Source organism: Bacteroides sp. 11BF (genome assembly GCF_019633765.1).
Taxonomy (GTDB): Bacteria; Bacteroidota; Bacteroidia; order Bacteroidales; family Bacteroidaceae; genus Bacteroides; species Bacteroides hominis.
The window spans coordinates 1-57,671 of sequence record NZ_JAFKPJ010000015.1; the positions used below are offsets into that span (position 1 = coordinate 1).

Annotated in this window: 43 protein-coding genes and 1 pseudogene (1 of these 44 running past the window's edge); 40 read left to right on the forward strand and 4 right to left on the reverse strand. The window is 38.6% G+C overall.

The features are described 5' to 3' along the window. The 11 genes and pseudogenes from JZY04_RS15450 to JZY04_RS15500 form a co-directional block, all read left to right on the forward strand. Positions 1-261, forward strand: a pseudogene (locus JZY04_RS15450) (6-bladed beta-propeller); the annotation flags it as partial. Positions 262-534: 273 nt separating this feature from the next. Further along, on the forward strand, positions 535-1,758 hold the full coding sequence (locus JZY04_RS15455) for a 6-bladed beta-propeller (protein ID WP_122142961.1): 1,224 nt from the start codon (positions 535-537) through the stop codon (positions 1,756-1,758). Positions 1,759-1,949: 191 nt separating this feature from the next. Then, positions 1,950-3,098, forward strand: a complete 1,149-nt coding sequence (locus tag JZY04_RS15460) for a 6-bladed beta-propeller (RefSeq protein ID WP_032529767.1) — start codon at positions 1,950-1,952, stop codon at positions 3,096-3,098. A gap of 123 nt (positions 3,099-3,221) precedes the next feature. Further along, the gene (locus JZY04_RS15465) at positions 3,222-4,442 is read left to right on the forward strand and encodes a 6-bladed beta-propeller (protein ID WP_181996448.1); all 1,221 of its coding nucleotides are present in this window, start codon (positions 3,222-3,224) and stop codon (positions 4,440-4,442) included. Positions 4,443-4,463: 21 nt separating this feature from the next. Beyond that, on the forward strand, positions 4,464-5,705 hold the full coding sequence (locus tag JZY04_RS15470) for a 6-bladed beta-propeller (protein WP_122142963.1): 1,242 nt from the start codon (positions 4,464-4,466) through the stop codon (positions 5,703-5,705). A 112-nt stretch (positions 5,706-5,817) separates the two neighbouring features. Further along, a complete protein-coding gene (locus JZY04_RS15475) occupies positions 5,818-7,092 on the forward strand; it encodes a 6-bladed beta-propeller (protein WP_122142964.1) in 1,275 nt (424 codons plus the stop codon). Positions 7,093-7,801: 709 nt separating this feature from the next. Then, positions 7,802-8,035 (forward strand): TIGR04149 family rSAM-modified RiPP, encoded by a 234-nt coding sequence (locus JZY04_RS15480; RefSeq protein WP_005782335.1) that lies wholly within the window; start codon positions 7,802-7,804, stop codon positions 8,033-8,035. 66 nt (positions 8,036-8,101) lie between these two features. Further along, entirely contained in the window at positions 8,102-9,874 is a 1,773-nt protein-coding gene (locus JZY04_RS15485; protein ID WP_032541167.1) for a S41 family peptidase, read from the forward strand. Further along, positions 9,825-11,033 (forward strand): lanthionine synthetase C family protein, encoded by a 1,209-nt coding sequence (locus JZY04_RS15490; protein ID WP_080715648.1) that lies wholly within the window; start codon positions 9,825-9,827, stop codon positions 11,031-11,033. Before JZY04_RS15485 ends, JZY04_RS15490 begins: the two co-directional genes overlap by 50 nt. A 1-nt stretch (position 11,034) precedes the next feature. Continuing rightward, on the forward strand, positions 11,035-13,197 hold the full coding sequence (locus JZY04_RS15495; protein WP_122142965.1) for a lantibiotic dehydratase family protein: 2,163 nt from the start codon (positions 11,035-11,037) through the stop codon (positions 13,195-13,197). Positions 13,198-13,205: 8 nt separating this feature from the next. Continuing rightward, a complete protein-coding gene (locus JZY04_RS15500; protein WP_032541170.1) occupies positions 13,206-14,081 on the forward strand; it encodes a thiopeptide-type bacteriocin biosynthesis protein in 876 nt (291 codons plus the stop codon). Between the two features lie 304 nt (positions 14,082-14,385). Here JZY04_RS15500 and JZY04_RS15505 read toward each other — a convergent pair whose 3' ends face one another. From JZY04_RS15505 to JZY04_RS15515, 3 genes are read right to left on the reverse strand one after another with little or no spacing between them, the layout of a single operon-like run. Next, a complete protein-coding gene (locus tag JZY04_RS15505; RefSeq protein WP_101603904.1) occupies positions 14,386-16,422 on the reverse strand; it encodes a glycosyltransferase in 2,037 nt (678 codons plus the stop codon). A gap of 38 nt (positions 16,423-16,460) precedes the next feature. Continuing rightward, positions 16,461-17,123 (reverse strand): response regulator transcription factor, encoded by a 663-nt coding sequence (locus tag JZY04_RS15510; RefSeq protein WP_101603902.1) that lies wholly within the window; start codon positions 17,121-17,123, stop codon positions 16,461-16,463. Between the two features lie 10 nt (positions 17,124-17,133). Further along, a complete protein-coding gene (locus JZY04_RS15515) occupies positions 17,134-18,492 on the reverse strand; it encodes a sensor histidine kinase KdpD (RefSeq protein ID WP_122142967.1) in 1,359 nt (452 codons plus the stop codon). Positions 18,493-18,682: 190 nt separating this feature from the next. On the opposite strand from JZY04_RS15515, the gene JZY04_RS21325 reads away from it, so the two are divergent. From JZY04_RS21325 to JZY04_RS15610, 20 genes are all read left to right on the forward strand, one after another. After that, positions 18,683-18,814: a hypothetical protein gene (locus JZY04_RS21325; protein ID WP_255469918.1), complete on the forward strand. Its 132-nt coding sequence runs from the start codon at positions 18,683-18,685 to the stop codon at positions 18,812-18,814. A 12-nt stretch (positions 18,815-18,826) separates the two neighbouring features. Next, positions 18,827-19,459, forward strand: a complete 633-nt coding sequence (locus tag JZY04_RS15520; RefSeq protein WP_101603899.1) for a hypothetical protein — start codon at positions 18,827-18,829, stop codon at positions 19,457-19,459. Continuing rightward, on the forward strand, positions 19,456-20,223 hold the full coding sequence (locus JZY04_RS15525; RefSeq protein WP_101603897.1) for a galactosyltransferase-related protein: 768 nt from the start codon (positions 19,456-19,458) through the stop codon (positions 20,221-20,223). The genes JZY04_RS15520 and JZY04_RS15525 overlap by 4 nt, the downstream gene beginning before the upstream one ends. 13 nt (positions 20,224-20,236) lie before the next feature. Continuing rightward, complete coding sequence (locus JZY04_RS15530) at positions 20,237-20,887, forward strand: hypothetical protein (RefSeq protein ID WP_229080874.1); 651 nt, start codon at positions 20,237-20,239, stop codon at positions 20,885-20,887. Next, the gene (locus tag JZY04_RS15535; protein ID WP_101603893.1) at positions 20,884-22,113 is read left to right on the forward strand and encodes a TIGR04157 family glycosyltransferase; all 1,230 of its coding nucleotides are present in this window, start codon (positions 20,884-20,886) and stop codon (positions 22,111-22,113) included. Before JZY04_RS15530 ends, JZY04_RS15535 begins: the two co-directional genes overlap by 4 nt. Positions 22,114-22,391: 278 nt before the next feature. Beyond that, the gene (locus tag JZY04_RS15540) at positions 22,392-22,703 is read left to right on the forward strand and encodes a TIGR04149 family rSAM-modified RiPP (RefSeq protein WP_081113263.1); all 312 of its coding nucleotides are present in this window, start codon (positions 22,392-22,394) and stop codon (positions 22,701-22,703) included. A 122-nt stretch (positions 22,704-22,825) separates the two neighbouring features. After that, entirely contained in the window at positions 22,826-24,082 is a 1,257-nt protein-coding gene (locus JZY04_RS21330; protein ID WP_101603890.1) for a PDZ domain-containing protein, read from the forward strand. A gap of 30 nt (positions 24,083-24,112) precedes the next feature. Further along, a complete protein-coding gene (locus tag JZY04_RS15550) occupies positions 24,113-25,432 on the forward strand; it encodes a radical SAM/SPASM domain-containing protein (protein ID WP_010993585.1) in 1,320 nt (439 codons plus the stop codon). A 3-nt stretch (positions 25,433-25,435) separates the two neighbouring features. Then, positions 25,436-26,683: a radical SAM peptide maturase gene (locus JZY04_RS15555; protein WP_032534069.1), complete on the forward strand. Its 1,248-nt coding sequence runs from the start codon at positions 25,436-25,438 to the stop codon at positions 26,681-26,683. 13 nt (positions 26,684-26,696) lie between these two features. Beyond that, complete coding sequence (locus tag JZY04_RS15560; RefSeq protein WP_122143003.1) at positions 26,697-27,938, forward strand: TIGR04150 pseudo-rSAM protein; 1,242 nt, start codon at positions 26,697-26,699, stop codon at positions 27,936-27,938. A 13-nt stretch (positions 27,939-27,951) separates the two neighbouring features. Continuing rightward, on the forward strand, positions 27,952-28,623 hold the full coding sequence (locus tag JZY04_RS15565; protein WP_122142968.1) for an acylneuraminate cytidylyltransferase family protein: 672 nt from the start codon (positions 27,952-27,954) through the stop codon (positions 28,621-28,623). Between the two features lie 11 nt (positions 28,624-28,634). Then, positions 28,635-31,151 (forward strand): hypothetical protein, encoded by a 2,517-nt coding sequence (locus tag JZY04_RS15570; RefSeq protein ID WP_122142969.1) that lies wholly within the window; start codon positions 28,635-28,637, stop codon positions 31,149-31,151. 7 nt (positions 31,152-31,158) lie between these two features. Further along, positions 31,159-32,046, forward strand: coding sequence for a glycosyltransferase family 10 domain-containing protein (locus JZY04_RS15575; RefSeq protein ID WP_122142970.1), 888 nt, complete (start codon positions 31,159-31,161; stop codon positions 32,044-32,046). Continuing rightward, positions 32,043-33,038 carry a glycosyltransferase gene (locus tag JZY04_RS15580; RefSeq protein WP_122142971.1) on the forward strand — a complete coding sequence of 332 codons (996 nt, stop codon included), beginning with the start codon at positions 32,043-32,045 and terminating at the stop codon, positions 33,036-33,038. The genes JZY04_RS15575 and JZY04_RS15580 overlap by 4 nt, the downstream gene beginning before the upstream one ends. 67 nt (positions 33,039-33,105) lie before the next feature. Beyond that, positions 33,106-33,771, forward strand: a complete 666-nt coding sequence (locus JZY04_RS15585; RefSeq protein WP_032536216.1) for a sulfotransferase family 2 domain-containing protein — start codon at positions 33,106-33,108, stop codon at positions 33,769-33,771. A 12-nt stretch (positions 33,772-33,783) separates the two neighbouring features. Beyond that, positions 33,784-34,383: a hypothetical protein gene (locus JZY04_RS15590; RefSeq protein ID WP_122142972.1), complete on the forward strand. Its 600-nt coding sequence runs from the start codon at positions 33,784-33,786 to the stop codon at positions 34,381-34,383. Between the two features lie 399 nt (positions 34,384-34,782). Continuing rightward, on the forward strand, positions 34,783-37,044 hold the full coding sequence (locus JZY04_RS15595) for a S41 family peptidase (protein WP_122142973.1): 2,262 nt from the start codon (positions 34,783-34,785) through the stop codon (positions 37,042-37,044). A 199-nt stretch (positions 37,045-37,243) separates the two neighbouring features. Further along, positions 37,244-39,454 carry a peptidase domain-containing ABC transporter gene (locus JZY04_RS15600; protein ID WP_122143004.1) on the forward strand — a complete coding sequence of 737 codons (2,211 nt, stop codon included), beginning with the start codon at positions 37,244-37,246 and terminating at the stop codon, positions 39,452-39,454. Positions 39,455-39,456: 2 nt separating this feature from the next. Then, positions 39,457-40,776, forward strand: a complete 1,320-nt coding sequence (locus tag JZY04_RS15605) for an HlyD family secretion protein (protein WP_122142974.1) — start codon at positions 39,457-39,459, stop codon at positions 40,774-40,776. Between the two features lie 169 nt (positions 40,777-40,945). Continuing rightward, entirely contained in the window at positions 40,946-42,133 is a 1,188-nt protein-coding gene (locus JZY04_RS15610; RefSeq protein WP_005811214.1) for an OmpA family protein, read from the forward strand. Positions 42,134-42,200: 67 nt separating this feature from the next. Here the strand turns inward: JZY04_RS15610 and trpS are convergent, their stop codons facing one another. Then, a complete protein-coding gene (gene trpS / locus JZY04_RS15615; RefSeq protein WP_005782386.1) occupies positions 42,201-43,292 on the reverse strand; it encodes a tryptophan--tRNA ligase in 1,092 nt (363 codons plus the stop codon). 323 nt (positions 43,293-43,615) lie between these two features. Here trpS and carB point away from each other — a divergent pair, with 323 nt between their 5' ends. The 9 genes from carB to JZY04_RS15660 form a co-directional block, all read left to right on the forward strand. Then, on the forward strand, positions 43,616-46,837 hold the full coding sequence (gene carB, locus JZY04_RS15620; RefSeq protein WP_005811211.1) for a carbamoyl-phosphate synthase (glutamine-hydrolyzing) large subunit: 3,222 nt from the start codon (positions 43,616-43,618) through the stop codon (positions 46,835-46,837). Between the two features lie 198 nt (positions 46,838-47,035). Further along, the gene (locus JZY04_RS15625) at positions 47,036-47,464 is read left to right on the forward strand and encodes a polymer-forming cytoskeletal protein (RefSeq protein WP_005811209.1); all 429 of its coding nucleotides are present in this window, start codon (positions 47,036-47,038) and stop codon (positions 47,462-47,464) included. Between the two features lie 216 nt (positions 47,465-47,680). Then, a complete protein-coding gene (locus JZY04_RS15630) occupies positions 47,681-48,625 on the forward strand; it encodes a Tsr15 family tyrosine-type DNA invertase (protein WP_005811206.1) in 945 nt (314 codons plus the stop codon). 394 nt (positions 48,626-49,019) lie between these two features. Continuing rightward, the gene (locus JZY04_RS15635) at positions 49,020-50,273 is read left to right on the forward strand and encodes a FimB/Mfa2 family fimbrial subunit (protein WP_122142975.1); all 1,254 of its coding nucleotides are present in this window, start codon (positions 49,020-49,022) and stop codon (positions 50,271-50,273) included. Between the two features lie 110 nt (positions 50,274-50,383). Then, the gene (locus JZY04_RS15640; protein ID WP_122142976.1) at positions 50,384-51,295 is read left to right on the forward strand and encodes a FimB/Mfa2 family fimbrial subunit; all 912 of its coding nucleotides are present in this window, start codon (positions 50,384-50,386) and stop codon (positions 51,293-51,295) included. Positions 51,296-51,324: 29 nt separating this feature from the next. Then, entirely contained in the window at positions 51,325-51,921 is a 597-nt protein-coding gene (locus JZY04_RS15645) for a DUF3575 domain-containing protein (protein WP_005811199.1), read from the forward strand. Positions 51,922-51,945: 24 nt separating this feature from the next. Next, entirely contained in the window at positions 51,946-53,796 is a 1,851-nt protein-coding gene (locus JZY04_RS15650) for an OmpA family protein (RefSeq protein WP_122142977.1), read from the forward strand. Positions 53,797-53,819: 23 nt separating this feature from the next. Continuing rightward, positions 53,820-56,282, forward strand: a complete 2,463-nt coding sequence (locus tag JZY04_RS15655) for a Calx-beta domain-containing protein (RefSeq protein ID WP_122142978.1) — start codon at positions 53,820-53,822, stop codon at positions 56,280-56,282. Continuing rightward, positions 56,221-57,671 carry the 5' portion of a BACON domain-containing protein gene (locus tag JZY04_RS15660; protein WP_181996452.1) on the forward strand. It continues 1,201 nt past the right edge of the window, so only the first 1,451 of its 2,652 coding nucleotides appear in the window; its start codon is at positions 56,221-56,223; the stop codon falls past the right edge of the window. The genes JZY04_RS15655 and JZY04_RS15660 overlap by 62 nt, the downstream gene beginning before the upstream one ends.

Below are 57,671 nucleotides of genomic sequence, written 5' to 3' on the forward strand. Positions count from 1 at the left end.
TGCGTTTCGAAAAAAGATGGCAATGTACGGCGCATTGATCGCTTTACTGATCCTCTTTTAGGTTTATCTCATCTTTTTTTGATGATGAATAATGGATATATTTGTATCTCTTATGATCCTCTTGAACTGATGGATGCTTTAGATAAAGTTCTTACCCAAACAGATTTGGAGCCTGACGTACGTAAACGGGCCACCGATTTACGAAATAGTCTGCACGAGAATGATAATGACATTCTTATCATTGGAAAACTGAAACAATAACTATAAGTAATCTATAAATTTCGATTGTATCTCTAAATGCTATCAGGCGAATCACTGAAGGTTCTCAAGTATATGTGATATTGATAGATCGTGCAAAATGTCCACGAGGATGATAATCCAATTATTGCCATTTACAAATTGAAAGACTGAAGAATTTTGAATGAGATGCTTTTTAACATATCCTTAATAGAATAACATTCTACGAATAATTCGTATCTTGCAGTATGCTTTGTGCAAAGTAGTTTTTTACTTTCAGCCAACATCTATTTTTATATGAAGACAAGATACCTTTTATACCCGCTTCTCTTTCTTTTTTCGGTTGCAATGTCTGCATCCTGCTCTTCATCTGTACCCAAAGAGGGGGATATAATAAAAGATTCTACTTTCCGTTCTGTCGATTTGCACATGGTGGAGAAAGCAGAAGGGACAGTGATGTCTTTGAGTGATTTAGTGGAGTCATATGAAGTCATTAAATTAGAGAATAGGGATGAGGCTCTTGTTAAAACTTATCCGTTTGGGATCTTTGTGACAGATAATTATATCTTGCTGAATCCAGACGCTATATCTCCTATTAAGTTGTTTACGCGTAAAGGTCAATACGTGGCGGATATTGGTGGTATAGGACAGGGTCCTGGAGAGTACAAAACGATACATTCCTGTATGATAGATGAAAAGCAAAAACGTATTTACTTAGGTGCAGGAAGAGCAAATAAAATACTTACTTATGACCTGAAGGGGAATTATCTGTCAGATGAAGCTATCCATTTCAAGGAAATAGTACATAAGCCTTGTATTTGGATGGACCATGATAAAAAGCATGTAACTGTAGTGGGTTTGCCATTTTCTGAGAATGAGAACTCCAATTTTGCAATTAGTAACAATGTGTGCTGGGTGCAAAATAGGGAGGGTGATATCGTGCATCGGATTCCTGTAAATCATTACGGTTTAATTGGAGATTACAGTAATGGCTTAGTGGCATGTCGGAATGTGGATGCGATTTCTTTTTCTATTTTTGAAGACCCCATGTTGCGTACTCGTCCTGATACTTTGTATCACTATGATGCAGTAAAGAATATAATAACTCCATGCTTTACAATAGATCATGTTGTTTCTGAAAATCAAAGTGCTTGCACTGTTTTATATGAAACTTCAAGGAGTTATTGGGCGCAAGTTACTTTATATCCTAATAATCTTTCCTCAAGTGTTTCTTCTGTTCGTTTACCAGCCTTTAATGTTTGCGTTTCGAAAAAAGATGGCAATGTACGGCGCATTGATCGCTTTACTGATCCTCTTTTAGGTTTATCTTATCCTTATTTGGTAATGCAGAACGGTTATGTCTGTATCTCTTACGAACCTCTTGGACTGATGGATGCTTTAGATAAAGTTCTTGCCCAAACAGATTGGGAGCCTGACGTACGTAAACGGACCACCGATTTACGAAATAGTCTGCACGAAAATGATAATGACATTCTTATCATTGGAAAACTGAAACAATAACTATTAGTGACCTATAAATTATCATCATCTGAAGTTTGATTCTATCGTATAGTCTTTCACGATGTTATCTTTTTGAATGAAAATACTGAGCGGAAATAAATATTTCGTATATTGCAAAATACTTTCTTATTATAAAAATACTGAATGTAGTATCTTATAATAATCGGTTAGTTAAAACTAAATCTATTGGTATGATGATTAAAATCGTGTTCATATTGGGCTTTTTCATTCTATTTGGGTGTTCCTCAAAAACCTCAGGAGATTTGCGTTCTCTCAAAGAAGGTTCAGATAGTGTAGCAAAAGAAATCCCAACGGTCTTTTATATTGATAAAAATCAGTCTTACGAAAAGAAGAGTATTGATGTGCATACTCTTGCTGAAGTTGTAGATTACATTCCTTTAGAGACACCGGACGATGGTCTGATACCCAAATCAGATACTCGTGTAGAGTCCATCCTTGCAACTGCCACTGAGGTTTTCATAGTTTCATTAAACAAGATATTTCGTTTTGGACGAAATGGAAAATTTCTAAATACTATCGGACGGATTGGTGAGGGACCGCAAGAGTATGTGACATTGATAGATATGGTTCTGAATCGTACAAAGAAAGAAGTTATAATTTATGATGGTGGTAAACAGTCGTTGATGATTTATGCTTATGATGGTAGCTTTTTGCGTAGTATACCTTTGAATCCTAATTGGGCTGTGCGGATCGGATTATTGGACGAGAAGACAATTTGTGCAGTAAATGTGCCGAATAAGAATGTTCCTGGCTTCTTCTTGATTTCTTTGGAGAATGGGAAAATGATAGAAGCCCTTTCCAAGCCCTATCCGGCACGTAGTGGAATCAGTAGTCTGATATTAGGAATTATGTCCACTCCCAGATCGGATGGAAGTTCTGTTTTTTTTAACTCTATGTTGACTGATACACTTTTTGCTATTAATACTCATTCACGTGACCCCCGTTATATTCAGTTGCCGCCTAACAATGTTGTAGGTTCTGGCAAGTGCGGAGACTGTTCGAGTCCACATTTAATATTCGAAACAGATGCCTATGCTAATGTTGTAATTTTCGAGAATACTCCCCCCGCCAAGTCTTATTTTATTGATAAGAAAAAGCAAAAGATATATAGAGGAGTTATGTGTGATGGACAGTCAGGCGGAAAGCTTATACAATTGATAAATACCGGTGGAAAGAATGAAATTGCCACTTTATATCAACCTTTTTGGTTGAAAGAGCAATTAGGGGCCGGACTACTTTCCGGAAGATTAAAAGAAATAGCACAAAATGTCCACGAGGATGATAATCCAATTATTGCCATTTACAAATTGAAAGACTGAAGAATTTTGAATGAGATGCTTTTTAACATATCCTTAATAGAATAACACTCTACGAATAATTCGTATCTTGCGGTATGCTTTGTGAAAAGTAGTTTTTTACTTTCAGCCAAAATCTATTTTTATATGAAGACAAGATACCTTTTATACCCGCTTCTCTTTCTTTTTTCGGTTGCAATGTCTGCATCCTGCTCTTCATCTGTACCCCAAGAGAGGGATATAAAAGAAGGTTCCGCCTTTTACGCTGTCGATTTACTGGAGATAGAGAAAATAAAGGGTGAGGAAATGTTGTTTTCTGATTTGATAGAATCATTGGAAGTTATTAAGTTGGATGGCAGAGAAGAGGCATTGGTTGCCACTTATCCCTTTGGTATCGATGTTTCAAGCAATTATATCTTAATAGAGCCGGATGGCGTTTCTGCTTTGAAATTATTTACTCGTAAGGGACGATATGTGGCTGATATAGGTGGAGTTGGTCAAGGCCCTGGAGAGTATAAATATGCTGTGAATAGATTTCTTGATGAAAAGCAGGGACGTGTGGCTATTGCCGAGAATCAAAAAATGTTATTTTTTGATCTTAAAGGCCGATTTTTATCGGAAGAGAGTATTTCATTGCCGGAAACGATAACGAAGAGTTCCATTTGGATAGATTTGGAAAATGAAAAAGCTGTAGTGGTCGTTCTTCCCTTTGCTGATATAGGAAATCCAAAAGCACCGATCAGTAAGAATCTATGCTGGGTACAAGATTTTAAGGGGAATATCTTGCAAAAAATATCTGCTGTAAATTATGCGATTATGCCGGATTATAGTAATGAAGTATTGGCTCCCCGGAATGTTGATGCCTATTCTTTTTCCCTTTGTCAGGTTGTCGGGCGTACACGCCCTGATACTCTATATCACTATGATATTGCTAATAATGTATTGAAACCTTATTTTACTTTGGATAATGTAATGCAGGAGGATAAATATATTGTAACGTCATTGTATGAGACTCCGGAATATTATTGGAGTAGAGTAACTATTGGACCGGCTAAAGTGCCATCAGATGGTTCTCCCGTTCGTATGACTGTATTTAATGTTCGTGTTTCTAAAAAAGATGGTAGTGTGAAGCGCATTGATCGTTTTACAAATGACTTTTTGGGACTTTCTTATCCTTCCTTGACTATGCGCAACGGTTATGTCTGTATCTCTTATGATCCTCTTGAACTGATGGATGCTTTAGATAAAGTTCTTGCCCAAACTGATTTAAAGCCTGAAATACGTAAGCGAGCCACTGGTTTGAGAAATAGTTTGCACGAAAATGATAATGACATTCTTATGATTGGGAAACTTAAATCCAACTATTAGTAACCTATAAATTATCGTCCTATGAAGTTAGATTATATCGCATTGTTTTTGATATTGTTTTTTCTTACTGCTTGTGGCAGCAAGCCTTCTTCTCCGGATATGATGGATGATAACGCTTTACCGACTGAGGAAACCTTTAAAGACATTGATCTTGCTAACAACCTAAAAGATTGCGGCAAGCCTTTACTGCTGAGTGACATCGTAAAAGATGTGGAGTATGTGAAGCTGGAAACGCAGGATAGTATATTAGTCGGTGATATAAATCAGTTAAAGCGGACGGAGAAGTTTGTCTTTATTCATTCAAGAAATCAGAACCATGTCATGATGTTTGATACTTCGGGAAAGTTTATCCGTAAAATCGGTCGTGTAGGTCAGGGCCCCGGAGAGATAGCTAATATTCGCTTTTTCACAGTCAGTGACAGTTTGGTATTTATTTATCCGTTCAGCCGTAATGGCAGCCTGACAGTCTATGATATGCGGGATAATATCTTTGTAAAAGAAATTTCTTTAAAATGGCCGAATTTTTATAGTGGGGCCATTGATGTGATGGGAGATTGTTTGGTTTATTATCCCGGTACTGTTCCTAATGGAAATGAAAAAATCTTTGTAAGTGCCTGTGTTGTGAATGGAGAGGGGAAGACATTGATGGAGCAAATCCCTTACTTGTCTTCTGAAGCTAAAGAACTTATAGGTTTGTCTTCTGATCCTTCTTGGCTCTATCGTGGAAGAAGTAATGTTTATTCGTTTATTAATGATACGATCTACGGCATTACTTGTGATTCTATCTTTCCCCGTTACCATCTTTCTCTTGGAAAATATAAATTGCCTTCCGGAAGATATGATCCTACTCATGATTATGGTTGGGGAGATTTTGTTCTGATGCAAAGTGTTTATGAAACTAAAGAGTTTCTTTTTTTTAAATTTTGGTTTAATAAAAAGATGTGGTTCAGTCGATACGATAAAAAAACGGAGAAGATCGACTCTTGGGAGCAGACTCCTTTTAAAGCTCATTATTGGGTGATACTCGATGCACCGGAGATAACGAATGATATTGACGGCTCTCAATCGTCCAAAGACTTCTATAGTGCAGGTGAAAATAGTTTTTACTTTAAAATCACTTTGGATAATTTGGATCAGGTAAGGCGCAATGTTACTGAAGCTAAGGTCAAGTTCCCTGAGAAGCAGGCCGAACTGCTGAAGCTTCTTGATGAAATGGGCGAGGATGATAATCCGATTATTGCTTTCTATAAATTGAAAGACTAAAGTTACTTACGGGAAAAACTCTTATAAGAATACTGAATGTGCTGTTCATGTTTTGAAGGATTAGATTACGATGTTAATTAGTGATTTTTCATAAACGATATGAATTAATGATATGTATAAGTCTTTGAGTTGTATATTAGGTCTGTTTTGTATCTTTATTGCTTGCCAGAGCAGGAAGAACAATGATCAATCATCTGTTGCCAGTGATACGCAGTTCCACGTAGAGGCCTTTCGTGAAATTAATTTAGCTGATCATCTTTCCGACTGTGGTGAAGAGCTGTCGATGAGTCTGTTTATAGAGGATGTGGAATATATTAAACCTGAAACAACCGATCAATCGCTGATAGGCTATATTTCTAAAATACAATTAACTCCTCACTTCCTTTTTGTAAAGAGTGATGGAGAGAATTCTTTAATAAAAATGTTTAGTAGAGATGGAACTTATATTCGTTCACTCGGAAAGTTGGGACAAGGGCCGGAAGAAACAAATACAATACTTGGTTTTTCAGCTACGGATAGTCTTGTATATGTAAAAGCTGCTTATCGTAGTGGTTTTTTTGTATATCGGGTACATGATAATCAATTTATTCAAAAGATAGTTCCGTCCAAAGATTTTGAGGCATTGATGAGTGCATCTGCTGATTTTGATCTTTTGAATAATAACATTGTTTGTTATCCTGGTTTTATACCGGAAGGTCAACTCTTTCCTCAATATGTTTCTACTGTTTGTATTGTAGGAGCTGATGGTACTGTTGTGACAAATCAAAGCCCTTATCTCGGATCGAGTTTTTATACGAATTGTCCTCAGTTTGTGATGATTGATAGACCACGGCATTGGTTTTATGATAATTCCTATAATGCTTATTCTGTAATTAACGATACAATCTATGGAGTAAGTCTGGACTCCATCTTTCCCCGTTATCATTTAAATTTGGGACGGTATAAGTTACCTGTTTCCGAGTATCAAATAAGTCGGCAAAGCAGGCGAGAAAACTATATCTTAATGATGGCTATCGCAGAGACCAAAGATTTTTTGTTGCTTACTTATGTTTATGGAAAAAGGTGGTGGTATAGTTTCTTCAATAAGCAAACGGGAGATGTGAAGAGTTGGAGCCAATCTTCTGATAAGATAGGTGGTTGGTTTGCACTATATACTCCCGGGATAACAAATGACATAGACGGTGGTGTTAATATGGGCGGATTCCGCTATATTGATGATCGACATGTTTATTCGATTATTGATGTAGTTCAGGTAGATAAACTGAAGGCAACGATAAAAGATGCCAAAGTTAAATTCCCGGAGAAGAAAGTCGAATTAATGCGTCTTCTTGATGAAATGGGAGAAGATGACAATCCGATTATTGCCATTTACAAGTTAAAAAATTGAAGGGGAGCTATGATGGGCTGGTCTGGCAAAAGACTACTTAATTATGAGATAGCAGTAAATAGGCATGTATTGCGAATAAATACATCAGATTAAGCACCTTTCTTAGTTGTTAAATTGGCGAGTATCTCTTTTATGTCCTGTTTGCGAATTTATTAGAATATAGAGTTTTTTAAAACTCTATTATATTAAAAATCAGTTAGTTTACTCTATTTGTTTTGGGCGATTAGAAGAGCTGTTTTAACACACTGTTAAAGCAAGTCTTTTGATGATAAGGAACAGCTCTTTTAAATGCAAAAGACTTGTTCTTTGCATCCGAGAATAGAATGCTCTAAAAAATAGCATTAACAATGTTAATTGGGATGACAGTCTGGGACTATATGAAATCTGTTTGTTTGATTATTACTGATGGCTGTTTTCTATTCTTTTCTGGAAAGCGTTTAAATATGCCTTATTGTGCTATTTTAACTTTTGGCTTTGCTTTTAATGACATGTATGATATTAATGACTTTTATTTAGTCGATATTTGTAATATATCTTTGAGAACGAAAATATATACATTAGATTTCTGAATAACTATACTTTTTTGTGTTAAAACATAGAATTAAATATCATCTTTACGAGTATTGAAAGGGTCTATTATGGTATGAAACGATATAGAAGCGGAATCTGAAAAGCTAAAAGAGTAAGAGTAATTTTGTATTGTTTACTTATGAAAAAATTAAAGAAATTAACATTGAAGAAAGAAACGATCGCGAAATTGGATCAACAAAATCTATCTGATTTAAAAGGAGGATATACGACTTCAACCGTATGTGGTAATCCAACTACTGAAACAGTTGCTTGCCTTACACGAGGAAATTGTGATATTCCAACTATTGGTCATGATGATGGTCCAAATTGTCTAAGTAAGAGTGATTCTTGGTGTTGGTGTTATGGTATTTAATAAAGTTCCTTAGAGTAGGCCGTTGTCTATTCTAAGGAGCTTTTATTTTTCCTTTTACTTGGAATTATGAAAAACATAAAGAAAAGATATGTATTTATTCTAATATTGGTAGGTTTACTTGTAATTCCTATTTATAAATATGTTCGATGGTTGAATTTTTGTTATAGGTTTAGCTCGGAAATAAATTTATATACTGATTCTATATTTAAAGAAAAAAAAAGAATAGATAGCTTTGTGCCAACAGTCTTTGATGCTAATGCCCGCTTGTTTTATTTGTGTAAAATTTGGGGATTTATAAAGTATTACCGTGAAGATGCCCGTCTTTCTGTTAGTCAAATGGATAGCCTGTTACTTGCTAATATTCCCAGGGTGAAAAGGGCGGATTCTAAGGATAAATATTGTGCAATATTGGATAGTCTGATTGAATACCCAGCGATTTCTCAATCGAAAAATAAAAATCCATATCCTGATTTAAATGATTATGTCTTAATAAATAACGAATGGATGGATGATACTATATGTCTCGATTATAGAATTAAGAAAAAACTTGAAGCCATGTTTTATTCTCACTCCGGACGTAGAAATCGCTTTGTTTTTAATAAATCTATCGGTAACATTGCCCTAATTGATGAATTGGAATATGCCTCTTTCCCTAAAAGAGATATGCGTTTGGTTGGACTCTTTCAATATTGGAATTTGATAAACTATTTTTATGTTTATAAAAATAGTATTGAGGGTGACTGGGACCGAATCTTATATGAGTCTATACCACTTTTCGAAAAAGCGGATTTGCCCAAGAAATATCATTTGGAAATATATCGATTAACCAATCGGCTACGTGACACCCATGCTTCTTATCCGGCAACAATTGATGGACTTGTATTTGGCCCCTATCGACCTAATTTCAGAATGAGTTTGATTAATGATACATTTGTAATCAATCAAATCCGGATTCCGGCTTACGATAAAGGTGCTTTTGAAATCGGTGATATTGTTTTGAAAGTTGACGGACGGGATATTCATCAGTTAGCTGATAGCCTAAAGGAATTTGTTTGTGGAGGAAACTATTGGTCTGACCAAATGTTTATTTGTAATGCTATTTTGTCTCAATATGATTCTGCTACTGTATTCACGTTGCTTAGAGATGGGGAGACTTTAAGAACTAAATCAGACAACTATTCTGCATACGATTTATTTCAAAAAGAAAGACTAATTGATAGGAATAATGAAAAGCTTCCATTGTATCATTGGGTAAATGATAGTATTGCATATTTGAATTTACGTTCCGCTTCTGTTGATAATATTTATGATAATTATGATGCCATTAAAACTGCATCTGCCATTATTCTAGATTTGAGATCTTATCCTTATACCGATATAATTTCGCCATTAACTAAAATGTTTGTTCCTCCCAACTCATTTTTTGCTTATTCAACATATTCGGATACTCGTTTTCCAGGTATGTTGAGGTATCACCGATCTTCTTCCAGCAAAATAGGTAGTGAGAACTATTATAAAGGTCGAATTATAATTTTAGTCAATGAATGGACACGAAGTTTCTCTGAATATTTAACGATGGCTTTACAAGTTAATCCACGTTCAATAACGGTTGGCAATTCAACTTCGGGGTCTGATGGCAATGTTTCACTTTTTACATTTCCTGGAAAGGTGCTAACTACTTATTCTGGGATAGGGATTTATTATCCGGATTTTTCTCCAACTCAACGAGTTGGAGTACGTATTGATTGTATTGCAGAACCTAGTATTCAAAGTATTAAAGATAGAATTGATGTTGCGTATGAAAGGGCTGTTATTATCGCAAAAGGTGGAACTAACTAGACTTTTGCAATTAAAACTTGATGATATAATTCAATATTTGCTTAATGTTAACGACGAACATTGTACATCCCCAGGACTATTGACAGGTAATGCAGGGATAGCTGTCCTTCTATTTCATTATTCAAAGTATAAAGAAGACGAATTATATGCAGATAAAGCTATGGAGTTTTTATCTCGCTCTGTAGATGGTATGAACGATTATTTTTATCCTGCTTTTTGTGGTGGTATCAGTGGAATTTGTAGTGCCGTTTTGCATTTGGTTAATGAAGGTTTTATAGATCAAGAGAATATTGAATTAATTGAAAAATTTGATAATTACTTGTGTGAACAAGCTTTGTTTGAATCTTCAAATAATTATTTTGACTTTTTACATGGCTCTATAGGAGTGTCTAATTATTTGTTGCGTAGATCGGCTAAAATAAGTGTTTTAGAAGTGCTTAAGCAGGTTGTTGAAATATTGAATTATAGTAAGATAATTGTGAATGATACATATACCTGGGAATATAAAATTGGTAATAAATATAATATTGGATTAGCTCATGGGATGTCTGGAACCAGTCTGTTTTTATCGAATGCGTGTAAGTTGGGGATATGTGATCCAGTAATTTCTCAGTTGTTGGAAAAGAGTACATGGTTTATTCTGTCTCAAGAAATAAAGAATAATAATAGTATATCATTATTTCCTACTTTTGCTTTACCTCAATATACTTTTCGTCAATATCCCGTTGAAAGTCGACTTGGTTGGTGTTATGGTGATTTAGGTGTTGCTTTAGCTCTTTGGAAATATTCTCAGGTTACAAAAAATACTGTTGTAGGGAATAAGGCAATTGAGATTTTTAAGTTTTCGGCAAATCGAAAAGACTTAGAAGATAACTATGTAATTGATGCGAGTATATGTCATGGTACTGCTGGAATAGCCTTAATCTTTAAAAAAATGTATCAAGAAACTCATTTGGATATTTTTAGGGAAACTTCATTATATTGGTTAAGTGAAACTTTAAATATGTCAAAGTATGAGGATGGTATTGTTGGTTATAAATCAGACGGAGAAAAAAAATCTTTGGATTTATTGAATGGTGTTGCAGGCATAGGCTTGGTTATATTATCCTTTTTATCAGAACAGGATATGTCTTGGGAAGATTTACTTTTATTGGATTGAAATGTATAGATGTTTTAATAATTTTGTGTTGCGCACTCCTTTATGCTATTTTGATTGTGTGAGGGATAATTGGATTGTAAAAGTACAGGACAAGTTAGTCTTGGAGTCAATATATTTAGCATCGCCAATTCTTTATGACGAATTATGTAAGTTGTTGGATGGTAGTATCGATAAAGGGAAAGAATATAATCGGATCAGATATTCTATAGAACGTTATTTATGTCGAATGATGACTCGTTGTACTCCTTTTGGTTTATTTGCAGGCTGTAGTATAGGAGAGATTGGAAGTGAGACAAGTATTCAAGTAGACAATTCTTTGAAACGGAAAACAAGATTGGATATGTATTATTTGTCTTTGTTATATAACACTTTGCTGAGACACAGCTCTATTTCTGAAGGCATTTATTATTATCCTAATAATAGTTTATATCGTTTAAAGCATAAATATCGTTATGTAGAATGTTTCCATACGGATGGAAATCGTAAATATCAATTGCAAGAAATAGATAGTACCTCTTATTTGAATAAAATCTTGAAATTATCTTCTAATGGAATTAAGTTGAATGAACTTATTGCGAGTCTGGTGTGTGATGAAATAACAAATGAAGAGGCTCGGCACTATGTACATGAGTTGATTAATTCGCAAATACTTGTTGGGGAACTATATCAATCATTAACTGGTGATGACTATTTTAAACGTATTATTAGCCTACTTGAATCAACGAATTGCGAAGTTTCCTTGTTAAATAACCTCAAAGGTTTAAAAAGGCGACTGGATTCAATGGATTTGAATGAGAGTGTGGAAATCAGCACATATGCTGAGATTATTAATAATATAAAATTGATAAATGTACCTTATGAAAAACAATATCTTTTCCAAGTTGATATGGTAAAGAATCTATCGCAGTCTATCTTGGGAGAGAAAGTAATTGTAGAATTAAAATCAACTATGGAGTTTCTTAATAAACTAACTCCTTTACGTCAGAATGAGGTGCTGAAGAAGTTCCAAGAAGACTTTTTTTACAGATATGAAGAAAGAGAAGTTCCTTTAATGGAAGTATTAGATCCGGAGTTGGGCTTAGGGTATCCATCTAAAAGTATGGATGGTGATGAAGCTCCTTTGATAGAAGAACTTGAACTGCCATTCCTTAAAAATACCTTAGGAAATGCTTCTATGAGCTCATTGGAGATATTGCTACTTGGCAAGATGGTAGAAACTTTGACGAATGGTGGAAAAGAGATTGTGCTTATAGATAAAGACATTGACGGTACTCCTAATTGGGATGATTTACCATCTACTATGTATACTATGTTTAATATGATTCGTTCAGAGAAAAATGGATTATTAATACAGGCTAATTTCTTTTCAGGTAGTTGTGGAGCCATTCTTTTGTCTCGTTTTGCTCATGTTGATGAAAGAATAAAGGACTTTGTAAAAAATATTGCTTGTAAGGAGCAACAATTGTCGCCTGATAGTATTTTGGCTGAACTAGTTTATTTACCGGAATCTAGGACAGGAAACATTTTGATGCGTCCTCATATTCGTGAGTATGAATTGGCTTATATGTCAGACTCTGATTTACCTAAAGATAAGATGTTATATGTGTCAGATTTATTACTTTCTGTGAGAAATGGGAAGTTGCATCTTCGCTCTAAAAGATTAAATAAAGAGATTGTGCCCCGTTTGACAAATGCGCACAATTTTCGGAGTCATTCAATGCCTGTTTACCGTTTTTTGTGTGACATGCAGCATCCTTATGGCCGTAATTCTTTGTTTTTTAATTGGGGAATTTTAGAAAAACAACTGCCTTTTCGCCCAAGAGTAAGATATAAAAATACAATACTTTCATTAGCTTCTTGGAATATAAAAGTGGTAGATATAAAATATCTTTTTAAAATAGCAGATGAGGCTTTATTGTTAGACGAAATTATACGATGGCGTACACAAATATCACTTCCGGTTTATGTGGTAATGCCAGATGGAGACAATGAATTGTTTATTGATTGGGGTGATCTTGTCAGTGTGAAATCACTTTTTATGATAATAAAGCACCGTGATATTATTAGCTTAAAAGAATTCATTTTCGAGCCAGAAAATGCAGTTGTTAAAGGAGAAAATGGAGTGTATGTAAACGAATGTATTGTTGCATTTTATAAAAGTTAAATATATTGATGGTACAAAGACTTTTTATTCCAGGCAGTGAATGGGTATATGTGAAAATATATACAGGAGCTAAAACAGCTGATAAATTGTTGTCGCATAGTCTATTTCTCTTTATTAAAGAGCTCAAAAGAAACAAACTGATTAAAAAGTGGTTCTTTATTCGTTACGTTGATGAAGATTTTCATTTGAGATTAAGGTTGCTTGCTGAAAAAGAGGATTGTGTAGGAATAATTTTATCTTTATTTGCAAATCGATTTTCGAATTTGATAGAAGATGGAGTGATTTGGAAGATCCAGTTAGATACTTATAATCGTGAGTTGGAACGATATGGAAATTCATTGATTGAAATATCTGAGTCGTTTTTTTGTTTAGATAGCGAATGCGCTTTGTTTGTTGTTAGAAAAATCAATGGCTATTCAGATGAAAATTACAGATGGATGATTGCTTTGAAAATGGTAGATAAATTTATGACAGATATGTTGTTGGATACTATTTCAAAACAGAATCTAACCCAACGGATGGCTGGCTCATTTAAGAAAGAGTTTGGTTTTAATGAGTATAATTCGAAACAGTTGAATTCTCTTTTTCGTTCTAAAAAGAAGGTTGTAGAATCTGTATTAAGAGATGAAATTAATGATAGAAAATTTGCGGACTTATGTTGTTATGTTGAAGAAAGGTCTAAAAAGTTAAAACCTTTGATAGATTTGTTCTATTTGAAAATTAGTAAGGAAGAGAATGTAATTTACTTATTTACAAGTTATATTCATATGATGCTGAATAGATTGTTTTGTTCTAGGAATCGTTTACAAGAGTTGGTTATTTATGATTTTATGAATAGGTTCTATTGTAGTGAGATTGCAAAAGAGAAATATAACAGAAAGTGATTGTAAAATTATGAGCTTGTTGGGAGATTTACTTTGTTTATATAGATTGTTTTTTAGCTATCTATAGTGGATATGATAATTATGTGCTTGATTGTTAGGATTTTTTATTTTAGAAGTGAATTGTTTATGTAAGTGTTTGTTGTAGTCTGAATTTTTTATAGCTTTCTTTATTGTCCTCCCCCCCCCAAAAAAAAAAAAATTTGGGGGACTATCAATGCTGAAATATTTATTATATATTTAAATTTGAGGTTGTATTGTTTATGATGATTTATACCTTTTCTTACTAATATTTCATTGGTTTTAGTTAATAATTTCTAGCTATTTTATTCCATGTTGATATGTATTGTAATAATTCTTGCTTTGTCATGTTCGATATTTTTAAAAATTCACTTCTGTTTTGTATTTCTATTTGCTCATTGTAGAACCGTGAATTTTCATTTCTTGGATGGTATAGATGAAATAATTTACCTTTAGCCCGATATATAGGATATCCCAATATTTCTATTCGTTTTACCCTTTCTGCGTCTTCCGGCCCCCAACCATAGAATTTTTCATTTTCTCCTCCTATATTTAGATATGCCGTCCTGTTTACAAATAGAGCTCCACCTACAGCATATAAACCTTGAGGTAATAGATTTTGAGATTCTTTTTTTAATAGACTAAAAGAACGGCTTGTAATAAAGTTGATAGTTGTTTGAGGTGGGATCATATGAAAATTTCCCTCATATGGAAAACTTAGAATAGCTTTTGACTCACGAATGGCATTGATTGCGATGAGTATTTGCTTTTGTGGGATTATAACATCCGCGTCCCAGATTCCGATAATTTCTGTTTGTGCAATTCTTAACATTAGATTTAAATATTTGGTTCGATGAAATACTGGGTTGGTATCTTTAACGAATTGATATGTGACATTGGCTATTTGAGGCGGGATGTATCGAGGAGTACAATCTCCTTCGGTAATAATGATCCTCGTATTCTGTATTTTGGATAATTCATTTAGTACCATGTCTAAATTTCTTTTTCTTTCATCAGAATCAATTCGAATTGGGATGATAAAAGTAGTACCTTCACATGCTGATAATGGTTTAAGTTGTATCGTTGATATTACTTGGTTATTAATATCTGTTTTAAAAGCAACTTTAGTCTTTTCTGGATATATTTTCATTTTATAGAGTTCATAGAGTTCTGCTCTTATGGATTTATTTAATTTTTGTTTGTTTATTCTACGCATCATACTATCTATTGCATAGATAACGTGCTGTTGAAATATGATTCTATTTTTACTTTCTTTGTAGCCTTGTAATCTTAAACGTGAATATCGCATAATTCCATACCAGTCTATTTTTTTATTACTGCTTTGATAAAGTAATTCATGGACCATGGAATCATCAACTTGAGATAAAATATCATCTTCTTCTCCTTCGACTAGGTTATTTCTTAATAAATAGATAATTCCACAGCCAATACCTAATAATCCATACTCTAATGTAAGAGGAAGTGTTGTAGTGATATTGTTGAACAATTTATCGATTAAGGTATCTGCCAATTTCGCATATTTATGGTTTGACGTGTATTGTGTAAATGTATACAGTCCGATTATTCTACCCATTTTAGGAAATCCCAGATCACTCTCCATTATTGGGAATTGATTTTCTACTTTATATTTATTAGTGAATGTTTTTTGATATTGTTTTCGAATGTGGTAATCTTCTATTATATTTCTTTTTTCATAATATGCATGTATACTTAGAGGAAGTGTGAGAATTTCTATTTTTCCGGCTTCTACTAAGCGGCAATACAGGTTGTAATCTGCAGAATGTTTGTATACTTCATTGTATCCCCTAAGTTTATATATTATGTTTGTCCTTATCATTAGTGAGGAGATTGAAATATGGTTATTCTTTAATAAATGAATTTGTATATCACTGTGTGATACTGGTGTGTATTTTATAAGTTTATTATCTTTATTGTAGAAATTGGATCCTACGGCTATTAATTCATTATGCTGCTCTAAGTAGTCGTATTGAATTTGAAGTTTATTGGATAGAGCTATATGGTTACTTCTTATTATTGTTATATATTTTCCTTTTGCCCGTTTTATTCCGTGGTTGAGAGATGTATAATAGTTACTATGTTGTGTGGTGTTTAGGATAACAATGCGTTCATCATTGCAGGTTTGAATATATTGATTAATCTTTTTATTAGAAGGAGTAGTGATGATAATAAATTCAAATTCACTAAAAGATTGTGATAATATACTTTTGATGGAAGCTTTTGTCTGTTTGCTACTGTTATGTACATGTAGTATGACTGATATTTTTTTATTTGTGTATTTCATAAATAGATTTTTATTAATGAGTTGATTTATCGAGGTTATTATTTTATATAATACCCTTCGTTGGTTATTGTCTCTATTGTAAGATACCCGTATGTTGTTAAATACTTACGAATACTTGAGATTAGATTATTGAGGCTACCGTCTATACCACCGTTACCATTGGGCCATAGTTCGTCCATTATTTGATTACGGCTTAGCACTCTTCCTTTATTTAAGTATAATAGCTTAAATAGGATAACTTCTTTGTTTGAGAACCTGGCGATTTTTGCTGTTTTGAAAAAAAAGTCTCGTGTGATTAAATTTAGTCTATACCCTTCTTTGGTCAGAAACCATTCTTGTGGATTTGGTAGTAGTTTGTTTATATAGGCTTCTAATTCATCAATATCGAGAGGCTTCTTGATATAATGTTCTCCTCCTGCTTCTATGGCTCTTTTTATTTCAGATCCTTGTGTATGTGATGAAATGAATATCACCGGGACTTGTGGAAGTATCTTTTTAAGTTCAGGCAAAAAGTCGATGCTATTCTTATTGCCAATTTTCACATCTAATATTATAATATCCGGTGTCCATTCATTTATTAAACTTTTTATTTCTTTTAAAGAGTTCAAAGATTCTACCTCATATCCATTTTGTTTCAGTATATAAGTATATGTTTGGGTTATAAGTCCATCGTCATCTACTAATAGAATTTTCTTTTTCATATATTAATTATTAATTGATTGGTAATTTTATTAGAAAAGTTGTTCCTTTCTGGGAATTATTCTTTAGGCTGATGCTTCCATGGTGTGCTTCAATTATCTTTTTTACGTATGCTAAGCCAATTCCATAACCATCATTTTTCCGCGAATTCGGAGTTTGATAGAATTGATTGAATATTTTTTTATGCTCTTTTGCGGGTATTCCATATCCGTCATCACTAATGTCAATGTATAATTCGCTGAGTGATGCTGATAGAGTTATATCTATTTGAGTATTATTATCGGAGTATTTTAATGCATTTTCGATCAAATTGGTAAACACACTACTAATTCCAATTTCATCGACATAAATATTAGTTTCTTTTAGGTGATTGTTGACTTTGATATTGAATTGTTTGTTGATAAAGCACAATTTGATATCTTCGATAACCTTATAAATAATTTGGATTATATTTATTTCCTTTCTATTTATAACTATCTCTTGTTTCTGGCTTTTGGCCACTAATAGTAATGATTCAATAATATTTCCTAATCGCTTAATGCGTGCTTTTCCGCTTTTTAATAATTCTAGTTTATCTTTATTTTCTTCAACTTGTGCAAAGTAAAGCAATATAGCGTAAGTGGCATTTAAAGGTGACTTTAAATCGTGAATAACCCCATTAATGGCGGCAGCGCGTTTATATAATAAATTGTCTCTTCTTCTAATGATAATTAATTGGTATAGTAGACATGCTATAATAAGGATAGCCAGTAGAAAAGAAATAATGAGTGCACTGGCCATTCGGTCTAATATTAAGTTGGGGGGTAAGTTTACCAATAGTTTTAGGCTCTGTAGTGATTTTGCTCCAATAGGTTGTATTGCGCTTAGGATATGGGTATTTTCTGCAAATTGTAAAGTGTCTCCTGAAAAGGAGATGCAGCGTCCTTCGTTATTGTAAAGTATGAATACATGTTGCGTTTGTAACTTCTGTTTTTTAAGTTCTTGTTCGTAAATTGAATCTAAATCGTTGATATTGATGAATTTTCCTTTTGTTATTAATATGGTTTGATAAATTTGGCTGAATATTTCGGCAAAGTTATTACCGACGTTTTGCTGAATTGCATCTGTTAGCTTAATGGTATCCCCTGTATATTCATGTAGCTTTTTTGTAGGAATTACTTTTTTAGGAGTAAATTCATACATTTGTTCTTTGGCTTTGGCAGAGGAACGCATTCCTAGTTCCAATTCTATAGCTAATTGGTATTTTGATAGCATTTGTTCGCTTACATCTTTGCGATATTGTGTGTACATATTCATAAGCCAAAATCCTTGTAATATTAGGATAGCCAAGGTGCCAATGGTTACGACGCAGATTACTATTTTTTGCTTCATCTTATATTTGCTTTTCTCATATTGTAAAGATAGTTTTTGTATTTGATTTTTATGGAAAGAATTATTGTAAACTTTAAGTGATTGTTTTTAAATTTGTATTTATTAACATAATGGTTTGTTTTTCGTGAGATACGTGATGTAAATATGTCTGCTTTTTGTGACCTTTGAAAAAATCTTAAAAACAAATATTATGGATAAATTAACAACAGATGAAATGCAGGTTATTAAAGGTGGAGGAGTATGGGTTGAAATAAATGGTGAATGGATTTGGATTGCTAGTATAAAAGCTTCTGAAGAAGATCCCATAGATTCTCCTAAGTAACTCTATATAAATATGCAAAATCAGATATTTATATCTGGTCAAGGGTATTTACCTATAGAGGATCTTATTCAGGTAGGACGTAGAACGTCCTGCCTCGGACTTATTAACGGAAAAATGGGGATCGCCATTGCTCTTTTTCGCTATGCACGCCTTTCCGGCGAGTTGACATGTGGAGATGTTGGTTGTGAACTCCTTGATGAGATTTATGAACATCTTGATTCGTCTATACCTATTTCTTTTGGTAGTGGTTTATGGGGGATTGGTTGGGGGATTGAATATCTGATTCAAAATGGTTATATGGAAGGTGATGCTGATGAAGTCTTAAAGGATATAGATCAATGTGCTGCACGCTGTATACATGCCTATGGTATGTCGGGACTTTCATTAAATAACGGAATTGTAGGTTTAGGACGATATATTCTAATTAGGATTATTCCAACATTTTTGAAAGGTGATACGGTTTCAAGTGCTTTCCTGAAAGAGTATCTTATTTATTTGATTGATTGGTTGGAGGAAAGATTGGAATATACAAACGAATCTATTGATGATTTACTTGATTTTTTGTTTGACTTATACCCTACAGGTTTTTATCGGACAAAAGTATCAGTTCTAATCGAAAAATGTATGAATAGGTACAATCTATGAGTTATTTGGAGCAAATTACTATTGGAATTCCTGTGAGGATAGACAGTTGGGAGAGGAAGAGAAATCTTTTAGCCTTATTACACTATATATCCTCGTCTGGGATGAGGGTACATGTTTGGGATGCAGGAAGTGAAGAGTGTCAGTTCCCTGATGATATCTGTAGTAAAATTACTTATACTTATGAACGTGATGAAAATTTAGTTTATCACAAAACGAGGTATGTTAACTTATTATTAAGAGAAATTTCTACTCCTATAGTTGCTATTTGGGATGCTGATATTATATTTTCTTTGTCGCAGTTGGAGGTCTCAATACAAGCAATTATAGAACGAAAATATGTGATGAGTATACCATATAATGGAGTGGTAAAAATGCTTTCAAAAAAACAAAGTGAAGCATATATACTTTCTGGACAAAGGTATGATCATTTAGTTTCGCATGATGATATGTATGCTCGTTTGATGTGGCGTCCTTCCTGTGGGGGAGTTTTTGTTGTAGATCGTGAAAAGTATTTGAGATCTGGGGGAGATAATGAACGTTTTATCAGTTGGGGACCTGAAGATGCTGAGCGTATTCGAAGGATGGAAATATTGGGAGAATCTGTACATTGGACAAATGGAGGACCATTATACCACTTATGGCATCCTAGGGGAGAGAACTCCAGATATTCTATAGAAAAGTTAGCTTTTATTAATCGAATGGAATTTATAAAAGTTTGTAGCATGGGTCAGAATGAATTACGTGCATATGTTAAATCTTGGTAAAAATATAGTTGAGATGAATGGACAATTATTGAGACAAATAGCTAATTATCAGATACTACATAGTGCCTGTTGTAAGGATTTAGGGCTATTGCGTGGCAAAATAGGCATTTCACTTTTCTTTTTTCATTATGCTCATTTTTGTGGAGATTCGCTTTATAGTGACTATGCAAATGAACTGATTGGGGATGTGTATGATGATATTAGAATAGATACTCCATGGGGAATTCAAAATGGCTTATTAGGAATTGGATGGGGATTAGAGTATTTTATGCAGAAAGGATTTGTTGAATGCGATTCTAATGATATCTTAACAGAACTTGATAATAAAATAATTGAACGTGACTTACGACGTGTAAAAGACTATTCATTTGATACGGGGATAGAAGGGTTGGCGTGGTACGTGTTAATACGCTTATTGTCATCTGAGAGATATTTGCAGAAACCATTCGATAAGATGTATTTGGATGATTTAAGAGGTGTTTGTGAGAATGTTCCGAATAAAGTCTGCCATCCTGGAATTTCTTTATTGTTAGACTATTTAGTGGGTAAACAAATAGATGATTGGTATCTCGTTGTTCTGGGAAAGATAACGTCACAGAGAACTGACGGAGAGAAGAAAGAAGCCTTGTTGTGGGTTGAAGGATTAAAATACTTATTGCGATGAGGCATATATATTTGATAAATAGTGATAGCCGTGCGGCACAATATGGTATTGGGACATATATAATTCAAGTTATAAACTGTCTTAGCAGTATTGATTCTTTGCGTTTGACTGTAGTTAGTATGAACTCAGAGGATGGGATACTGACTGAAAAAAAAGATAATAATGTTCGTTATCTAACTTTTCCTAAAGTGTATGATTGGAGGAGTGAGAAAGAAATTCAACGATATTATAGAAGTGTTGCTTTCTTGTTGGCATTGTATGTTGATTCAAGTGAAGATAATGTATTTCATTTTAATTATTTACATCATGAACCATTGGTTGACTTGTTGAAGAAAATATATCCTACCAGCCAATTTGTGTTGACTTTACATTATTTGAACTGGTGCTTCACTTTGAAAGGGAATATAAAGAGGTTACAAACCGTTTTGGATAAAGCTGAGAACGATAGAACTGAGGAAGAAAAATACATATATGACGAATATAAGCAAGAAGTATCTCTTTACAGAAAAGTAGATAGAATAATATGCTTGGCTCAATATACTAAAATGTTGCTGAATGAATTTTATGGAATTGAAGAATGTAAACTAACGTTGATATACAACGGTTTAATTGATCAGGCTATCTTCTTGGGTGAAGTGGAGAGAATGCAAAGAAAAAGAGATTTATTTTTTGGAGAAGGGGAGAAATTAATTCTATTTGTAGGGCGTTTGGATGATATAAAAGGGATTGACTATTTGATAGAAGCTTTCGCAAAGGTGATAAAAAAGAGTTCGAACACTCGTTTGTTAATAGTGGGAGACGGGAATTATAGTAGGTATTTACAGATGTCTGCAGACATTTGGAGTAGGATTACTTTTATAGGGAAAATTAGTAAACAGAAATTATATGAATTTTATCAAATTGCAGATGTTGGAGTGATGCCGTCTTTTCATGAGCAATGCAGTTATGTAGCCATAGAAATGATGATGCATGGATTACCATTAATTATCACTAATACCACAGGATTGAGTGAAATGATTCATCATCAAAATGTAGAGTGCAGATTGATATTAAAGGAAGATCAAAATGAATTAAGGTTATCAGTTGAAGAACTTTCGAAATGTTTATTGAAAATGGTAACGGATGATTGTTGGGCGAGAGAGGTTGGTAAGTTAAATAGGTGTCGATATAAAGATGCTTTTTCATTAGAAAAAATGAGGATGGCATTTGAGTCTTTTTATAGTTAAGAATAAATTGATGTCTTTGATTTAGTTTTTTGAATACTATTATGTGGTGATCTTGTGAAGATTCAAAATAGAAATTAAAAAAGAATGTATATGAGAGAGTTGACTTATGTTTTACGCTTTATTTTTCCCATCACAATCTGGATGTTGGGGAAAAATAATTTGAGTTACTAAGGTATTTGTTTGGCTCTTTTTCTTCGTTCTAACAAATACCTGTAACGTTGGAAATCTATGTGATTTTTACGAAGAACATTAAATATTGATTTTAAAATGATTAAAGTATGAAATTAAGAAAACTGAAACTGAATGAAGCTTCAAAAGCTGAATTGAATGAGCGTGAGATGTGTCGTGTTTTGGGAGGTGGTACTCCTGGGTGCTGCCAATGTGGTTGCAATTATGAAGGTAAACCCGGTGGCTCTAGTACTAGTGCTAATGATAGTGCCAATAATGCTCATGGGTATACATCAGATGGTTCTCATCCATGTTGTTCTACTACTGACCCCAAACCGGAATTTCCGAAATTTCCGGATTTTCCTGTTATGCCTCAAGATGCTCTTTGTGGGGCGACTCAAGGACACTCGTGTGGTATATGAAAATAATTGATTGGGCGTTTATATTTGTTTGTATGAACAATTGAGCGTAGTCCTTTATTTTGTAATACTGCTGAAATTAACTTTCAGCAGTATTACTCTTGTGGAAAGCTAAATTAAAGAATATGAAGTTAATTATAGGCAATGGGCTGATAAAGTGTATTGTTTTTCTTTTTTTGCAAGCTACTGTTTTAGGTAGTTGTACGAAAATATCCAAAGGGAATAAAAGAGATGCAAGAACTTACTTTACAATTGATTCTTTAGATAGAAAGATAGTGCTTCCCGTGTTATTTAATGATAGCATTGTTTCAAATTTGGCATTTGATAGTGGGGCTTCTTTGGGAGCTTTTATTGTTGACTCTACTTTTTGTTCAGCTCACCCTTCTATCTTATCGAATTTGTCTCCTGACACTATTGCTCCATATGGGTGTGCATGGTCTGTATTACGTATGCCCGCATCTATGTATACAATTGTTCCGACTATAAAAGTAGGGAATTCCAATTTGATATATGATAAAATGTTAGTTTATAATTGGAGAGATTACATGGGAGGTACTCAATCAGATGGTTTGTTTAATATTCCACAAAATGATACTGTTAATATATGGGAGTTTAACTTTGAACATAATTATATGGCTATCCATTCATTTCAAGATTTTATTATGCCTAAGAATTGTATTCTGATTCCTTTTGTAAGAGGAAATGATAAAAGCTCACTTTTTTATGTTAATCTGCCTTTAAATATTAGATGTGCTGATGGAGACACACTGATGCTTACTCATACTTATCTTGTAGATACAGGTATGCCACAAGACATAGCTCTGATGGCTCAAGCTTCTGAATTGTCCTTTTTTTCTAAGAAAAAGAATGCCGTTTGGACGCAGGCACCATCTGGATATTATAGTCATCATAATGTAAATGCTACTTTGTTTGGTGGCATACAACTCGATTCCTTGCGGATTTATATATTTGATCAACCTAATCAAGTACCTTGTGATTATCTTATTGGTCTGAATTTACTTAAAAGATTTAATGTTTTTTTCGACATGAAATCACAAAGATTAGGTTTGCAGCCAATAAAGAACTACGAACGAGTGGTCAACCCTCGGAAGAAACGATTTCACATGTCATCCCGTATGAATAGCCATGGAAAAATTATTATTACTAAAATTGCCGATTATGAGGGGAATTATGTTAAAGAATCTGGTTTGTTAGAAGGTGATGAAATTATTGCTATAAATGAAATTCCTATTAAAATGATCTCTTTGGAAGAGGATGCGGAGCTAAGCCGGCAAGACACATTGATATACGATATTGTCCGTCAAGGTAAATCTTATAAGATACCGGTGGTTATTGATAAAAAAGAGGTTCAAGGTGATTGAATGAAATAATAATATTAGATAGGTAATGATATGAATGATAAAGCTAGTAGATACAATATTGAAATAGAATACTATAATGGAATCCTGCTCTATAATTCGCTTACTAACAGGATACTACCAATTAGTCTTAAGGATTATTCTATAATTGAGACTTTGATGGAACATTTGCCTACATTTCGACAGAAATTTCCTGAATTGTATTCTGCTTTTCAGAGGTCAGGATTTATTATAAGTCCAGATTTTGATGAGTTGGCGTATTTGAAATTACAAAATAAGCGATGTATATTTATGAATCGGGATTATCATCTTACAATAAATCCGACTTTAGATTGTAATTTAAAGTGCTGGTATTGTTCTGTTGCCTATGCTGGGGCAAAATATGATAGAGAACGAATGAGCGATGAAATAGTTGATAATTTGATTAAGCACATTAATTTATTAGTGACACAAAAAAAAGCAAATTCAATTTTATTGGATTGGTTTGGTGGAGAGCCCCTAATGTATTTTGATGAAGTAATCAAAAAGATATCAGATTCAGTATTCCCAATTTTATTACAGAATAATGTGAAATTTAGGCAACAAATTACTACTAATGCTACTTTATTGAGTGAAGATAGAATTCGATATATGAAGGACATGAACTTTGATTTCTTTCAGATATCTATTGATGGTAATGAGTGCCGCCAGAACCTGATTAAACGTTATTCTGATAAACATGGTACTTATAGAGATGTGGTTGACAATATTAATTTGCTTTCTGAGGTGATTCCAGATGTTTCAATTTGTTTGCGTGTTAATTATGATAAACAAACTTTGAAGAATATAAAAGATATAATAAATGATTTTACGGAAAAAAGTATAAAGTGCATTACTGTAGATTTTCAGAGAGTGTGGCAGATTTCATGTACAGAAGAAATGCGAAAGTTATTAGAGAAGGCAAAAGTTGAATTTGAGAAGGCTGGTTTTCGTTCGCGTTTTTGGGCATATAGGCCATTTAGATATAAGTGTTGTTATGCGGATAGTATCAATCATTATGTTGTCAATTACGATGGTAGAATTTTTAAATGTACAGCACGTGATTATGGGGAAGAACTAACTCTTGGCCATTTGTTAAAATCTGGAGAAATTGATTGGAACGATGGAATATTGAGTAAGATGTTTGTAAAGGCTACATTTGAGAATGAACGTTGTGAAAATTGTCGAGTTTTACCTTTGTGTATGGGACCATGTATACAAAAAAATTACGATGCACTTATAAATTGTAAACAGCTTACTTGTGTATATGATAACGTTGAATACAGTTTGTCTTCTTTTGTAATAGAAATGGCAAAACAAAGAAATTTAATATAATCGATGAAAAAAAAATATATTACAGTTGATGATATTAAGTATCAATTAGCTAACCTGCGTCAGCTGACTTTTGAAGTGACAGATGCTTGTAATCTGTGTTGTAAGTATTGTGCGTATGGTGAATTTTATAATGATTATGATAAGCGTGAAAATAGCACAATTAGTTTGTCCGCTTCTTTGAAATTAATTGATTATTTAGTTGATTTATGGGGTTCAGAATATAATACGTCAGCTAAACGTAACGTATATATCAGTTTCTATGGGGGAGAACCTTTATTAAATATGCCATTTATTGAATCGGTGGTGACGTATATTGAAAAACTGCATTGCCAATATCGCAATTTTACTTTTTCAATGACAACGAATGCTTTGTTGCTTGAACGTCATATGGATTTTTTGGTGGCACATGATTTCAATTTGCTTATCAGTTTGGATGGTGATGAATATGGCACTTCCTATAGAGTGAATAAGGTGGGTGATCCTGCATATCCCAATATTATCAGAAATATAGATGTTTTACGAAATAAATACCCTGAGTTCTTTGAAAGAAAAGTGAATTTTAATGCTGTATTGCATAATCGTAATTCGGTTACTTCTATTTATCACTTCTTTAAAACTCGTTACAATAAAGTACCCAGTATTGGAGAGTTGAATAATATGGGGATTCGACCGGATAAGGTAGAACTTTTCCAAAAAACGTATCGTAATTCACAAGAAAGTTTACACCAAGCAGAGAATTATGAAAAAATAGAGCAGGATATGTTTCTAAAATCAGCTACTTATCAGACTCTTACCAATTTTCTCCATCAGTATAGTGGGTTTGTTTTTCGAAGTTATGTTGATTTGCAATATGGTAAACCTAAAAAAACAATTCCTACCGGTACTTGTATCCCTTTTGGTAAAAGAATGTTTGTCACTGTTACTGGTAAGATTTTACCTTGCGAACGCATAGGACAACAATTTGCATTGGGAAAGGTAACGGCAGATAGCGGTGTTGAACTTGATTTAGAAGCAATTGCAGATAAGTATAATACTTATTATGCTAAAATGGAAAATCAATGTAGTAAATGTTACAAAGCAGAATCTTGTATACAATGTATTTTCAATCTTAATAACTTGGATACTTGTCCTGTTTGCTATGGATTTACTAGTAAACAAGCTTTTGAAATCTATAAAACAAAACAAATAGATTTTCTAAGAAAGCATCCGGAAGAATATTATCGAATTATGGAAAATGTGATGGTTGAATAAAATAGGGTATAATATGTTTCAAGTAGATAAGAATTATTGGCTGGTAATTGCGCCTTATGTATATTGTTGTATAAAGGGTAAGAAGGCTCTATTATATAATACTAAGAATTGGGAGTATTTAGAGGTGGAAAATGAGAATGTAATAGGGCTATTACGACAGTTACATAAAAGAGATAATCTTGGTGCGGTGTTTTGTGAAGGGAAAATGTTGACAGAGCCATGTTACTCAAATTTTATATCTGATTTTGTGTCAAAGGAAATGGGAGGTGTTATAGATGTGGTATCTTTTCCCGATAAACCGATACAAATGATGCCTATTCTTAATTTACAATGTGATGTGGATAAATTACAGCAAATAGAAGATAGGGGTATAGGAGAAGATATTTTGTTTAATTTGTTAGAAATAAATGTTTTTCTTTATAATGTTTGTGATCATCATTGTTTATATTGCAGTAAATATTCACAGCAAAATTTGTGCTGTCGCGTAGCAGAAACAGAGACGTCTCAAGTTCTTGATATCTCTGCTTTGAAGTCTATTATAGCACAAATTCGATATGGAGTGGTAGGTCGGTTGAATTTATTTGGTGGAAATATTTGGAAGTATCCTAATTATAATGATATTCCTTTTTTATTATCAGGTTTTAAAGGTCAAATTCATATTTGGAGTCATTATGCTGATTTTGTGGGTAATAAAATCTTAGATTCAGATTTTTTTTATGATGTAATTGTTCCTTTTCCCATGGAAGAAGAATTACTGCGAAATTGTATCTTTTTATTAGGAGATTTACAAATAAAGATTCATTTTTATGTTACGCAAATAGATGAATATGCTAAGGCGGAGGAGATTGTACATAAATATGCTATTAATGACTATTCAATACATTCTACCTATGTAAGATGTAATTTGGATTATTTTGAAAAATATGTTTATATGGATAAAGGGGATATCCTGCAATCTCAATACTCAATGAGCCAAATTTTTGCTCATCAAAAAATGAATTCACATTTTTTCGGTTCGTTATCAATCTCTGTTAATGGAGACGTATATGCTAATTTGAATAGTTTAGTTTTGGGAAATATCTATAAAGATAGTTTGATTGATATTGTTAACAAAGAAATGCTTGATAATACAGCATGGCGGAAAATACGAAATGATTATCCTTGCTGTGACTGCATTTACCAATGGCTGTGTCCTTCGCCCTCTAATTATGAATTGGCTATTGGAAAACCGAACCTCTGTCATGTGAAACCGTAAATGATAATAGCTTATGAATCGTACTTTCTGTTTCGTTCCGGTTCGCAAAGGGAGTAGAGGTATCCCCGGTAAGAACCTGCGTATGCTGGGAGACAAACCTCTGGTATGTTGGATTATCGATACCGTCCTTGCTTCCGGCATAGCGGACGAGGTATGTGTAGCGACAAATTGTGATGAAATGGAAAGTCTTATACGAGGCCGTTACAAAGGAGTTGTACAGATATTCAGGCGCAGTGAGTGGAGTGCAAGGGATGAGGCTTCCAGTCTGGAAGTTGTACAGGAATTTTTCCATTTTTGTAAGCCGGACCGGAATGATGATTTTATTTTGTTACAGGCTACTTCTCCTTTTACGACTGCACAAGAACTAAGGGGGCTTGCAGAAGAGATGAAAAGGGGTGAGGCGGATTCCTATGTTGCTTGTTGCCGTTTGAAGAAGTTTCGTTGGAGTGATGAGGGGAGACCTTTGGACTATTCATTCGAAACCAAACCTCGCCGGCAGGAGTACAAAGGTTTTCTGATAGAGTCGGGAGCTTTCTATGCTTCTACGGTGGGGAGGATACTGGACTCTGGGCAGCTTCTTTCGGGAGTTGTGAAGGTGGTGGAGGTCGGTCCTGCAGGGATGATAGATATCGATGAAGAAGCGGACTGGAGACAGGCTGAACATTATATTGAAACCGGGCTTTAATAAAAAAAGATATGGATAGACAGGACTATTATGTGGAGTATTATGAGGTGCTGGATAGGGTGCTGTCTGACTACGTGAACCATTTGAGGGAGGAAAAAGAGTATTGGCTGAAAATAGGGGGGCATGATGTGGGCGTGCCTTTGATCAATTTACTATTCTGGCAGTTCACTTGGCATAGAGAGGAGTACGACCGGTTACGTAAAGAAGGAAAGAGCTGTGGGGAAGCATTGGGTAGCGTAAAGGAGATACTGGCAGATAAGCAGGTGGAAGAATGGGGGCGACAGGAAGAGGAATACAAAATCTACGACCATGAATGGTATGAAGCACTGGCACCTTATGGCGGGCAGTTGGTGATCTATATTTATAATGCCCGTCAATTGGCTTATCTGACTCCGTTGATTGAACGTCTGGAAGAACCGGTGTTGCTCTTGTCGGAATATGAGATTCCGGATGAAACGGAGTTGCCGGACTTTGTAACGGCCATTACTCTTGAATTTACCAAAACAGCTCCGTTGATTAATCCATTTCTGAAAGAGTGGTTCCCCTTGATTTTTCAATATGCGAATACATTTGATATATTGATGAGGATCTTGCAACCTAAAGGATTGATTTTTCTGGAAGGCTGCCATTACCAGCAGTTATTGCTTGCCACCATAGGGCGTGATTATGGAATACCGACCTTGTGTATCCAGCAGGGATGGCCGTCATTGATGCACGCTGCTTTCAGGAGGATGCCTTACCGGTACTATCTGATGTGGGGGGAAGGTTTCCGGACTTTGTGGGAGAAGCATAATCCGCTGCCGGACTTTGTTCCGACGGGCTATATGTATCAGGTGGAACCACGCAATGAAACGAAAAAGGAATGTGTTACTTTTTTCTTGCAGGGACCTTTTTTTCTGAGTGACAAAAGGTATCTTCAAGAGATGATCTGTCTGATAGGGACGGTTGCTGCGGAATTTCCCGCCCGGCGGTTTCTGGTGCGTGAACATCCTGAGTTCAGGATAGGTGAGGAGGTACGCATGGAATGGGAGCAGATTCCCAATATAGAAATGGTAACGGATGGAAAGCTGGCAGAGGTATTTGCCCGCACACGGGTAGGGGTGGCACACTATTCTTCTTCTTTGATGGAGGGAGTAGCGCATGGTGCTGTCCCGTTGGTGTACGATCCGACCGAGGGATCGCGGTATTCTCCGGATGTGGAAGCCGAGGGGCTGGGGATGATAGCGAAAACGAAAGAGGAGTTGATCGGCGGTTTGTCCCGGATACTGGAGAATTATGGAGATTTTGAACAGAGGATGGAGAAGGGGCAACCTCTGTGGTTTCAGGCAACAGGAGAAGAAACTCTCCGGAATATGGTCGGGTTTATTAAAGAAAAAATGCCTCCTGTTACTTTGAAGGAGATTTATGTGGTTGATACGGATACGTTGACACGCGAACGGCCCGTCGGGGTATCGGGGTTATTGCGTTGTAAGAATTGTGAGGATTTTTTGGAGATGTGCATTGATTCGTGTATCGACGGATTGGATGAGTTGATAGTTGTCTATCATGATTGTACGGATCGTACGCCGGAGATTCTCAGGCAGAAGGCGGCACAATATCCGGATAAAATCAGGGTCTTTGAGTATCAGCCGTCTGTATATCCGATCGATCTGGATGATGAGGAGTTTGAGAAGGCAAAGCTGTTGTCGCCCGACTCTATCCATACGCTGGCAGGTTATTGCAACTATGCATTGTCGAAAGCAAGCTATCGGTACGCAGTGAAGATCGATGCCGATCAGATTTATTTTACGGATCGGCTGAAACATATCTGTGATGCTTACCGTTCTGATAAAAAAGTGCGGTTCAACGTGACGGAATGCATCTCTTACAACCTGTATCGGGCTTATCTGGACTCTTTCAACCGTATAGAGATGCGACCGTTCAGGTGGCTGGAACGAATTGCGTTGTGGACGCATGCGTTGTATGCTTCTTATCTGGAGAAGATGATCATCCGGTATAAAGTGCCTGTCTCGATGTCGGGCATTAACTTGTTCCGGAAAGACCGGGAGTGGATGGTAGGGTTGGGGCAGGAACATCCGGAGCCTGATAGCAAAGAGATACTCCCTCCGTTTAATGGCGTGCGTGATACTTTCTTTTTTGAGGTGTCTGCGGACCGGATATTCAGGTATGTGACGGAAACGAAGCCGGATGGCCGTCATCGGGGGCTGGAGGTGATGTGTTGTCCGAATGAAATATTGGATGCCGGTTTTTGTTGGTTTCATTTGCGTGCCCTGATGAAGGAACATGAAGAGGGCTATCGGCAGTCTTACCGGAAACATCCGGAGCGGTTTATACCTTTGGGGACCTTTGTGAAGCTGTCGTACAGGAGTTTACAACAGAGATATAAACCTTTTGTTACCGTACGTTGGGCGGAACCGGTATTCGCTTATTTCTTTATGACGGGTAAAGGAAGGATTCCGTGGAGGATGTTGAAAGGGGGAGGACGAGTAGTGGCAGATAAATGTGTTTCGCAGCTTGATAAAAGATAGATGGTGGATGGATATATTGATTCTTTTTTATAATACGATGTGGGGATTTCCACTTGAGTTCCGGAAGGAGGACTTACCCGAGGGCTGTGTGATAACGACTGATCGCAACCTCCTTTCAAAGGCGGATGCCGTGGTTTTCCATTTGCCCGATTTACCTTCGGTGATGGAGGATGAAATCGATAAGCGGGAAGGACAGATTTGGGTGGGATGGAATCTGGAATGTGAAGAGAATTATAGTTGGACCAAGGATCCCGAGTTCAGAGAGAGTTTTGATTTGTGGATGGGGTATCATCAGGAGGATGATATTGTGTATCCTTATTATGAACCGGATTATGGGAAGATGCTGGTTGTGGCACGGAGGAAAAAGCCTTATAAGAAGGCATGTATGTTTATCTCGAGCGATATGAACCGGAGTCACCGGCAAGAGTATCTTAAGCAATTGATGCAGTATACCGACATCGATTCGTATGGGAAACTATACCATAATTGTGAATTACCTGTTGAGGACCGGGGGCGGGATACACTTCTTAGTGTGATTGGGGATTATCAGTTCGTAATAAGTTTTGAGAATGCGATAGGGAAGGATTATGTAACGGAAAAGTTTTTCAATCCTTTGTTGGCCGGTACTGTTCCGGTCTATCTGGGAGCTCCCAATATCCGGGAGTTTGCTCCGGGAGAAAATTGCTTTCTGGATGTGTCGGCTTTTGATTCTCCTGAGGGAGTAGCTGCTTTTATGAATCAATGCTATGATGACGAGGCATTGTATGAACGTTTTCACGCATGGAGGAAGCGCCCTTTATTATTGTCGTTCACAAATAAGTTAGAGCAAGTCCGGAGTAATCCGTTAACCAGGCTTTGCCAAAAAATACACGAACTAAAATTGAGAGGGATATGAAGGAGGTAAAAAGACCGGTAGTTTCGGTGGTGGTTCCGGTCTATAATACGGAACTTTTTCTGGAGGAATGTCTGCACTCTTTGGAGAAGCAGACTTTGACGGATATTGAGATCATTCTGGTGAACGACGGATCGACGGATAATTCCGGAGAGTTGCTGCGGGAGTATGCGGGTAAGGATGCTCGTTGCGTTTATGTGGAACAGGCGAATCAAGGACTTTCTGCTGCACGGAATACCGGAATAGAACATGCATCCGGGCATTATCTGGCATTTCTGGACAGTGACGACTGGCTGGCAGAGAATGCTTTGCAGGTGCTTTGTACTATAGCTGCGAAGACCCGGTCAGACATTGTCTCAGGAAATACATTGGCGGTACATCCGGATGGGCAGGTGCGAAGTTGGGAAAGAAGGAGCAGGGAGTTGTTTGCGGCGGGAACCGTGGTGTCTGGAAGTACGTATTTCTCAAGAGTGATGGATTGCAGATGTTATGTCCCTATGGTGTACAACTATTTATATCGGAGAGATTTTATTGAGCAAAACGGTTTTCGCTTTGAGCCGGGGCTGATTCATGAGGATGAATTATGGACTCCGCAGGTGCTGACAACCGCTCAGAAAATGACGGTTGCCGATATTGATTTTTATTATTACCGGCAACGGGAAGGATCGATTATGACAGCGACAGCAGCGGGTAGGCGGATTGCTTCCATTCAATTGATTATTGAGAAGTTACTGGAATATAGCCGTAAACATTTGTTTGAGAAAAAACATAGAGAGGTAAAAGAAGCGCTTTATGTGAGGCTGTTGCAAATATATTCTACTGCCTGTACATTACATCCGGACGGAACTTATACAACTTTGTACGATAGGGCGGGAGAAATGCTTCGTGTTTGTGAGGAACTCAGTCGGCAAGAGTCTCTTGGAAGATGGTATAGTGAGGAGATACTGAACAGGATGAAACTGTACTATGACCGGCTCCAGACGATGGAAGGATAAGGGGCTATGGCAGGGAACTGAATCACTTTATTGTATGTATGTTGGACATCGAAAATCGTAGTATATCATGAAAGATATTGCAATGCTAAACAAAGCACCATTAGACTTCTTCGGATGTAATTTTTGTCTTGTAGAGAAGCATCGTATGGCTTTTGTCCTTATTTCGAAATGTGGACTCACTTTTTTGGAGAACATAGCTATCTATGCGTCTATAGGTATGATTCCTGATACGGAAGATCAGACTCATTTTTATATCGCCCGGGTAAAACCCGAACGTTTTTTGGTACCGGTTTCTGAGATGTCCGGTTATGAAAGGGAGCATAAATCGTATTTGAAGGTAGCGGTTTGGAGGGATCCGGTGGAAAGACTGATTTCTGCTTATAAATATTTTATACTTGAACGTACTTTTAACCGTTATATGTATATGTGTAATCTTTATCAGGATCATTCTTTTGAACGCTTTCTTTCGTTTGTTGAGTTTGAATTGGGGAAGACAAATCCGTTGTGGCAGGATGAACATATACGCAGGCAATCTGATTTTTATACTTCTGCAGAGGTGGATTGTATTGTACCGCTCAGTAAATTAAACTGTTTCTTAGAAGAGAAAGGAGTTGATATACCTGAGGAGAGGTCGAATGCGACATCCGTTCAGTTTGAGCTGAGAGATGAGAAACAGATAGCACGGATAAAAGAACTTTATCGCCTCGACTATGAAATACCTGTCAGTTATTAAAAAAGAAATGTTATGGATGCACAGATAGAAAAGATAGCAAAATCACTTTATTTCTCCTACAGACAAACTGACATAGGGCTGTTTTATGGAAAGATGGGATCTTGTCTTTTCTTTTTTCATTATTCTCATGTTGCCGAATCGCGAATTTTTGGAGAATTTGCCGAAGAGTTGCTGGATGAAGTGATGGAGTATGTTCGTTTGGGTATGCCGGTCGGTCTGTCTTTCGGATGGGCTGGCATAGGTTGGGGGATAGAATATCTTGTCCGGTACGGATTTGTGGAAGATGCCGGCAATGAAGAACGGAATAAGATTGATAAGAAAGTGATGGAATATGATGTCAGGCGTTTGGATGACTACTCTTTAGCTACGGGACTGGAGGGCATTGCGTGGTATGTCCTGCTTCGATTGTCTTCGGGGGATAAAAGTGTACGGATCAGAGAAGAAACCTATTTGTTTGATTTGAGCAATGCTTGCGAAAGAGTTTTAAAGAAAAGGGAGTATAAGGGCATGCTTTTGCTGCTGAATTTTCTGAACGGGAAACAGATAAATTATCCTTTCAGGGAATTTTTTTCACAAATTCCGGGAGAAGCGCATTATATTCCGGATATGTGATGTATTTTTGCTACGTAGACTAATTCTTTGTCTCATAGCTTTTTTAAAATAGTAATTGTAATAAATAATTATCTAAAAATGTATTTGGGAATCTTTTTATGGATAGAAACGATGTATATTTCATAATTGATTTAGATTTTCATTAGATATTCAGAAGATAATATGTTTGATAAAAGAAATTTTATCTATATGAACGTTAGTGAATTGGATTAAGAACTCAATTTTATTCTATTTATTAGTATTTTTACCGTTATTATCAGTGGGGCATAGATATTGTCATAAGAGATATAATTTTGAGTTCTTATTCATTATTTTATCTATAAGTTGAATACCCACTCCAGAATACCCGAATAATCCCATGATGTGTATGGAGTTTATGAATAAATTTATTTCTTGATTATGAATTTACGTAGAATTATTTTATGTATAGTTTTGTTTATTGATTTATTGCCTGTCTTCTCACAGAAAGCTGTTCGGTCTGATTTTTTTGAAATGCTAAACCGGATTACTTTGCAAGAAAAGATTGGCTTGGACAATTATTTTACTAGATCATTTGCTAATATGATGGATCATGGAACATGGAACTATTATATAGATGGAAATCCCATGTATAAGTTGGATCCTACTAATAGTAGAAAGTATTTTGTTAAGCAATCAAATGATCGTGAAACTCGTTTTATGATTTATCATCCTTTTGAAGGGCTGTATTCTACGGGAGATTCTATTTCCTTTTGCGGCAGAATTAAATTAGAAGGAGAATTTGGTGCTTATTGCTCTATAACACAGGGAAGTGAAAGAGATTCTATGGAACTTAATTCCCAAGGGAATTGGAACGCGTTTAGATGTACTATTCCTTATTCTAATGATATATATCAGAAGTCTGTTGTTATATCACTGGATATCTATGGAAGTGGTAAGGGGAGTGCGGAGATTGCTGATATGAATGTTTTTATTGATGAGCTTCCCATTGATGAGGTATGTCCTTTGCCTTTGGCTAATAAAGATCATGAGTTTGATAATGGTACTCCGATTAATTTAGGAAATCTATCATATGAAGAGGTGGATAGACTTGCTTTAATTTGTAAAATTTGGGGCTTTTTAAAGTATTATCATCCTTCGATAGCTCAAGGAGATTATGATTGGAATTACCAGCTATTCCGTATTATTTTAGCTACATTACATTCTGATAATAATAATTTTTTTAATGATCTATGCCGCTTTATACCTTCTATTACCGGATTGAAGAAGGAGAGTAATGACTTGTGTAATGACTCTATTATTTCCCAAATTCAAATGCTTTGGTTGGAAGATTCCCAAAAGTTAGGAAGTAAACTTCAAAAGAAGTTATTTGCAATAAAAAAGCTGGAGCGAAGTGGATTTAATTATGCTGTTGGTCCTTTTTCTCCTCAGAGCAAAGAGCGCTTAATCTGTTTTCGAAATGAAACTGATTATGACAATATTCCGGTTTCCGATGATGGTTATCGAATCTTATGCTTATTTCGTTTTTGGAATATGATGTATTATTTTCATCCTTATATGGAACAAAAAGAGGATCATTGGCTATCTATTCTGCCTCAATATATTCGTCTGTTTGCTAATGCTCGCAAATTAAATGACTTTGATAAAGCATGTGCAATGTTAGCTTGTGAATTAAAAGATACCCATACAACTTTCTATGGATTCAAGACTAATCTTTATGGGTTTGGAGAAGGAATCTATGATGATGGAATATTGCCGATTGATGTTAAATTGATTGATAATCAATTATTTGTCACTGAATTCTTAACTGCTGAAGCGGTAAATATGGGGCTTCAAATTGGTGATTGTATAACTCATGTAAATGGACGTAGTATTTCTACTATTCGTCAAGAAAAAGATCGATATCTACAATTCGCTAATGATAATGCAAATCAAATCCCTATCGTTTACACAGCATTTCATGGAGATTCTGTGACTTTAAATATTAAAAGACATGGTATTGAAAGGACTCTTTTTATAAGAAATTGGAAGCAATATGCTAGAACTGTTCTTGATGATGGAACTGCTCCTATGAAGCTGATGGAGGTTGCTGATGGGGTTTTTTATATTAATCTTTCTCAAATAACCAGTTTAGAACTAAAACAGAAATTGGATTCGATTAAAGATTCTAAAGGAATTATATTTGATATGCAGGGGTATCCTTTCGATCAAAATAGTGCAGAAGTATTGGCTGACTATCTTTACCCTAAACCAGCTTGCTTATTTTATTATACATATGCAGATCTAAAACATCCCGGTATTTTCCGTAAAAATCCAAATATGTTTTATTATGGTAAACAAAACCCTGATTATTATAAAGGTAAGGTTGTTGTGCTTGTAGGTGGTGGCACTATGAGTAAAGCAGAGCAATTGGCTTGTATAATAGGAGCGTCTCCAAAGGGGCGTGTGATTGGTAAAGGAATGATGACAGGAGGTGTTTGGGGAAATACGGTTGTTGCTCCTTTTACTTCAGGTAATGCAACAAGGTATACAAATATTGGGACTTATTATTTGGACGGATATTGTACTTATCCAAATGGAGTAAAAATCGATCAAGTGATTCCTTTTTCTGTAAAAGAGGGAAAAGATGCAGGTTTAGGAGAACTTATTGAATATGCTTTGAGCTATATAGACGGGAATTAGTTTTCTTGGATAGTCTTTGAAATAGATATTTCAAAAAATAAATAATCTGAGATGTAATTAGAGTGACTTTTTTTACTATATTTGTTATTCTGTTTTTTTGATTGAAATAAAACTTGGACTTTTGCTGTTTTAAAGGGAACATAGAAAGTAATCCTAAATAAAATTTCAAATGTCTTGTCATTGTTTTTGTTAAGATATGATGAAGCTAAGTTCTTTCCCTCATTACCTCCAGTTGGACGCTATGGATTGCGGCCCTTCCTGCCTTCGCATGGTTGCGAAGTACTATGGTAAGACTTACTCCCTGCAAACCCTCCGTGCACGTTCTTTTATTACCCGTGAAGGAGTTTCCATGTTGGGCATCAGTGATGCGGCGGAATCCATCGGTTTCCGTACTTCGGGGGTCCGTATCTCTTTGGAGCAACTGAAAGAGGACGTACCGTTGCCTTGCATCCTGCATTGGAACCAGAACCACTTTGTGGTCTGTTATGATATAAAGAAGAAGCGCAGTGGCTACCGTTTCTATATCGCTGATCCGGCACGTCAGTTGATTTCGTACAGTGAGGAAGAATTTAAAAAGTGTTGGTTGTCTACTAAGGTGAATGGAGAAGAGAAAGGAGCTGCACTTGCGCTTGAACCGGGCCCGGAATTCCAAGGGAAGGGGGACGAGGAAGAGTCCGGCAGTCGCAGTCTTCGTTTCTTTCTTAAATATTTGTCTCCTTATCGTAAACAACTGATTCAACTGGTTCTGGGAATGCTGACAGCGAGCTTGCTGCAACTTATCTTCCCATTTCTGACACAGTCGTTGGTGGATGTGGGTATCCGTGACGGTAACCTGAACTTTATCACTCTGATCCTGATTGCACAGCTGGTGATCTCCGTTTCGCAACTTTCGGTCGAGTTTATCCGTAGCTGGATCATGCTTCACATGAACACACGTATCAACATCTCGCTGATCTCTGACTTCCTGGCAAAGTTGATGAAACTACCGCTCCATTATTTCGATACGAAGATGATCGGTGACATTATGCAGCGTATCGGTGACCACGGACGCATCGAGAGCTTTCTGACAGGCTCGTCCATCAGTACGCTTTTCTCTTTCGTAAACTTCTTTATTTTTGCTTTTGTATTGGCTTATTATAATCTGGGTATTCTTGCCATCTTTCTGGTAGGCAATTCACTCTATATCTGCTGGATTCTTGTGTTCATGAAGTACCGGCGCGAACTGGATATCCGGCGTTTTGCCCAGGCGGCGGGCGAACAGAGCAGTTTGATTCAGTTGGTGACTGCCATGCAGGAAATCAAGCTGAACAACTGCGAGAAGCAAAAGCGCTGGCAGTGGGAGCGCATTCAGGTGAAGCTTTTCAAGATCAGCGTGAAGGGACTGGCATTGGGGCAGGTTCAGCAAGTGGGTTCTGTGTTTTTTAATCAGACAACGAATATCGTAATTTCCTTTATTGCTGCCAAATCGGTTGTGGAAGGGGATATGACTCTGGGTATGATGATGTCTTTGACGTATATCATCGGTCAGCTGAGTGGCCCCATCGGCTCTTTTATCGGCTTTGCCCAACAACTTCAGGATGCAAAGATCAGTCTGGAACGCTTGAACGAGATTCACGGTCAGAAAGATGAAGAACAGGATATCACTTCAAAACTGACGGTTCTTCCGGATCGGCGTGATATTCGTATTGAAAATCTGTCGTTTAGCTATGACGGGGCGGACCGTGACTATGTGCTGAAGGATGTGAATCTGGATATACCCGAACATAAAGTGACAGCGATCGTGGGGGCGAGTGGTAGTGGTAAGACTACACTGATTAAGTTGATGCTCGGTTTTTATACTCCGAATAAGGGGGATATCAAAATAGGTGAGACTCCTCTGGATGTGGTGAATCCGCATCTCTGGCGTGCGAAGAGTGGTTCGGTGATGCAGGATGGCTTTATTTTCTCTGATACGATTGCGAACAACATTGCTGTTGGTGAGGAACAGGTGGATGTGGAACGTTTGCGCCATGCTGTGACGGTTGCCAATATCCGTGATTTTATCGATTCTCTTCCTTTGGGCTATAATACGAAGATCGGAATGGAGGGGAACGGCATCAGTCAGGGACAGCGACAGCGCCTGCTGATAGCCCGTGCGGTTTATAAGAATCCGGAGTTCCTGTTTTTCGATGAGGCGACGAATGCACTGGATGCCAATAACGAGCGTGAGATTATGGAACACCTCCATACATTCTATCGGGGTAAGACGGTTGTAGTGGTAGCACATCGTTTGAGTACGGTTCGTGATGCGGATAAGATCGTGGTGCTGGATAAAGGTGCTGTGGCTGAAGAGGGCACTCACCGGGAACTGACAGAGAAGAAAGGATTGTATTATCAGTTGGTGAAGAATCAGCTGGAGTTAGGAAGTTAGGTATGGAAAAGGAGCACACACATAAAGAAATCGAGCTTCGCAGTGAAGAGGTACAGGAGGTGATGAACCGTGTTCCGGCGTGGATTCTGCGTAGTGGCATTACGGTATTGTTTATCATCGTAGTGGTGTTGGTGGCAGGCAGCTATTGGTTTAAATATCCGGATGTGATAACTGCGGAGGTGACGGTGAGTACACAGGAGCCTCCATCTTATGTAATGGCACGTTCGGCCGGTAGATTGGCGGACCTGTATGTACAGAACGGCCAGGAGGTGAAGCCGGATATGAATTTGGGTGTAATAGAGAATACGGCTCGTGCGGTGGATGTGTTTTCTTTGAAGGGGAAGATGCAGAAGTGGAAGCAGGAAGGATATACACCGGAATCGGGGAAAAACCTTTTTCTGCTTTCGGAGACCGACCGCTGGCGGCTGGGTGAGATACAGTCGGCTTATGCAGGATTTGTGAGTACCCTCTCCGAGGTGGTTCGTATGAAAGAGTTGGGATATTATGCAAAGAAGTTGCAGTCACAGAAAGAATTGCTGGCTACACAGAAGAAATATTATGATCAGGTTCGGAGGCAATATTTTCTGATAGAGAAAGAATATGCTTTAGCTCATGCCTCATATGCAAGAGATTCGATTCTTTATCATCGTAAGGCGATGATTATTACGGAGTTTGAACAGTCCGGCAGTCGCTATCTGCAGAGTCTTCAGTCAAAGGAATCGGCCCGTATGCAGTTGACTCAGGTAGATATGCAGATAGAGCAATCGGAAGAGGCATTGCTTGATCTGGAAAAACAGGCGTTTGAAGAGCAGCAGACGCAGGAGGTGAATCTGAGAAATGCTACGGATCAGTTGTTGGGTCAACTTGCGGCGTGGGAACAACATTACCTGCTTCGAAGTCCGGTCGGAGGAAAAGTTACTTTTCTGAATGTGTGGAGCGTGAATCAGTATGTGGAGTCGGGGGCTACCGTTTTTGTGGTTGCCCCGAAAGAGGAATCCTTGCCTGTAGGGACGGCATTGCTGCCTTTACAGGGATCGGGTAAAGTAAAGGTCGGACAGCGTGTGAATTTGCGTCTGAATAATTATCCGGACCAGGAGTTTGGTTATGTAAGGGGGGAGGTGAGAAGTGTTTCGCCTCTGCCGACGGCGGAAGGCATGTATGTGGTCGATATTGCTTTGCCGGATGGGTTGACAACCAACTATGGAAAGATGCTGCCGTTGACTCGTGAGATGAAGGGAAGTGCGGAAATCATCACGGACGATCTTCGCCTGCTGGAAAGATTGATTATGCCGCTACGAAAAATTTTCATGGAACAAAAATAGGTCAAAGTAGCTTTGGAGCTATATATAATAAGGTGTATCTCCGGATCTTTGTAGAAAATGCTTCGGAAATTTTCATTTATCCAAAACCTTTTAGTTTCGTTGGTGTTATTTAAATAGTTTCAATAATAAATAGGAAGATTTGTAATAACCACTTTAACTATTAAGGTATATGAAAAAGATTCTAATGCTGCTGGCTTTAGCCGGCGTTACATCTGTTGCTTCAGCGCAACAAACTACGATTACGGGATACGAAGTTATCCAGGTACAAGACAAATATCAAGTGATCACTAACTCCTTCTGGGATAACTGGTTCTTTTCTATCGGTGGCGGTGCCGAAGCCATGTTTGGTGACAACGACCATGCCGGAAAGTTCAGAGACCGTATCAGTCCGACATTGAATGTGGCTGTCGGTAAATGGTTTACTCCCGGGTTGGGATTGCGATTGCAGTACAGTGGCTTGCAGGGGCGCGGCTTTGCCCATTCGGAAACAGCCGATTTTGTGAAGAGTGGTAAACTGGCCAATGGGTATTATAAACAGAAATTCAACTATATGAATCTTCATGGTGACGTGATGTTCAATTTGAATGCTCTGTTTGGCGGATACAACTCTCACCGTGTATATGAAATTATCCCTTATTTGGGAGCCGGTTTTACTCATTCATACTCTAAACCTCATCGTGAGGCATTTGCTATGAACGCAGGTATTATCAACCGTTTCCGCGTATCGAGTGCGGTAGATATCAATATCGAAATAGGTGGTATGCTGGCTGAAGATAAGTTTGACGGAGAAATTGGTGGAAAACATGGGTATGATGGCGTTGCCAGCCTGACTGCAGGTCTGACTTACCGCTTCCCGGCCCGGGGATTTGCCCGTCCGATGCCACAGATTATCTCTGAAATAGAATTGGCCAATATGCGTCGCCAGATGAATGAAATGGCTGCTGCCAACCAGTCACTGCAACAGCAGTTGGTTGATGCACAGAACCAGCCGGTGGCAGAAGTTGCCGAACAAGTAGTTGTAACGGATGCTAATATTGCTCCGCGTACTGTATTCTTCACAATCGGTTCTTCTGAACTGTCTCCGCGTGAAGAGATGAACTTGTCTTATCTGGCTGCTAAGATGAAAGAATTCCCGGATACACAATATACCGTATACGGATATGCTGACTCGGCAACCGGTACTCCTGCATTCAATAAGGAGTTGAGCCAGAAACGTGCTCAGGCTGTTGTCAATGCATTGGTTAAGAAATACGGAGTAGATTCCAGCCGCTTGAAAGTTGATGCCGGAGGTGGTGTGGATAAATTCGGTAAACCTATTTACCTAAACCGCGTTGTATTAGTAGAGTCTGCTAAATAAATTCAGACTCAACCTTCTTTAAAAGAAAGCGCCCTGTTGCCGGACTGGTAACAGGGCGTTTCTTTTTTTATTTATTGAATCGCTTTACTTGTTCGTTAATCAGTTCGGCATCATCGAAATAGTTTATCTTCATGGCCTTACGAACATCGGATAACGTATCGGCAGCGGCAGCTCTTGCCACTTCACAGCCTTTTCTCAACATTTCGTAGATGGCAGGAATGTCTTTCTCAAATTCTTTCCGGCGATTACGGATAGGTTCCAGCTCTTCTTGCATAATAGCGTTGAGGAAGCGTTTCACCTTTACATCTCCCAGGCCGCCGCGTTGATAATGAGCTTTCAGTTCATCGAGGCTCGGATAGTCGGGCAGATAACGTTCGAAATGTTCGGGACGGCAGAAGGCATCCAAATATGTAAATACGGTATTACCTTCGATTTTGCCCGGGTCTTGCACCCGTAAGTGATCGGGGTCGGTGAACATGCTCATTACTTTCTTCTGTACCTCGTCCGCTTCTTCGGAAAGGTAGATGCAGTTGCCTAACGATTTACTCATTTTGGCTTTTCCATCGGTACCCGGCAGGCGCAGGCAGGCTGCGTTGTCCGGTAGAAGGATTTCCGGCTCGACTAATGTTTCTCCGTAGATGTAATTGAAACGGCGGACAATTTCTCTGGCCTGCTCGATCATGGGCTCCTGATCTTCACCTACCGGTACTGTAGTGGCACGGAAGGCAGTGATATCGGCAGCTTGGCTGATGGGATAAGTAAAGAAACCTACAGGAATGCTGGTTTCGAAGTTGCGCATCTGTATTTCCGTCTTCACGGTAGGGTTACGTTGCAGGCGTGATACGGTGACGAGATCCATATAATAGAATGTCAATTCGCACAGTTCCGGAATCTGGGACTGGATGAAGATTGTCGACTTTTCCGGATCGAGTCCGCAAGCCAGATAATCGAGGGCTACTTCAATTACGTTTTGGCGTACTTTTTCGGGGTTATCGATGTTATCGGTCAATGCCTGCGCATCGGCGATGAAGATGAAAGTTTTGTCAAACAAGCCGGAATTCTGTAGTTCGACTCTTCGTTTCAGTGAACCTACGTAGTGTCCGATATGGAGTTTTCCGGTAGGACGGTCACCTGTCAATATGATTTTTTCTTTTCCCATTATTTTTATTTTTAATCGAAGGACAAAGATAGTCAGAATCAGCTGAAGTAACAAATAAAACGAATATTCTTACCAGATTCCTTTGTAATTATAGAAATAAGTCGTTACTTTGCACAAACTTTGAAATAGCAATGAATCAACAGGAAATCAGAAGCAAGTATTATCTCCGTTCGAGTGTATTTCACCCGGAATCAGCCTACTTCTTCTCTTTTCTCCAAAAACGATATTTAGTTCTTTGGTAATGCGTTAGTCCTTTATTGAGGGTAACGCATTTTTTTTGTGCGGATACGTAGAAATAACAACTTATAATGACAATAAAAGAAATGGAAAAGGAAATGAAAAAAGTCCTTGTTTTGGGTTCAGGCGCACTCAAAATCGGACAAGCCGGAGAGTTTGATTATTCCGGTTCACAGGCACTGAAGGCCTTGAAAGAAGAAGGCATCAATTCGGTATTGGTCAACCCGAACATCGCAACCATTCAGACTTCCGAGGGAATTGCTGATAAGGTGTATTTCCTTCCCGTGACTACTTATTTTGTAGAGGAGATTATTAAGAAAGAACGTCCCGACGGCATTCTTCTTGCATTCGGCGGACAGACTGCCTTGAACTGCGGTGCAGAGCTTTATACACAAGGTATTCTGGATAAATATGGTGTGAAAGTATTGGGTACTTCGGTTGAGGCTATCATGTATACGGAAGACCGTGACCTGTTTGTGAAGAAGCTCAACGAGATTGATATGAAAACTCCGGTCAGCCAGGCTGTAGAAAGCATGGAAGATGCTATTGCTGCTGCACGTCGCATTGGTTATCCGGTGATGGTTCGTTCGGCTTACGCGCTGGGAGGACTCGGAAGTGGTATTTGTGCCAATGAAGAGGAATTCCTCAAATTGGCTGAGAGCTCATTTGCTTTCTCTAAACAGATTCTGGTGGAAGAGTCGTTGAAAGGATGGAAAGAAATTGAGTTTGAGGTGATCCGTGATGCGAATGACCACTGTTTTACGGTAGCAAGCATGGAAAATTTTGACCCGCTGGGTATCCATACCGGCGAATCGATCGTGGTAGCTCCGACTTGCTCATTGGATGACAAGGAACTGAAAATGTTGCAGGAACTTTCAACTAAATGTATCCGCCATCTGGGTATTGTAGGTGAATGTAACATTCAGTATGCATTCAATTCGGATACGGATGATTATCGTGTGATTGAGGTGAATGCACGTCTGAGCCGTTCTTCGGCTTTGGCCTCGAAGGCAACCGGCTATCCGCTGGCATTTGTGGCCGCTAAGGTGGCATTAGGCTACACACTCGATCAGATAGGTGAGATGGGCACTCCCAACTCGGCATATGTGGCTCCGCAACTTGATTACTATATTTGTAAAATTCCTCGTTGGGACTTGACTAAATTTGCCGGTGTATCTCGTGAGATCGGTTCAAGCATGAAATCGGTTGGTGAAATCATGTCGATAGGCCGTTCGTTTGAAGAGATTATCCAGAAAGGTCTTCGCATGATCGGTCAAGGTATGCATGGGTTTGTCGGTAACGACGATGTGCATTTTGAGGATCTGGATAAGGAGCTTTCTCACCCGACGGATTTACGTGTTTTCGCTCTGGCTCAGGCCATGGAAGATGGCTATACGATAGAGCGTATCCATGAATTGACAAAGATTGACCCGTGGTTCTTGGGCAAACTGAAAAATATCGTTGACTATAAAGCGAAGTTGTCTGCTTATGATAAGGTAGAGGATATTCCTGCAGACGTATTGAGGGAGGCCAAAGTGCTGGGCTTTTCTGACTTCCAGATTGCGCGCTTTGTGTTGAATCCGGCAGGAAATATGGAGAAAGAGAACCTGATGGTACGTGCCCGTCGTAAAGAACTGGGTATCCTTCCGGCCGTGAAACGCATCAATACCATTGCTTCCGAACATCCAGAACTGACAAACTACCTTTATATGACTTATGCGGTTCAGGGTTATGATGTGAACTATTATAAAAATGAAAAGTCAGTAGTTGTGTTAGGATCGGGTGCTTATCGCATTGGTAGCTCGGTTGAGTTCGACTGGTGTTCGGTAAATGCTGTGCAGACTGCCCGCAAACTGGGATATAAATCGATTATGATCAATTATAATCCCGAAACGGTGTCTACTGATTATGATATGTGTGATCGTCTGTACTTCGACGAACTTTCGTTCGAACGTGTGCTCGACGTGATCGATCTGGAACAACCTCGCGGTGTGATTGTATCCGTAGGTGGACAGATTCCGAATAACCTTGCCATGAAACTGTATCGTCAGTCTGTTCCGGTATTGGGTACTTCTCCTGTTTCTATCGACCGGGCAGAAAACCGTAATAAGTTCTCTGCAATGCTTGATCAGTTGGGTATCGACCAGCCGGCATGGCAGGAGCTGACCAGTCTGGAAGATGTGAAAGGTTTTGTAGAGAAAGTGGGCTATCCGGTACTGGTTCGTCCGTCTTATGTACTTTCGGGAGCTGCGATGAATGTTTGCTATGATGACGAGGAGTTGGAGAACTTCTTGAAGATGGCTGCTGAGGTATCGAAAGAGTATCCGGTAGTTGTTTCTCAGTTCCTTGAAAATACCAAGGAAATTGAATTCGACGCAGTGGCACAGAATGGAGAAGTGGTAGAATATGCTATCTCAGAACATATTGAGTTTGCCGGAGTGCACTCGGGTGATGCTACGCTGGTATTCCCGGCACAGAAAATCTATTTTGCAACAGCGCGCCGCATTAAGAAAATCAGCCGCCAGATTGCGAAAGAGCTTAATATTTCGGGACCGTTCAATATTCAATTCCTGGCTCGCAACAACGAAGTTAAAGTTATCGAATGTAACTTACGTGCTTCACGTAGTTTCCCGTTCGTTTCTAAGGTGTTGAAACGTAACTTTATCGAGACTGCTACCCGCATTATGCTCGACGCTCCATACAGCCGTCCCGATAAGTCGGCATTTGATATCGACTGGATTGGAGTGAAAGCTTCTCAATTCTCTTTCTCACGTTTGCACAAAGCCGATCCGGTTTTAGGTGTAGATATGTCGTCTACCGGTGAGGTGGGCTGCATTGGTGACGACTTTTCTGAAGCACTGCTGAATGCAATGATTGCTACCGGCTTTAAAATTCCTGAAAAGGGAGTGATGTTCTCTTCAGGTGCAATGAAGTCGAAAGTCGATTTGCTGGAAGCAAGCCGCATGTTGTTCAACCAGGGATATAAGATTTATGCAACAGCCGGAACTGCTGCATTTCTGAATGCACATGGTGTAGATACTACTCCGGTTTACTGGCCGGATGAAAAACCGGGGGCCGAGAACAATGTGATGAAGATGATTGCCGACCATAAGTTCGACTTGATTGTGAATATTCCCAAGAATCATTCGAAACGTGAGCTGACAAATGGTTATCGTATCCGTCGTGGTGCGATCGATCATAATATCCCATTGATAACCAACGCGCGTCTGGCGAGTGCATTTATCGAAGCATTCTGTGATTTGAAGCTTGAAGATATTCAGATAAAGAGCTGGCAGGAATATAAATAGTACTGTCCGTAGCGATAAATAATAAGGGAGAGGGGGGAAACTTGGAAACAGTTTCTCCCCTTTTTATAGTGACCTGTTGTCTTTTTCTCGTCTTTTTCTTCTGCCTGTCTTATAATTAACTTATATTTGTAATCTACTTAATATTTGGTATCAGAAGAATGTTCGTCCTTTTTTAATTTACATAATTCAGATTTTAATATGTTTGGAAAGAAAAAGAATGAAGATTATTCTGTAAAGACTGTGAAAGTCGGTATTGATAAACTGACTACAATAGCATTGGGAACAATGGTGAAAGGAGCAATCACGGTAGAAGGGGATTTGCGTTTAGATGGAATAATAGAAGGAAATGTTTCCTGTAAAGGGAAAGTAGTGATTGGTCCTCAGGGAAGAATCAAAGGAAATGTGACGTGTACCGGTGCTGTGTTACACGGGATGTTACAGGGAGATATTCAGGTGGCAGAAGATTTGGTTATGAAATCGGGATGTACAATGAATGGCGATGTTTATACATGTAAACTTGAAATAGAATCGAAAGCCAGATTTAACGGTACTTGTAATACTACTGAGAAAAATACACTTGTGACAAGTCAGGTTGCGAAGCCTGAGACTGTGAATACTGAGAAATGATTGAAACGGCTTCTTGAGAAGAACCGGTTTTGTCTATTCCAATTGTGGTTAAAAGTTTTTCGAAGGCTGCAAAGTTATCTAAAAAAAAGAGATAATTATGCAGTTGGTTTGTTATGGCACTACGCTTTTTGCAATTTGTTGAAATATCAGTCTGATATATGAAATGGATAAGCAAAAGCTTGCAATAATCTAATTTGTAATCTTAACAGACTTAAAATGAAAAAAGAACTTTTGACTCGATTTATGGAGAAGCGAATAGTCGAACTGAAAAAAGAGCAACGTAATGGTACTGCCCATGTATATCAGAGCACTTTAAATCGACTGAAAAAATTTATGAACGGACGTGAAATCACCTTTAGCCAACTGACTCCCGAATGGTTAGCTTTGTTTGAACAGAAACTGCTGGCTGATCAACTTAAATGGAACACTATTTCTACTTACATGCGTATGCTGAGATCTGTGTATAATCAGGCGCTGGAGCGGGGAGTGGCAACTTATGTGCCACGTCTTTTCAATAAAGTGCATACCGGAATTGACTGTCCTGTAAAAAGGGCTGTTTCGCCGGAGGTGATATGTAAACTGATGACGGACCAGAAACCATTGCCGGAAAAATTAGCTTTCAGCCGGGATTTGTTTGTTCTTTTGTTTCTGCTTCGCGGGATGCCGTTTGTAGATCTTGCTTTTTTGCGCAGATGCGATTTACAGGGAAATGTAATTACGTATCACCGGCGCAAAACCAGTCGTAAACTGACTGTGGTGGTGGGCAAAGAGGCAATGGAAATTATACGGAGGTATATGTATGCGATTCCGGATTCACCTTATCTTTTTCCTATTATCCAAAATCCCGGTGAGAATGAATATGGGCAATATACCCGTATGTTGCGTCTTCTGAACCATCGCCTGACACAGGTGGCAAATACCTTGGGAATCAGGGAACGGCTAAGTACTTATGTGGCACGTCATACCTGGGCGACTACGGCACTCCGGCAGAATTATAATTCAAGTTTGATTTGTAATGCTATGGGGCATTCTTCGGTGAAAGTGACTGAGACTTATTTTCAACCTTACAGGGATGATGAGGTAAACCGGATGAATCGTTCTCTTATTACATATATTTTATCGAAGAAGAAAAGAGGAATAGATAAAAACATTAGAAGCTAATCAGTTGATTATTAATTGAAATATTATCCGTTACTTCGTAGGTAACGGAAGGTGATATCGGCGGCAAATTTAAATATATTTTTTGAAATACGCATAATAAAACAATTATTTTTGCAATAGATATTAAATAACTGAACATTTTTATTGGGTTGTTCTTCGAAAAAGACAACAAAAGATTCTTCCATTTTTCAGGTTGAAAGATGGGAAAGGATTTTATTGTCTTTTTTGAGACCGTAAAGATTCATTTTAGTAAAAACAACTCCTTGAAAGACGCCTCTTTGTCTTGGAATTTGTGTAGACCCGTTACCTACGAAGTAACGGGCAGATCGATTGAGATAAGAAACCAACATTCTGTCTGAATCAAATATTAAGTAGAAACTAAAGTGAATTATTTATGAAAAAGAAATCTGTGTTTTTATGGTCTTTGCTCGCTGCAATGGCCATGAGTGCTTGTTCAGAGCACAATGAACTTCCTTCAGGAGAAGTTCCTGGTGGGAACTCGAAGGCTAACTTTATAGTTAAGTTGAACTTTGAAGGAACAAGTATGGAACAAGGAGGTAAGACGAGAGCTGCGCAATCTACTGCAGTGCCGGAAACGTCGTGGAGTAAAATCCGTCAGGTGCAGATTTTGCTGTATGACGCAAGCAATATCGTGCGGTTTTCAGATGTAGTTAATCCAACAGACGGGAATACTACTTTTACTTATACAGATGTGCCTGCTGGTACATATACGATGGTTGCTATAGCAAATGCGAAAAGTTCAGCGGATGCTATCAATACCTATTTGGATGGAGGCACAACTCCTGTAGAGTGGGGGATGTGGAACGTACGTCAGAAACAGGTGCAGAACATGGTGATGAAATATAAGCCAGGTGCATTCCCTGCTTTTTGTTCTGCTGCCTTGGCAGGCAATACGGCCTATACGGAACCTGCTGAGATTTTTATGGGAGCTGTTCCGGGTGTAGTCATTTCTTCGGATGCTACTGCAACTCCATCTCCGATTGCTTTGAAACGTGAAGTCTCTTTGATGCGTGTCCGTCTGAACGTAAAGGATAAAGAAGGAAATACGAATAATGAGAATACCGCCAAAGGGGTTGACTTTACACAAGACGCTTCTATTATGATTTATCGCTTGCCGGATTATCTGAAAGTGATGGCAGGGAATGACGGAGGAGTCAGTGCTACCTCGACTGCTACTAATATATTGTCTATTTCGGATGGTGAAGTTTTTAAAACGGCTGAGCCTGGATCCGGTTATAACCCTGGAGGAACGATTTTAAACGGAAACTTCACGATGTGGAGAGATGTGGTTGTATTCCCCAATAATGGTGGACGCGTTAATGATTCTGCAACTACCGGTACGGCTGACAGACAGCGTCAGTATTTTATAGTGGTATCAGGACGTGGTAAAGCCGGACATATTTTGGGAGATGGTACTGCACTTCCCAGTGATGCTACCGTTTATTGGTCTGGAGTGGTTAAAGAGAATTTTGTACCGAATGTGATTCGTGAAGTAAACCTGACTTTACGTACCGGCGGAAGTACGACTGTACCTGTAACTCCTACGGAATATGGTGGCCTGACAATTACTGTAGGAGCTCCTACACCTTGGGATAGCAATATTGTAAATTCAGATATTATAATGTAAAAACTTTCTTTTTACTCCCCTTGGAATCATGGTCCGGGAGCAGGAAGCAAGAAGGTGTGTTTGCTGCTCCTGAGGGCCTCGGGGGAGGATAATGAAATAAACTATAGAACATGAGAAAAAACAGACTTCTCATAGTATTATTTACTGGTGTAGCAGTCTTACTTTCGCTTGCGTCGTGTACATATGATTATTTTGAAGATGAAACGAATTATCAGGTTTTTGTACCCGAGGTTCTGAACAAGACTGTCAGTGATTGTCGAGTGCTGGTCTATGACGATGCCGGAACATTGGTCGGCGCACGTTATGCAACCTCTCCATGGGATAAAGATCCGCGCATGGAGGCGGGCTTGTTTAGTTTTAGGTTAACTCCCGGCGAATATAAAGTATACTGTTATACCAATACGGACAGTCTTACGTTTGTGGACGGGCAACATCTGGATGCTTCTGCTTTTATTCTGAAAAGCAGTTCTACCGGACCGAACAGATATGTACAGCCTTCGGATATATTATTCCAGAAGTTCGTACCCGCAATTGTACATCCGGGCATTTTACAGACCGATACCACAGCATTGGAACGCTATACCGGACGTATAACGGTTCGGTTTAAGAAATTTCCCGGTGATGTATCGCATATAAAGAAGGTACAATTGCTTGCGGAAGGAGCACCTGTGATGCAATACCTCAAAAATGATACTCTGACCGGCCGATTGACTCCCGAGGATAAAATGTTTCATTTCGGAACATTACCCGTACAGGAGAAAGCCGATGTATTAGAGGTAGATCATCGTTTTATTCCTTCTGTGGAGAATGAACCGATGAGGTTGAATTATACATTTCTCGATGAAAATGGAGCAGTTGTCAACCATTTGCCCGTGGAAGTTACGGAAAGGGAGACAGGATTGCCGTTACGGTTATTGCATGGTAAACGTATAATTATTGAAATCGAATCTTATACCGTTATTAAGATATCGGTTGTAGGATGGAACGAAGATATCGAGAGTGGAGATACGGACATGGAATGATACATATATACATATAAAAGAGAATTAGAATGAAATCAGTTATACGACATATTTTGAGTGTCGCCGTTTTATTTTGCTTAATCAGCGGAGTACAGGCACAAAGTGTCAAAGTGAATATTCCTTTTTGGCTGACCGGTTCGCCTAACGTTGGCTTTGAGTATACATTGACGAGACAACTCACGGTGAACGGTGAAGTGCTATGGATGCCGTATTTATTCAAGAAACATGAAGAAGTGTTTCGGGCACTCCAGAGCAGTGTTGAATTGCGCTATTATGTGAATCCGCGTAACTTCTATACTAACGATTCGTGGGATGGATTTTACATAGGTCCTTATGCCATGTACGGTAACTTTAATATTGGTTTGTTGAAGCATAATGATCCGTTACAGAGTTATCGTCGTAAAGGCTGGGGAGTGTCAGGTGGTATCTCAACCGGATATAAATTTGCTTTCAACTCTCGTTGGGGGCTGGATCTGAATATTGGGCTGGGATATGCGCACCTCCAATATAATAAATATTATTTGGGCGGAGAGTATGTAAATTTCCCTTTGGAACGTAAGAAAACCAAGAGATGGATTGGTCCGACTAAGTTTGGTGTAAATCTTACTTATAATATATTCCGCTAATGTTACTGATAAAAAGTTGCTGAAATGAGAAAGAAGAAGATACAGATTCTCCTGTCGGCTGCCGCATTCCTTTTTTTAATGGGAGGAACTATGCCTTCCGTTGCGCAGGAGCGGAAGATAGGGCGGATAGAACGGCGGGCAGACCGTAATTTTATCAGGCAGAAATTTGATAAAGCGATGGCCCAGTACGAAACGGCTATCAGGCGTGAAAAAGATGAGGACAGTCAGGCTGCGCTTCATCTCAAAACAGCACGTTTGTATTTCATGGTGAGGGAATACGGTCGCGCCTCAGAACATTATGATAAAGCAATGGGGTTGCGTCCGGATCTGCTCGGGGTAGATGATGTCTGTGACTATATAGATGCCTTGCGCTTTCAGGGACAGGCCCGCAAAGCAGAAGCTATCTGCCTGGATAATGCCTATAAGGATATATATAGTCGCTATCAGCGTTATCAGAATACGTTAGAGGCACTTGCCATGCGCCATTCGGTTCAGGAAGACCCCGGATTTTCGGCAAAACGTTTATCACTGAATACACCGAATGCTGAATTTTGGGTTGGAAATTATGGTGAGCAGCCGTTTTATGCCATTAGCTACAGTAAATTCAATGATCCGGGAAAGTTGTTCTTTCATCGTACTCACTATTATGCACTTGACGAAACCGGTGAACCCGGTGCCGAGGCTCAGAAACCTCCGAGATATTATGGATATTTCCGGAAGATACCTGCTGACTTGCAGAATGGTCCGGTGACCTTTTCGCCGGATATGAAGTCAATGGTAGCTACAGTCATTGAGTACGATAAAGAGAAGACAACAGTGGAGATGGCAGACCGGAAACTACGCCCTTTCCGTACAAAGTTGTTCTATTCTGTGCTAAAGAATAAAAAGAAACGGTTTACGAAGTATGTTCCGGCTTTTCCACAGGAGGAGATGTCTTCGTATGCCCATCCTTACTTATTCAATGAAGGTAAATCATTATTGTTCACTTCCGACATGCCGGGAGGATACGGAGGGTTCGACTTGTATGTTGTTCATTGGGATGACGAGGCCCGGACATGGGGAACCCCTGTAAATCTGGGACCAGATGTCAACACGGAAGGTGATGAGATCTTTCCTGTAATCTATAAAGGACGTCTCATCTTTTCGTCTAACGGGCTGCCGGGATTCGGTGGTTATGACCTGTTCAGTGCTTATTATGATAAGGATGGGGTAGTGCCGGGCAGTATCAGTCATTTTCCCTATCCGGTAAATTCCGTCTTCAACGATTATTATATGTGTCCGCTCGATTTGCGAACAGCTTATTTCGTATCCGATCGTGAGATGGCTTCAAGAGATGATATTTATTACCTCCGTACGGTAGAAGATTTAGGTACTCAGCAGGGGATGCCCTTTTACGGGATGAGTGAGGAGAATGCGATTTTGGGTGGCGCTTTGTTGTTGAACGGAGCTACGGAAACAGTTTCTCCGGAGTCTGTTACATTGAAGCAATATGCACCTGAAGGTTTGCTGATGACTCTTTATTTTGATTTCGATTCGGATGAACTGACCGATGAATCTGTACGGAGGCTTGAGCAGTTTATCAATGAAATGGGTACCTACCAGTTTTCGGAACTGAGGTTCGATGGTTTTGCCGATGAGATAGGAAGTGACAGTTATAACTATTCATTGTCAGAACGAAGAGCAGAGAGTGTTGCAGAGTTCCTGCGCAATCATGGTTTAAATGTACGTTTCGGTATACAGGCCCATGGTAGGATAAAACTTTCTCCGGAAGAGGTGAAAGAGGAAATTGAGTATCATCGCTGGCCGGAGGGAGGTATCGACTGGATACAAGTGAACCGTCGGGCAAGGCGTGTCGAAATATATAATAAGAGGTAGAAATATAAAAAAGTAAACGATATATGAAGAAGACAAGAATTCATAGAGTGTGGATACTGTTCCTGCTGAGCGTCATAGCCTGTCTGCAGGTGAGAGCCCAATATATGCCGGTGGTTTTCGATAAGAAATATGGCGATAAGAACCAGATACAACTGGTATGCCCGTTGGCCGGTGACGAAGTGGCTATGGTAGGCAAAGAGGGACAGAAGTACAATCTGACCTGGATAGGAAGAGAAGGTGAGGTACTCTTTTCGTTACCGTTGGCCGGGTTTACTGCTGTTAATGAGCTGACAGAGTTGGAGGACAATCGTATCCTGCTTGTCGGACAATCTGCTGTGATGAATACAAAAGGCAGAAAGGATAATGTGACGCTGAGCGGACGAGCGGTCATATTAGACCGTAGTGGTCATATTGTTACCAATATTTATGCGGGAGGACAAGGAAGCGAGCTTCTGAAAGGTGCCCTGCTACGAAGCGGATCATTGATACTTTCCGGTATGGAGCCGAAAGGAGGAAGCGGTCGGCAAGGTATTCTCTTGAAAGTAGATAAATCGGGTAGAGTGATTTATCAGTATAAGAACACCGGAAGTGGCTATTGTGACCAGTTTGAGGTGTTGGGCAACACGACTGAATATATCTGTGCGGCTTTCTCCGGAGACAGAGAAAAAGAACAGACGGTGGTGGTCCGGTTAGATGATAAAGGGAAACCTTATTATGTGACTGCCATTCCGGCTAAACGATTTATAGTGACAGGCCTGAACGCCAATATCAATGACGGTTCGGTGATTGTTATCGGTAATTCATCGACAGATGGAGGTATTATTTATAAGATTCGTCCGGAAGGTGATATTGTTTTTGCTAAAACACTGATACCTGCCAACCAGGGATTGGCAACGCTCAACCATCTACGGGTAGCCCGCAATGGTAATATATTAGTAGGAGGCAGTGGTAATAAAGGATATTACGCTTTATTGCGAAATGACGGAACAGCTTTGTACTCGGGTACCTCGAACGGAAGTGTGAGAGGTGTGGGTATGAACCGGACTACCGGCGAATCAGTGGTAACCACTTATGACGTCAACGCACGCAGAGGAACATTTGTCCGTATATTGCCGACAGGAAAAGCTGAGTTTGACCGAACGATTGATGGTAACTTTGATAAGATTAAGGTGACTAACAACGGTGAAGTGTTGCTGCTGTCTTCGGATGAGGGCCGGGTTTGTATGTATTCTGCTACGGGTGAGAAAGAGTTTGACCGTTATGTGACGGATAATAAACCTACCATTTACCGTCAGGCCTTGACTGCATCATCCGGGGAGTTACTTTTTCTGGGTAGTGGTAGCCGTCTTGTCAAGCTCGGACATGGACTCTATGTCTCGGACGTGAAAATAACCAAGCCGGTAAACGGAACAGCCACCGCTGTGTTTACTGTGACACTGACCGGATATGCCACCACGAAAGAGGGAGCGCCTGTTCCTGTGAGTGTAGGTTATGCCACTCGCGAAGCATCGGCTACAACGGCCAATAACTTTACTCCGGTGAAGGGAAAGCTTTCTTTCACTCCCTCACGCGGAACGGCTGACCGCTATCTGGTGAAACAGGATATTGAGGTTCCGGTAAAGGCGAATGATCTGATCGAAGGTGTGAAGGACTTTGAATTGTTATTGTCGGATGTTCAGCAGAGTTATCTGGTGAAGCCTGTAGGAAAAGCGGTTATCGAAGATCAGCAGGCGGTTGTAAAGTTGGTACGTACGGAGCGCGGAGAAGAGGGATCCAAAGATATTTTATATGAACTGGGATTATTTAAGACCGACGGAACTCCTTTGACTAATGCAACGGGAGCCAATATTATAGTGGATGGCATTTATGGAGAAGGCACAGCCGATGCGCTTGATTTCGATATGGGATTGACGCCGAGAGTGATATTTGCCAATGGTTCGCAAAAGTCATCTTTTAATGTCAGAACATTGGAGGATACCCGCTATGAACTTCCTAAAACCGTGGTGGTGAATTTCAATAAAGTACATAGCCTGAGTGGTTCCAATGTCGCTTTTGATGGTGAATTGCTGAGTTGCAGCGGAATTGTTGTTGATCAGCCGGCACGCCTGGCCATAACTTCACTTGGCGACCACAGAGTAAATAATAATGTGGTGTCAGGCTTCTTCACCGTTTCGCTGTTGCGTGCTTCAGACGGAGCCTTACTGACTAATGCCACAGGTAGTGATATTATTGTTAACTGTGTGACATTGCCCGATGCTACGGCAAAAGAAGGAAAAGACTTTGTCTTTACCAACCTGCATGACCTACGTATTAGTGGAGACGGCAACCATAGTTCGGCCAATGTGAATGGAGTGGTATTGTTCAGTACGGATGCTTTGGAAAAACAGGTGAAACTGAAAATCAAATCTGTAAACCAGCCTACGGGTGCACAGCCGATCAGTGTGTCTGACGCAGAACGTATGGCAGAGTTTACGATCCGGAAATAAAATGATTCTTAGGGATAAGAGTGCCTTGCATTTCAAATGCAAGGTCTTCTTGTCTGCTCAGAAGAAAATGGATGAAAAAAGAACTATGACAGGAAAAAGAATATATACAGGGTTGATGGGCTTGCTGCTTTTTCTGGCGTTTGCTTGTACGGATGACAGGGAATCGCCAGGGGGAACCAATGGTAATCCTTCATTGGTTTTCAGGATGACGAGAGCTTCTGCTGATATTATCAATAATACGCAAGTCTATCTGTTTGATGGAGATGGGGCTGCTGCCGGACAGTTCAGGCAGAAAGTGCCGGATGTGACTTACGCTGCAGACCGCCTTACCATGCCGGTTGCGGCAGGTACGTGGGATATTACGTTGGTCAGTGCCGACAGGGATATAAACAGTGAATTGGTTCAGCCTGTCCGTGGACAGGGGCGTTCATCACTGAAAATGTGGGAAACCCGTTCCTCCGGTGGAAATTTGCCGTCTATGCCTGAGTTGCGTACGGCTTATATTACCGGACAGCAGGTTATTGCCGGTCAGGATAATGTCGCTTCCGAAACAGCATTACTTTCACGGAACGTTGCATTGGTCAAAGTCGTGATAGCTGATGCCGGAGGACTGGATATCAATGGCACCCACACGATGAAATTGAGTAATGTGCCTACGACTCTTAATTGGGAAGGAGGGTTATACCCCAATAAAAACAACCCTACTGTGAGTGCGGAACCTATGACCGGTACCTTTACTATACATAATAATACTGCAATGGCGGGTCATCAGTATAGTGATACGCTTCGGTTTATTGTGCCGGCCCATAAAGGAACTGATTATCTGAATGCGCTTCCGACCGACACGACTACCAGCCATCTTAAACTGAGTGTCGATCTGGCCAGTGAAGGAGGTACACGTTTCGAGAAGACGGATGTGGTAATTCCTCGGGTTCCACGAGTAAACGGAATTTTGTTGGTACGCATTTTCCTTGGTGGAAAGCTTGATGTCTCTACTGAGATATTAAACTGGCAAGATACACAGTTGGAAGCCGATTTGTCACAGACCCAACTCTATACGGATAAAGCTTCGGTGGGGATGGCATTCAAAGACACGATACATGTAAATACCAATGCCCGGGAATATACAGTGGAGAAGGCACCTGAGGCCACGTGGATTACTTCGGTGAAAAAGTTGGATGGGAATGCGGTGGAAATTACTGCTGACCTGGATAGCTATGTGGATAATCATCCTCGTACTTCGTATATTACCATTAAAGCAAATAATGTGACCAAGAAAATACCGGTTACACAAAGACCGGATAGAGGTACTATCAAAGTTAGTGTCAACAAACTACAATTTAGTCCTCCACATCCGACAGCTTCACTTGATGTTCAGTCTGTTGGTGG

Excerpts from the sequence above, each read along its gene's own strand:
- JZY04_RS15540 (WP_081113263.1), top strand. The coding sequence starts at position 22,392 with ATGAAATTAAGAAAACTGAAACTGAATGAAGCTTCAAAAGCTGAATTG.
- JZY04_RS15600 (WP_122143004.1), top strand. The coding sequence starts at position 37,244 with ATGAAGCTAAGTTCTTTCCCTCATTACCTCCAGTTGGACGCTATGGAT.
- JZY04_RS15650 (WP_122142977.1), top strand. The coding sequence starts at position 51,946 with ATGAGAAAGAAGAAGATACAGATTCTCCTGTCGGCTGCCGCATTCCTT.
- JZY04_RS15595 (WP_122142973.1), top strand. The coding sequence starts at position 34,783 with ATGAATTTACGTAGAATTATTTTATGTATAGTTTTGTTTATTGATTTA.
- JZY04_RS15465 (WP_181996448.1), top strand. The coding sequence starts at position 3,222 with ATGAAGACAAGATACCTTTTATACCCGCTTCTCTTTCTTTTTTCGGTT.
- carB (WP_005811211.1), top strand. The coding sequence starts at position 43,616 with ATGGAAAAGGAAATGAAAAAAGTCCTTGTTTTGGGTTCAGGCGCACTC.
- JZY04_RS15460 (WP_032529767.1), top strand. The coding sequence starts at position 1,950 with ATGATGATTAAAATCGTGTTCATATTGGGCTTTTTCATTCTATTTGGG.
- JZY04_RS15605 (WP_122142974.1), top strand. The coding sequence starts at position 39,457 with ATGGAAAAGGAGCACACACATAAAGAAATCGAGCTTCGCAGTGAAGAG.
- JZY04_RS15530 (WP_229080874.1), top strand. The coding sequence starts at position 20,237 with ATGAATGGACAATTATTGAGACAAATAGCTAATTATCAGATACTACAT.
- JZY04_RS15610 (WP_005811214.1), top strand. The coding sequence starts at position 40,946 with ATGAAAAAGATTCTAATGCTGCTGGCTTTAGCCGGCGTTACATCTGTT.
- JZY04_RS15560 (WP_122143003.1), top strand. The coding sequence starts at position 26,697 with ATGTTTCAAGTAGATAAGAATTATTGGCTGGTAATTGCGCCTTATGTA.
- JZY04_RS15500 (WP_032541170.1), top strand. The coding sequence starts at position 13,206 with ATGGTACAAAGACTTTTTATTCCAGGCAGTGAATGGGTATATGTGAAA.
- JZY04_RS15535 (WP_101603893.1), top strand. The coding sequence starts at position 20,884 with ATGAGGCATATATATTTGATAAATAGTGATAGCCGTGCGGCACAATAT.
- JZY04_RS15505 (WP_101603904.1), bottom strand. The coding sequence starts at position 16,422 with ATGAAATACACAAATAAAAAAATATCAGTCATACTACATGTACATAAC.
- JZY04_RS15655 (WP_122142978.1), top strand. The coding sequence starts at position 53,820 with ATGAAGAAGACAAGAATTCATAGAGTGTGGATACTGTTCCTGCTGAGC.
- JZY04_RS15565 (WP_122142968.1), top strand. The coding sequence starts at position 27,952 with ATGAATCGTACTTTCTGTTTCGTTCCGGTTCGCAAAGGGAGTAGAGGT.
- JZY04_RS15515 (WP_122142967.1), bottom strand. The coding sequence starts at position 18,492 with ATGAAGCAAAAAATAGTAATCTGCGTCGTAACCATTGGCACCTTGGCT.
- JZY04_RS15490 (WP_080715648.1), top strand. The coding sequence starts at position 9,825 with ATGTTGCGTATGAAAGGGCTGTTATTATCGCAAAAGGTGGAACTAACT.
- JZY04_RS15555 (WP_032534069.1), top strand. The coding sequence starts at position 25,436 with ATGAAAAAAAAATATATTACAGTTGATGATATTAAGTATCAATTAGCT.
- JZY04_RS15630 (WP_005811206.1), top strand. The coding sequence starts at position 47,681 with ATGAAAAAAGAACTTTTGACTCGATTTATGGAGAAGCGAATAGTCGAA.
- JZY04_RS15475 (WP_122142964.1), top strand. The coding sequence starts at position 5,818 with ATGTATAAGTCTTTGAGTTGTATATTAGGTCTGTTTTGTATCTTTATT.
- JZY04_RS15525 (WP_101603897.1), top strand. The coding sequence starts at position 19,456 with ATGAGTTATTTGGAGCAAATTACTATTGGAATTCCTGTGAGGATAGAC.
- JZY04_RS15455 (WP_122142961.1), top strand. The coding sequence starts at position 535 with ATGAAGACAAGATACCTTTTATACCCGCTTCTCTTTCTTTTTTCGGTT.
- JZY04_RS15625 (WP_005811209.1), top strand. The coding sequence starts at position 47,036 with ATGTTTGGAAAGAAAAAGAATGAAGATTATTCTGTAAAGACTGTGAAA.
- JZY04_RS15635 (WP_122142975.1), top strand. The coding sequence starts at position 49,020 with ATGAAAAAGAAATCTGTGTTTTTATGGTCTTTGCTCGCTGCAATGGCC.
- JZY04_RS15550 (WP_010993585.1), top strand. The coding sequence starts at position 24,113 with ATGAATGATAAAGCTAGTAGATACAATATTGAAATAGAATACTATAAT.
- JZY04_RS21330 (WP_101603890.1), top strand. The coding sequence starts at position 22,826 with ATGAAGTTAATTATAGGCAATGGGCTGATAAAGTGTATTGTTTTTCTT.
- JZY04_RS15570 (WP_122142969.1), top strand. The coding sequence starts at position 28,635 with ATGGATAGACAGGACTATTATGTGGAGTATTATGAGGTGCTGGATAGG.
- JZY04_RS15640 (WP_122142976.1), top strand. The coding sequence starts at position 50,384 with ATGAGAAAAAACAGACTTCTCATAGTATTATTTACTGGTGTAGCAGTC.
- JZY04_RS15480 (WP_005782335.1), top strand. The coding sequence starts at position 7,802 with ATGAAAAAATTAAAGAAATTAACATTGAAGAAAGAAACGATCGCGAAA.
- JZY04_RS15485 (WP_032541167.1), top strand. The coding sequence starts at position 8,102 with ATGAAAAACATAAAGAAAAGATATGTATTTATTCTAATATTGGTAGGT.
- JZY04_RS15580 (WP_122142971.1), top strand. The coding sequence starts at position 32,043 with ATGAAGGAGGTAAAAAGACCGGTAGTTTCGGTGGTGGTTCCGGTCTAT.
- JZY04_RS15590 (WP_122142972.1), top strand. The coding sequence starts at position 33,784 with ATGGATGCACAGATAGAAAAGATAGCAAAATCACTTTATTTCTCCTAC.
- JZY04_RS15585 (WP_032536216.1), top strand. The coding sequence starts at position 33,106 with ATGAAAGATATTGCAATGCTAAACAAAGCACCATTAGACTTCTTCGGA.
- JZY04_RS15510 (WP_101603902.1), bottom strand. The coding sequence starts at position 17,123 with ATGAAAAAGAAAATTCTATTAGTAGATGACGATGGACTTATAACCCAA.
- JZY04_RS15470 (WP_122142963.1), top strand. The coding sequence starts at position 4,464 with ATGAAGTTAGATTATATCGCATTGTTTTTGATATTGTTTTTTCTTACT.
- JZY04_RS15520 (WP_101603899.1), top strand. The coding sequence starts at position 18,827 with ATGCAAAATCAGATATTTATATCTGGTCAAGGGTATTTACCTATAGAG.
- JZY04_RS15495 (WP_122142965.1), top strand. The coding sequence starts at position 11,035 with ATGTATAGATGTTTTAATAATTTTGTGTTGCGCACTCCTTTATGCTAT.
- trpS (WP_005782386.1), bottom strand. The coding sequence starts at position 43,292 with ATGGGAAAAGAAAAAATCATATTGACAGGTGACCGTCCTACCGGAAAA.
- JZY04_RS21325 (WP_255469918.1), top strand. The coding sequence starts at position 18,683 with ATGGATAAATTAACAACAGATGAAATGCAGGTTATTAAAGGTGGAGGA.
- JZY04_RS15575 (WP_122142970.1), top strand. The coding sequence starts at position 31,159 with ATGGATATATTGATTCTTTTTTATAATACGATGTGGGGATTTCCACTT.
- JZY04_RS15645 (WP_005811199.1), top strand. The coding sequence starts at position 51,325 with ATGAAATCAGTTATACGACATATTTTGAGTGTCGCCGTTTTATTTTGC.